Origin of the sequence: Enterococcus sp. DIV1420a (assembly GCF_051712165.1) — a bacterium.
Classification (GTDB): Bacteria; Bacillota; Bacilli; order Lactobacillales; family Enterococcaceae; genus Enterococcus; species Enterococcus faecalis.
In genome coordinates this window covers 1,862,744-1,920,414 of the sequence record NZ_JBIOOI010000001.1, presented here as the reverse complement: position 1 = coordinate 1,920,414, position 57,671 = coordinate 1,862,744, and the positions used below count along the sequence as shown (strand labels likewise).

53 protein-coding genes and 1 pseudogene (2 of these 54 running past the window's edge) are annotated in these 57,671 nt (G+C 36.3%); 15 read left to right on the top strand and 39 right to left on the bottom strand.

From position 1 onward, the window contains the following. The 6 genes from gndA to dnaE form a co-directional block, all read right to left on the bottom strand. On the bottom strand, window positions 1-980 hold the 5' portion of the coding sequence (gndA, locus tag IGI80_RS09595; protein WP_002355953.1) for an NADP-dependent phosphogluconate dehydrogenase. It extends 442 nt beyond the left edge of the window; the window shows 980 of its 1,422 coding nt (coding positions 1-980); its start codon is at window positions 978-980; the stop codon falls past the left edge of the window. A 204-nt stretch (window positions 981-1,184) separates the two neighbouring features. Next, window positions 1,185-1,364, bottom strand: coding sequence for a 50S ribosomal protein L32 (rpmF, locus tag IGI80_RS09590; protein ID WP_002355952.1), 180 nt, complete (start codon window positions 1,362-1,364; stop codon window positions 1,185-1,187). A 56-nt stretch (window positions 1,365-1,420) separates the two neighbouring features. Beyond that, window positions 1,421-1,990, bottom strand: a complete 570-nt coding sequence (locus IGI80_RS09585) for a YceD family protein (RefSeq protein ID WP_002363429.1) — start codon at window positions 1,988-1,990, stop codon at window positions 1,421-1,423. A 373-nt stretch (window positions 1,991-2,363) separates the two neighbouring features. After that, window positions 2,364-4,121: a pyruvate kinase gene (gene pyk, locus IGI80_RS09580; RefSeq protein ID WP_002355949.1), complete on the bottom strand. Its 1,758-nt coding sequence runs from the start codon at window positions 4,119-4,121 to the stop codon at window positions 2,364-2,366. 64 nt (window positions 4,122-4,185) lie between these two features. Beyond that, window positions 4,186-5,148 (bottom strand): 6-phosphofructokinase, encoded by a 963-nt coding sequence (gene pfkA / locus IGI80_RS09575; protein WP_002355947.1) that lies wholly within the window; start codon window positions 5,146-5,148, stop codon window positions 4,186-4,188. Between the two features lie 172 nt (window positions 5,149-5,320). Then, window positions 5,321-8,650: a DNA polymerase III subunit alpha gene (dnaE, locus tag IGI80_RS09570; protein WP_002379216.1), complete on the bottom strand. Its 3,330-nt coding sequence runs from the start codon at window positions 8,648-8,650 to the stop codon at window positions 5,321-5,323. A gap of 117 nt (window positions 8,651-8,767) precedes the next feature. Between dnaE and IGI80_RS09565 the strand changes: the two genes are divergently transcribed. Then, entirely contained in the window at window positions 8,768-8,953 is a 186-nt protein-coding gene (locus IGI80_RS09565) for a YjzD family protein (protein WP_002355945.1), read from the top strand. Window positions 8,954-9,007: 54 nt separating this feature from the next. Here IGI80_RS09565 and IGI80_RS09560 read toward each other — a convergent pair whose 3' ends face one another. The 3 genes from IGI80_RS09560 to IGI80_RS09550 form a co-directional block, all read right to left on the bottom strand. Continuing rightward, window positions 9,008-10,204 carry a multidrug efflux MFS transporter gene (locus IGI80_RS09560; protein WP_002381323.1) on the bottom strand — a complete coding sequence of 399 codons (1,197 nt, stop codon included), beginning with the start codon at window positions 10,202-10,204 and terminating at the stop codon, window positions 9,008-9,010. Between the two features lie 208 nt (window positions 10,205-10,412). Further along, window positions 10,413-11,819, bottom strand: coding sequence for an NCS2 family permease (locus tag IGI80_RS09555; RefSeq protein ID WP_002355943.1), 1,407 nt, complete (start codon window positions 11,817-11,819; stop codon window positions 10,413-10,415). A gap of 151 nt (window positions 11,820-11,970) precedes the next feature. After that, window positions 11,971-12,546, bottom strand: a complete 576-nt coding sequence (locus IGI80_RS09550) for a DUF1361 domain-containing protein (protein ID WP_002383440.1) — start codon at window positions 12,544-12,546, stop codon at window positions 11,971-11,973. A gap of 205 nt (window positions 12,547-12,751) precedes the next feature. On the opposite strand from IGI80_RS09550, the gene IGI80_RS09545 reads away from it, so the two are divergent. Next, on the top strand, window positions 12,752-13,555 hold the full coding sequence (locus tag IGI80_RS09545) for a Cof-type HAD-IIB family hydrolase (RefSeq protein WP_438723332.1): 804 nt from the start codon (window positions 12,752-12,754) through the stop codon (window positions 13,553-13,555). Window positions 13,556-13,669: 114 nt separating this feature from the next. Here the strand turns inward: IGI80_RS09545 and IGI80_RS09540 are convergent, their stop codons facing one another. From IGI80_RS09540 to ndk, 3 genes are all read right to left on the bottom strand, one after another. Then, a complete protein-coding gene (locus IGI80_RS09540) occupies window positions 13,670-14,755 on the bottom strand; it encodes a hypothetical protein (RefSeq protein WP_438723331.1) in 1,086 nt (361 codons plus the stop codon). Between the two features lie 142 nt (window positions 14,756-14,897). Beyond that, the gene (gene aspD / locus IGI80_RS09535; RefSeq protein ID WP_002355939.1) at window positions 14,898-16,508 is read right to left on the bottom strand and encodes an aspartate 4-decarboxylase; all 1,611 of its coding nucleotides are present in this window, start codon (window positions 16,506-16,508) and stop codon (window positions 14,898-14,900) included. Window positions 16,509-16,667: 159 nt separating this feature from the next. Next, window positions 16,668-17,078, bottom strand: a complete 411-nt coding sequence (gene ndk / locus IGI80_RS09530) for a nucleoside-diphosphate kinase (RefSeq protein WP_002381321.1) — start codon at window positions 17,076-17,078, stop codon at window positions 16,668-16,670. A gap of 973 nt (window positions 17,079-18,051) precedes the next feature. On the opposite strand from ndk, the gene IGI80_RS09525 reads away from it, so the two are divergent. The 11 genes from IGI80_RS09525 (at window position 18,052) to IGI80_RS09475 (ending at window position 30,338) form a co-directional block, all read left to right on the top strand. After that, window positions 18,052-18,591 carry a hypothetical protein gene (locus IGI80_RS09525; RefSeq protein WP_438723330.1) on the top strand — a complete coding sequence of 180 codons (540 nt, stop codon included), beginning with the start codon at window positions 18,052-18,054 and terminating at the stop codon, window positions 18,589-18,591. Window positions 18,592-18,704: 113 nt separating this feature from the next. Further along, a complete protein-coding gene (locus IGI80_RS09520) occupies window positions 18,705-22,340 on the top strand; it encodes a BspA family leucine-rich repeat surface protein (RefSeq protein WP_438723328.1) in 3,636 nt (1,211 codons plus the stop codon). A 39-nt stretch (window positions 22,341-22,379) separates the two neighbouring features. Next, window positions 22,380-22,895 (top strand): hypothetical protein, encoded by a 516-nt coding sequence (locus IGI80_RS09515; protein WP_438723327.1) that lies wholly within the window; start codon window positions 22,380-22,382, stop codon window positions 22,893-22,895. 18 nt (window positions 22,896-22,913) lie between these two features. Then, a complete protein-coding gene (locus IGI80_RS09510; RefSeq protein ID WP_438723326.1) occupies window positions 22,914-23,393 on the top strand; it encodes an LPXTG cell wall anchor domain-containing protein in 480 nt (159 codons plus the stop codon). A gap of 404 nt (window positions 23,394-23,797) precedes the next feature. Then, window positions 23,798-25,129 carry a helix-turn-helix domain-containing protein gene (locus IGI80_RS09505; RefSeq protein WP_438723324.1) on the top strand — a complete coding sequence of 444 codons (1,332 nt, stop codon included), beginning with the start codon at window positions 23,798-23,800 and terminating at the stop codon, window positions 25,127-25,129. A 280-nt stretch (window positions 25,130-25,409) separates the two neighbouring features. Continuing rightward, window positions 25,410-25,727 (top strand): hypothetical protein, encoded by a 318-nt coding sequence (locus IGI80_RS09500; protein WP_438723323.1) that lies wholly within the window; start codon window positions 25,410-25,412, stop codon window positions 25,725-25,727. Next, window positions 25,724-26,800: an AAA family ATPase gene (locus IGI80_RS09495; RefSeq protein WP_438723322.1), complete on the top strand. Its 1,077-nt coding sequence runs from the start codon at window positions 25,724-25,726 to the stop codon at window positions 26,798-26,800. The genes IGI80_RS09500 and IGI80_RS09495 overlap by 4 nt, the downstream gene beginning before the upstream one ends. 236 nt (window positions 26,801-27,036) lie before the next feature. Beyond that, on the top strand, window positions 27,037-27,408 hold the full coding sequence (locus IGI80_RS09490) for a hypothetical protein (RefSeq protein WP_438723321.1): 372 nt from the start codon (window positions 27,037-27,039) through the stop codon (window positions 27,406-27,408). Window positions 27,409-27,604: 196 nt separating this feature from the next. Then, window positions 27,605-28,861 (top strand): Rep family protein, encoded by a 1,257-nt coding sequence (locus IGI80_RS09485; protein WP_438723319.1) that lies wholly within the window; start codon window positions 27,605-27,607, stop codon window positions 28,859-28,861. Beyond that, a complete protein-coding gene (locus tag IGI80_RS09480; RefSeq protein WP_438723446.1) occupies window positions 28,854-29,051 on the top strand; it encodes an excisionase in 198 nt (65 codons plus the stop codon). The genes IGI80_RS09485 and IGI80_RS09480 overlap by 8 nt, the downstream gene beginning before the upstream one ends. Window positions 29,052-29,147: 96 nt before the next feature. Beyond that, a complete protein-coding gene (locus IGI80_RS09475) occupies window positions 29,148-30,338 on the top strand; it encodes an integrase DNA-binding domain-containing protein (RefSeq protein ID WP_438723318.1) in 1,191 nt (396 codons plus the stop codon). 143 nt (window positions 30,339-30,481) lie between these two features. Here IGI80_RS09475 and IGI80_RS09470 read toward each other — a convergent pair. From IGI80_RS09470 to IGI80_RS09410, 13 genes and pseudogenes are all read right to left on the bottom strand, one after another. Next, window positions 30,482-31,042: pseudogene (locus tag IGI80_RS09470) on the bottom strand (DUF4767 domain-containing protein); the annotation flags it as partial. A gap of 173 nt (window positions 31,043-31,215) precedes the next feature. Next, window positions 31,216-32,151, bottom strand: a complete 936-nt coding sequence (locus IGI80_RS09465) for an IS30 family transposase (protein ID WP_438723317.1) — start codon at window positions 32,149-32,151, stop codon at window positions 31,216-31,218. A gap of 132 nt (window positions 32,152-32,283) precedes the next feature. Then, window positions 32,284-32,877 (bottom strand): hypothetical protein, encoded by a 594-nt coding sequence (locus tag IGI80_RS09460; RefSeq protein WP_438723315.1) that lies wholly within the window; start codon window positions 32,875-32,877, stop codon window positions 32,284-32,286. Continuing rightward, complete coding sequence (locus IGI80_RS09455; protein WP_438723313.1) at window positions 32,859-33,368, bottom strand: hypothetical protein; 510 nt, start codon at window positions 33,366-33,368, stop codon at window positions 32,859-32,861. The genes IGI80_RS09460 and IGI80_RS09455 overlap by 19 nt, the downstream gene beginning before the upstream one ends. 278 nt (window positions 33,369-33,646) lie before the next feature. Further along, complete coding sequence (locus IGI80_RS09450) at window positions 33,647-34,219, bottom strand: hypothetical protein (protein ID WP_438723311.1); 573 nt, start codon at window positions 34,217-34,219, stop codon at window positions 33,647-33,649. Next, window positions 34,219-35,106 carry a conjugal transfer protein gene (locus tag IGI80_RS09445; protein ID WP_438723310.1) on the bottom strand — a complete coding sequence of 296 codons (888 nt, stop codon included), beginning with the start codon at window positions 35,104-35,106 and terminating at the stop codon, window positions 34,219-34,221. Before IGI80_RS09445 ends, IGI80_RS09450 begins: the two co-directional genes overlap by 1 nt. A 21-nt stretch (window positions 35,107-35,127) precedes the next feature. Next, window positions 35,128-36,177, bottom strand: coding sequence for a lysozyme family protein (locus tag IGI80_RS09440; protein ID WP_438723309.1), 1,050 nt, complete (start codon window positions 36,175-36,177; stop codon window positions 35,128-35,130). 2 nt (window positions 36,178-36,179) lie between these two features. Then, window positions 36,180-38,405 carry a CD3337/EF1877 family mobilome membrane protein gene (locus tag IGI80_RS09435; RefSeq protein WP_438723307.1) on the bottom strand — a complete coding sequence of 742 codons (2,226 nt, stop codon included), beginning with the start codon at window positions 38,403-38,405 and terminating at the stop codon, window positions 36,180-36,182. A gap of 2 nt (window positions 38,406-38,407) precedes the next feature. Beyond that, the gene (locus IGI80_RS09430; RefSeq protein WP_438723306.1) at window positions 38,408-40,885 is read right to left on the bottom strand and encodes an ATP-binding protein; all 2,478 of its coding nucleotides are present in this window, start codon (window positions 40,883-40,885) and stop codon (window positions 38,408-38,410) included. A 2-nt stretch (window positions 40,886-40,887) separates the two neighbouring features. Continuing rightward, a complete protein-coding gene (locus IGI80_RS09425; RefSeq protein WP_438723304.1) occupies window positions 40,888-41,274 on the bottom strand; it encodes a conjugal transfer protein in 387 nt (128 codons plus the stop codon). Window positions 41,275-41,276: 2 nt separating this feature from the next. After that, window positions 41,277-41,495: a hypothetical protein gene (locus IGI80_RS09420; protein WP_438723302.1), complete on the bottom strand. Its 219-nt coding sequence runs from the start codon at window positions 41,493-41,495 to the stop codon at window positions 41,277-41,279. A gap of 18 nt (window positions 41,496-41,513) precedes the next feature. After that, window positions 41,514-41,798 carry a hypothetical protein gene (locus IGI80_RS09415; protein ID WP_438723301.1) on the bottom strand — a complete coding sequence of 95 codons (285 nt, stop codon included), beginning with the start codon at window positions 41,796-41,798 and terminating at the stop codon, window positions 41,514-41,516. A gap of 1 nt (window position 41,799) precedes the next feature. Beyond that, window positions 41,800-41,937: a hypothetical protein gene (locus IGI80_RS09410; RefSeq protein WP_438723299.1), complete on the bottom strand. Its 138-nt coding sequence runs from the start codon at window positions 41,935-41,937 to the stop codon at window positions 41,800-41,802. 623 nt (window positions 41,938-42,560) lie between these two features. On the opposite strand from IGI80_RS09410, the gene IGI80_RS09405 reads away from it, so the two are divergent. Next, entirely contained in the window at window positions 42,561-43,256 is a 696-nt protein-coding gene (locus tag IGI80_RS09405; protein ID WP_438723298.1) for a hypothetical protein, read from the top strand. A gap of 20 nt (window positions 43,257-43,276) precedes the next feature. Here the strand turns inward: IGI80_RS09405 and IGI80_RS09400 are convergent, their stop codons facing one another. From IGI80_RS09400 to IGI80_RS09350, 11 genes are all read right to left on the bottom strand, one after another. Then, window positions 43,277-43,558 (bottom strand): DUF3850 domain-containing protein, encoded by a 282-nt coding sequence (locus tag IGI80_RS09400; protein WP_438723296.1) that lies wholly within the window; start codon window positions 43,556-43,558, stop codon window positions 43,277-43,279. A gap of 6 nt (window positions 43,559-43,564) precedes the next feature. Beyond that, window positions 43,565-43,738 (bottom strand): hypothetical protein, encoded by a 174-nt coding sequence (locus tag IGI80_RS09395; protein WP_438723294.1) that lies wholly within the window; start codon window positions 43,736-43,738, stop codon window positions 43,565-43,567. Between the two features lie 13 nt (window positions 43,739-43,751). Continuing rightward, window positions 43,752-44,858, bottom strand: a complete 1,107-nt coding sequence (locus tag IGI80_RS09390; RefSeq protein WP_438723293.1) for a replication initiation factor domain-containing protein — start codon at window positions 44,856-44,858, stop codon at window positions 43,752-43,754. Continuing rightward, window positions 44,842-46,230, bottom strand: a complete 1,389-nt coding sequence (locus IGI80_RS09385; RefSeq protein ID WP_438723291.1) for an FtsK/SpoIIIE domain-containing protein — start codon at window positions 46,228-46,230, stop codon at window positions 44,842-44,844. Before IGI80_RS09385 ends, IGI80_RS09390 begins: the two co-directional genes overlap by 17 nt. A gap of 183 nt (window positions 46,231-46,413) precedes the next feature. Then, a complete protein-coding gene (locus tag IGI80_RS09380) occupies window positions 46,414-46,845 on the bottom strand; it encodes a hypothetical protein (RefSeq protein ID WP_438723289.1) in 432 nt (143 codons plus the stop codon). Window positions 46,846-46,881: 36 nt separating this feature from the next. Beyond that, window positions 46,882-47,133, bottom strand: a complete 252-nt coding sequence (locus IGI80_RS09375) for a hypothetical protein (protein WP_438723288.1) — start codon at window positions 47,131-47,133, stop codon at window positions 46,882-46,884. A 217-nt stretch (window positions 47,134-47,350) separates the two neighbouring features. Next, window positions 47,351-51,235 (bottom strand): VaFE repeat-containing surface-anchored protein, encoded by a 3,885-nt coding sequence (locus tag IGI80_RS09370; RefSeq protein ID WP_438723286.1) that lies wholly within the window; start codon window positions 51,233-51,235, stop codon window positions 47,351-47,353. 133 nt (window positions 51,236-51,368) lie between these two features. Continuing rightward, window positions 51,369-52,187, bottom strand: a complete 819-nt coding sequence (locus tag IGI80_RS09365) for a LysM peptidoglycan-binding domain-containing protein (RefSeq protein WP_438723285.1) — start codon at window positions 52,185-52,187, stop codon at window positions 51,369-51,371. 194 nt (window positions 52,188-52,381) lie between these two features. Then, window positions 52,382-52,684, bottom strand: a complete 303-nt coding sequence (locus IGI80_RS09360) for a hypothetical protein (protein WP_438723283.1) — start codon at window positions 52,682-52,684, stop codon at window positions 52,382-52,384. A gap of 222 nt (window positions 52,685-52,906) precedes the next feature. Continuing rightward, entirely contained in the window at window positions 52,907-53,347 is a 441-nt protein-coding gene (locus IGI80_RS09355; RefSeq protein WP_438723281.1) for a hypothetical protein, read from the bottom strand. Continuing rightward, window positions 53,344-53,610 carry a hypothetical protein gene (locus tag IGI80_RS09350; protein ID WP_438723279.1) on the bottom strand — a complete coding sequence of 89 codons (267 nt, stop codon included), beginning with the start codon at window positions 53,608-53,610 and terminating at the stop codon, window positions 53,344-53,346. Before IGI80_RS09350 ends, IGI80_RS09355 begins: the two co-directional genes overlap by 4 nt. 648 nt (window positions 53,611-54,258) lie before the next feature. Here IGI80_RS09350 and IGI80_RS09345 point away from each other — a divergent pair. Then, entirely contained in the window at window positions 54,259-54,399 is a 141-nt protein-coding gene (locus tag IGI80_RS09345; RefSeq protein ID WP_438723277.1) for a hypothetical protein, read from the top strand. Window positions 54,400-54,793: 394 nt separating this feature from the next. Here the strand turns inward: IGI80_RS09345 and IGI80_RS09340 are convergent, their stop codons facing one another. From IGI80_RS09340 to IGI80_RS09330, 3 genes are all read right to left on the bottom strand, one after another. After that, window positions 54,794-55,387, bottom strand: coding sequence for a hypothetical protein (locus tag IGI80_RS09340; RefSeq protein WP_438723275.1), 594 nt, complete (start codon window positions 55,385-55,387; stop codon window positions 54,794-54,796). A 42-nt stretch (window positions 55,388-55,429) separates the two neighbouring features. Beyond that, the gene (locus tag IGI80_RS09335; RefSeq protein ID WP_002393453.1) at window positions 55,430-56,374 is read right to left on the bottom strand and encodes an aminoglycoside phosphotransferase family protein; all 945 of its coding nucleotides are present in this window, start codon (window positions 56,372-56,374) and stop codon (window positions 55,430-55,432) included. A gap of 76 nt (window positions 56,375-56,450) precedes the next feature. Continuing rightward, window positions 56,451-57,671: the 3' portion of an amidase family protein gene (locus IGI80_RS09330; protein ID WP_438723272.1), read on the bottom strand. It continues 1,134 nt past the right edge of the window; only the last 1,221 of its 2,355 coding nucleotides appear in the window; its start codon lies off the right edge, out of view; the stop codon is at window positions 56,451-56,453.

Below are 57,671 nucleotides of genomic sequence, written 5' to 3'. Positions count from 1 at the left end.
GCTTCGCGAATTTTTTCAATCAATTCTTTTTTATCGCCTGCAAAGTTAAAGGCTGCAGGTTTTGATAAAATGCCACTTGCTTTTACGCGTTCTTCTTTGTAAGCCGAAATGAAACGTGCAAATACTGATTCTGTAATTAATGGTAATGGTACGCCAAGATCTAACGCACTTTGGCTTGTCCATTTACCTGTTCCTTTGTTGCCTGCTGCATCAAGAATAACATCAACGATTGGTTGGTCGGTTCCTTCATCATCTTTACGTGTCAAAATGTCAGCCGTGATCTCGATAAGGTAACTGTCTAATTCGCCTTCGTTCCATTCTTTGAAAATCTCTGCCATTTCATCAACAGATAAACCTAAGATTTGTTTCATTAAGTCGTAGGATTCAGCAATTAATTGCATGTCCCCATATTCAATCCCATTATGAACCATTTTTACATAATGTCCAGCACCATTTGGGCCAATGTAAGTCACACATGGTTCACCGTCTTCTGCTTTAGCTGAAATTTTTTCAAGAATTGGCGCAACTAACTCATACGCTTCTTTTTGTCCGCCAGGCATGATAGATGGTCCTTTCAAGGCTCCTTCTTCTCCGCCAGAAACGCCAGTACCAATAAAGTTAATTCCTGAGTTTGCTAGTTCTTCATTACGTCGCATTGTGTCTTTGAAGAACGTATTACCGCCATCAATTAAGATGTCGCCTTTATCAAGGTGTGGTAACAATTCTTGGATTGTCGCATCTGTTGCAGGTCCAGCTTTAACCATCAACATAATTCGACGAGGTTTTTCAATTGCATTCACAAATTCCTCAATTGAGTATGTTGCTTGAAAGTTTTTGTCAGGATGTTCTTCAACCACTTCTGTTGTTTTTGATCCTGTACGGTTATACAGCGCAACTGTATAGCCTCTGCTTTCAATGTTTAAAGCAAGATTTTTCCCCATGACAGCCATGCCGACTACGCCAAATTGTTGTTTTGTCATTTTATGACCTCCTATATTATAATCAACGAAAATTCTATGAGCATTCTCTTATAATCCTCACTATTATAACGCACTATCTTTCATATGAAAACAATATAGTGCCAATAAATTTCCAATTTCTTCATATTTTCTTAAAAAAATACAAATCCCCTAGGCTCCATGGTTAGCCTAGGGGATTCAACATTTCAAAAAATGTTTTTATGCTTATGCTTCTTTAGACATTACGTCTTTTCCATCGTAGTGACCACATGCTGGACATACGTGATGGCTTTTTTTCATTTCACCACAGTTTGAGCATGCATTTAAGCCTTTGATTGTTAATTTGTAGTGTGTGCGACGTTTTGCTTTTTTCGCTTTAGAAGTTCTTCTAGCTGGTACTGCCATTGTTGTTCCACCTCCTTGTAAAGATGCGTGTATTTACATACACAATATATTCCAACCTAGCTGTTATCTTCCTCTTCAGCATTATCGCTGAGTAATTCTGATAGTTTAGCCAGACGAGGATCCACTGTTTGTTCTGCTGCTTTCTGCTTACTTTCCAAATATGCTTCTTCTGAAATCACTTCCCAGTCATTGCCACTTGGCATTTCTTGACTGTTTTGTTCTTCTTCTGTAAGCACTTGAATTGGAATGGACAATAGAATGTTGTCTTCGACAGATTCATCTAAATCAATTGTTGGCTTGTCCAATAAAATAATCTCTTCAGCTGCAAATCGTTCATCTCTTGTATCCATTTGTTCTTTTGTCATAAAAACTTCATCGACCGTGATTTGCATTGGCAAAGCCACAGGTTCTAAAGAACGGGATGAAGGAACGGTTACAGTTACCTGAATAGTGTAATGAAGTAAATATTCTGATTTATTGACTGCTAATAAGCCTTCTACTTTGATTGGACTTACATCCAACAAGGTATCATCTCGTTGAAGAAGCTCTTCTTTAAGATGCAATGTTTCTGAAAACACTAGCGGCTCTTCTTTGTATTTATTTAATTCTAACAAAGACCACTTCATAATTATCACTCCTAAGCAACAAAAGCTATTATACAGGGGTATGAAAGCTTTGTCAATGAAATTTTCTTGACAGCCCTTTCTTATTTCCTGTTTTTCTTTCGTTTTTTTTATAATTGTTTTTCTGTTGAAGGTAACTTAGCGCTTATTTAATTAAATAACAAATTTTTTGTGTGAAATAACATAAATAATTTAAAACTAAGACATAATTTTACTATTTGCGCCCAACTCTTTATTTACTGAATACGTGTTTTCTGAACATTTCGTACTACTGTCTTCTTTGTAAAAAAAGCTGAGACAAACTGACGAATCGGTTTGTCCCAGCTTTGCGTCCGAGTACATATTGCTTAGAATCAAATGATTGAATTAATTAGATTTAGATAGCTGTTGTTGCTCCGCGGTAAACAATACCACGACGAGGATCAACAGTAATCACTTCGTCATTATTAATTAATGATGTTGCATCTGCAGCACCTACGATAACTGGAATATTTTGTGCAATCGCTACAACAGCTGCATGAGAAGTTAAACCACCTTCTTCAACAACTAATGCTGATGCTTTTTCAATTGCAGGCATGTATTCTTTATCTGTTGTTTTTGTAACTAAAATAGCCCCTTCAGTCGCTTTAGCAACTGCTTCTTCAGCAGTTCCTGCAACAACGGCTTTTGCAATAATTGCTTCTTCGCCGACACCTTGACCTTGAACTAATTTAGAACCGATCATTTGAATTTTCATTAAGTTTGTTGTCCCTTTTTCGCCAACTGGAACACCAGCAGTGATAATGATTAAATCACCTTCTGAAGCATAACCTTCTTCTTGTGATACTTTTGAAGCTAAATTAAACATTTCATCTGTGCTTGATGGTTTGTCAGCAACTGTTGCGTAAACACCCCATGATAATGACAAGCTACGTGCTTTTTGTTCTGAGAACGTAATTGCAACGATATGTGCTTTTGGACGGTATTTAGAGATCATACGTGCTGTATGGCCTGATTCTGTTGCCGCAACGATTGTTTGGATACCCAAGTTACGTGCTGTATGGCCAACAGATTGTCCGATTGCTTCAGTCATATCTGTTTTGCTATATAATTTCAATGCGAATGAATCTTGGTTAACTAATGTTTCTTCTGTACGAACTGCAATACGAGCCATTGTTTGAACAGCTTCTAATGGGTAATCCCCTGCTGCAGTTTCGCCTGATAACATTACTGCATCTGTTCCATCGTAGATTGCGTTTGCTACGTCATTTGCTTCCGCACGTGTTGGACGTGGGTTACGTTGCATTGAATCTAACATTTGTGTTGCAGTGATAACTGGTTTACCTAAAGCATTACATTTTTTAATTAAAGCTTTTTGGACAACTGGAACATCTTCTGTTGGAATTTCAACACCCATGTCACCACGAGCAACCATTAAACCATCAGAAACTTTTAAGATTTCATCGATATTATCGATACCTTCTTGGTTTTCGATTTTAGGAATGATTTGGATGTGTGTTGCGTTTTCTTCTTCTAAAATTTTAGTGATTTCTAAAACGTCAGAAGCACGACGAACGAAGCTAGCTGCGATAAAGTCAATTCCTTGACCAATTCCGAAACGGATATCGTTAGCATCTTTTTCAGTGATCCCTGGTAAGTTTACAGAAACGCCTGGTACGTTAACGCCTTTTTTGTTTTTCAAGACGCCTTCGTTTTTAACAACTGTTACGATTTCGTTTGCATCACGGTCGATATCAGTTACTTCTAAATCGATTAAACCATCATCTAAAAGAATGTGTGAACCTACGTTTACATCATTGATTAATTCTGGATAAGTGATTGAGAATTTTTCATTTGTTCCTAAAACTTCTGTCATAGAAATACGTACTGAGTCACCAATTTTCATTGTGATTGCGCCATTTTCCATGTCATTTGTGCGGATTTCAGGACCTTTTGTATCTAGTAAGATCGCTACGCGTTTCCCTGTAATTTTTACAGCTTCACGAATGTTTTTAATACGAGCACCATGCTCTTCGTAGTCACCATGTGAAAAGTTCAAACGGCAAACATTCATACCTGCATTAATTAAGTTTACTAGCATATCAACGGATTCACTAGCTGGTCCAATCGTACATACGATTTTCGTTTTTTTCATTACTAAAACGCTCCTATTCCAAATTTGTTTATACAAAGCTAATAAGATTAGCTAATATACAAGATTAAAAAGAAATTTCATGATTTAACTCATAAAGAGATAAATCTGGTTTGTGTTTATTGTTTTCTAACGTGTCAATAATATCAGCTGCAACTACTTGGTTATCTAACATACCGATACATAAACCGCCTTTGCCTTCTTTTAGAAGTTCAACAGCATATGACCCAAATTTACTTGCTAATACACGGTCACGAGCACTTGGCGAGCCCCCACGAACCACGTGTCCTAAAATTGATACACGCGTATGGAAATCACCGTATTCAGAAAGTTTATCAGCAAATTCATTTCCGCCCATTACGCCTTCTGCTAAAATGATTAAGCAATGTTTTTTCCCGCGGTCGCGGCCTTCTTGAATACGTTTGGCAACGTTTTTCATATCAAAATCATGTTCAGGAATAATGATTTCATCTGCTCCGCCTGCCACGCCTGACCACAATGCGATATCACCAGCGTTACGTCCCATTACTTCGATAACGAATGTACGAACATGAGAAGTCGCTGTATCACGAATTCGGTCAATTGATTCCAAAACAGTGTTAATCGCTGTATCAAAACCGATTGTGAAATCTGTTCCAGGAATATCATTATCAATCGTTCCAGGAATTCCAACAGCGGGGAAACCACGTTTTGTCAAAGCCATTGCGCCATGATAAGAACCGTCTCCACCAATAACAACTAAGCCTTCAATACCGAATTTTTTCAATTGTTCGATTCCTTTTAATTGCCCTTCTTCAGTAGCAAATTCAGGATAACGAGCAGAATACAAGAATGTTCCACCACGTTGAATCTTATCGCCAACGTCAGCAACATCTAAACGACGGATGTCGCCTGCGACTAAACCGGCAAATCCATAGTTAATACCGTAAACTTCGATTCCATCAAAAATACTTTTGCGTACGACTGCACGAATTGCAGCGTTCATTCCAGGGGCATCTCCCCCGCTGGTTAAAATACCAATGCGTTTCATTCGCTATTTCACCTCATATAATATACTTTCAACTGCCAAAAGAAACCTTTTCGCAAAAATTGATATACAAAAATATTACGTCATTCATTTTACCATTAAAGAACCAAAATGTCTTGAGTTAAGAAGAAAAAAATGAAAAAAGTTGAAAACAACTAGTATTTTTTACCGTAAATCATTTGAAAATGACGTTTTGCTCGCCTAAAACGTAAGCTAATTGTTGCTGACTAGCGCTTGTATGAGCGACCCAATTTTCTTCATTTAATACTATTTTCTTTCCTGTTTTTTCAAAATAGACAATCACTGGAATGTGTCCAGCATGACGACTGAGTACCTCTTTCATTTTCTGAAAAACGTCCGTTTGTTCGACATCTTTTGTAATTCTGATAAAACACGTTTCGTCACTAATTGATGTTTCTACTTGTTGCGCTTTTTCTATTCGTTGAACCAATATTTGCAATTCTTGATTGTAAGTACTGCGTTCCACTTTTCCTTCCACATAATAAACTTGCCCTTTCTCGACACTCTGTCTTAACTGGCGAAAAACGGTTGGGAACAACGTTAGTGAAATACTTCCTGTTGTATCATCCCCATCAACAAAGGCCATTTGTTCTCCCTTTTTGGTCCGAATCGTCCGAATGTTTTTGACATAAATCAATAATTTCGTGGGCTGATTTTCAACAAGTTCATGAACAAGTTGCGTTTGCTTGGCTAAGCGTGTTTTTTTGAACTCTTCTGTCGGATGTCCTGATAAATAGACCCCTAAATATTGTTCTTCTTGTTCTAGTCGCTCTTCTAGCGGATAATCGGCAATTTCTTCTTCCTTTGGCTTCAACGTTTCTAACAAATCCATACTACCACCGCTGAGAAGAATACTTTGGATATTACTCTCTAAACCTACCGCTAATTGACGGCGATTGGGCGCAATTTCGTCAAATGCACCGATGGCAATCAATGGTTCGATATTTTCAACTTTCAACCACTTACGGTCAATTCGCAAAAGAAACTCATCGAACGTTTTGTACGGTCCATTTTCTCGGCGTTCATTTAAAATATTTTGAATGAAGTCTCGGCGGATTCCTTTTAAAGAACTAAAACCAAATAAAATTTGCTGTTGCTGATTTAGGTAAAAGCTGTAGTGACTTTGGTTAATTGACGGCTGCAAAATCGTCTGCTTGTTTTTTCTAGCTTCGCCAATATATTCTTTAATTTTTGTTGGATTATGACGAACAGAATGCAACAATGCGACATAAAAAGCACTCGGATAATGAACCTTCAAGTAAGCCATTTGAAAACCAATAAAGGAATAGGCAAATGCATGCGAGCGGTTAAAGCCATAATTAGCAAAGCGCTCAATATAATCGTACACTTGGTTAGCTGTTTCTTGGGGATAGCCTTGTTGTAACGCACCATTAACAAAATGATTTCGTTCTTCATCTAGCACATCTTTTTTCTTTTTACTAATGGCCCGACGTAAAATGTCAGCTTGCCCTAAAGAGAAGCCAGCCATTTTCGCAGCAACTTGCATAATCTGCTCTTGGTAAACAATAATTCCGTACGTATTTTCCAAAATGGGGGCGAGACTAGGCTCTGGATAACTAATTTGTTCCAAGCCTTTTTTCCGGCGGATGAAAACATCAATATTTTGCATCGGACCAGGACGATACAAGGCGTTGACAGCAGCAATATCTTCAATGCTAGTTGGCCCTAATTTTCTTAATACATTCCGAATTCCAGCAGATTCAAACTGGAAAACGCCACTTGTTTCCCCTTTTCTAAATAAAGCCAGCGTTGTTTCGTCATCTAATGGAATCTGATTCAAACGAATGGTTCGATTATAGACGCGTTTAACAGCTGTGAGGGTATCATCAATGATGGATAAATTTCTTAAGCCCAAGAAATCCATTTTCAGAAGACCAATTTTTTCAACATCATTCATAGTAAATTGGGTCAATAAAATTTCATTCGATCCTGGTTGTAACGGAACCAAATTCAAAAGATTTTCATCACTAATTACCACACCTGCTGCGTGCGTAGAAACATGGCGAGGCAATCCTTCTAGCTGAACAGCTGTTTTATAGAGCAATTGATTATTTGGTGAAAAATTGACCAATTCTTGCATCCGTTTCGACTCTTGGTACGCTTCTTCTAACGTAATTTTCAGCTTGTTGGGGACAGCTGCCGACCAACGATTCGCTTCACTCTGGGACAACCCGAAAACACGTGCAACGTCCCGTAAAACCATTTTCGCAGCCATCGTACCAAACGTGGCAATTTGCGCCATGTGATAATGACCATATTTTTGACTGACATAAGCTAAAACTTCCTCCCGCCGATTATCAGGAATATCTAAATCAATATCGGGCATCGTGTAGCGTTCTGGATTCAAAAAACGTTCAAAAAGCAAATCATATTTGATTGGATCTACATCTGTAATTGATAGCACATAGGACACTAAAGAGCCTGCAGCTGAACCTCGGCCAGCGCCTGTAACAATTTGATTGTTATGACAGAAGTCCATCACATCCCAAACGATTAAAAAGTAATCATCAAAGCCCATATTGTGAATGATGGTTAACTCTTTTTCTAATCGTTTTTGGTAAACTTCATTTAGATGAGGCACTCTTTCTGGTAATTTTTCTAAACACAATGTGCGTAAATAAGAACCAGCCGTTTGATTATCAGGCACAGGAAAATGCGGTAATAATTTTTGATGTAAAGGAATGTCAACTCGGCAATTTTCAGCTAGCTGAATCGTATTCTGGACCACTTCTGCACCAGCTATTTGAAGCATTTGTTCCATCGTCGTCTCTGCTTCACGCAAGTAATTCAGACCTTCTATTTCCGGTGTTTGGCTTGTAATATTCAATTGATTATTTTCTTTGATGCTCTCAAGAACAGTTACGGCAAAGCCTTCTTCCCTTGTTAAATGACGTACCTCTTGCAAAGCCACGCCAGGTAATTGTTCTCTTTGGTAAAAAGAAAAGAGCGCTGGATTGCGTTGTTGATTCATTGAAAAAGAATGTTCAACAAATAACGACTGGGGATCAAAATATGAAGCAAGTTGTTGGAAAGCGTGAACCGCTTGTTGTTCATCTTCAAAAAATGTTTGGGCGACTTCTCCTTTAGCTGACAAAGTCACGGCAAATAAATCACTTAATAAGGATTGATGTTCCGCTAAGTAAAAGGGACCCTCTGTTGTCATTTTGCTGCTAGATAGTTGCATTAATTGCTGATAACCTTTTAAATTTTTAGCAAATAAAAGCAACTCGGAATGCCCTTCTTTTTCTGCTGGGGTATATTCTAATCTTAAACCGATAATTGGTTGAATTCCCGCTTCTTGGCATGCTTCATAAAATTCAACCGCCCCATGCAAGACATTGATATCGGTAATCGCTAATGTTTGATAACCTAACGCTTTCGCTTGTTTTACATAGGAACGAATCCTAACCGTACTAGATAAAAGCGAATAGGAAGTAACGGTATGTAATTGTGGAAATGACATTGGACAGCTCCTTTTTGAATCCTTGCTATTTTTTGCCTCTTCTCTTATTTTCCTATCGCGGATTCTTTACTTTTAAAGAAAATATGCTAAACTAAGAGCTAGAAAAGAGGTGCTCATATGCGTTATCTTGTTGTATTTTTCTGGACCTTCGCATTAGGCCAAGTCGTTGGATATATCGGCGGTGCATTATCTGGTGGTTCATACGACTTTAAAATGACAACGATTCTATCGTTGGCAACAGCCGTTATTATTTTATTAATTGCACACTTTGCAGTACCGAAAGAAACCAAACCTGTTAAATAAGAAAAAACCAGTTACTAAAGTTATTGTAACTGGTTTTTTTATCTTTTCAACTGTTTAGAGCTTTTTATTTAAAACTTTTCGGAAATTAAAGAAGGACAGCCCAATGTTTCCTAAAACGAAACAAGCGGTTACCAGAAAAACAGAAGAATAGCCAAAACCATGGGCAACTGTCGACCCTACCATCGGTCCTAAAACTTGACCGAAATTACTACACATCTGATTGTAACTATAAACTCTACTTACGCCCTCTGTTGGCGTTATTTTACTAATTAACGTATTAATTGATGGCATTAAAGCACCTGTTGAAAAACCTAAAAGGAATCGTAAAACACCTAACTGAAAAGGTGTTTGCACAAACGCCATGGGAATGTAACAAATAAAAGAAAGAATTAATCCGCCTAATAAAACTTTTTGGTTCCCAATGCGGTCCCCAATTTTTCCCAAAGTTGGAGAAGAAATAATTGCTGAAACGCCGGCAATCGAAACAATCAAACCACTAACAAATAATACATTCTCTGTATCGCCACTTAAAGATCGAATATATAGCGTTAAGATTGGGCTGATACTTGTAATTCCTAATTGTAAAATTAACGTAGTCACAAACAAACCAATCAATACTGAAACATGATCCATCTTACTAAAAATTTCTTTCGTCGTTAATAAATCCTTTTTCTCAACTGGTTGAAAATCTTCTTTAACTAAAAAGATAGTCAACAACGTTGTAATGAATAAAATAACGCCGGTAATAATAAAGACATTTTCCATTCCAAACCACTGTGCCAACGCACCGCCAATCGATGGCGCAATTAACGTCCCAGCAATTGCACCTGTTGATAATGTCCCTAGAGCCCAGCCATTTTTCTCTTTTGGCGCTTGCGACGCAATCATCGCTGTTGCGTTAGGAATATAGCCAGATAAAATCCCGTTCATAAACCGCATAATCAACAGCCAGTATACATTAGGGACAAATGCTAACGCCCCCATCGTGATCGTCATTCCTGCTGCAGCCCGAATCATCATAATTTTCCGACCTTTTCGATCAGCTAAATTTCCCCAAATCGGTGCAACAATCGCAGCAGCAAACGCCGTGACGGAAATTGCCAATCCAGAAAACAACTCTACTTGACTCTTAGGCGTCCCTAATTGTTCAACGTATACTGGAATAAACGGCATAACTAAGCTAATACTCGCCCCTGTAAAAAAGCAACCAATCCATGCGACTAACAAATTCTGCTTCCATTTTATTTTCATACTTTTATCCACCTTATCACCTCTTCACCTACCACTATACTCTAAAAGAGTGAATCTCTCAAAAGAAAATTCTTTTAAAAAAAGTCTGACAGACCGGTCAAAACGACCAATCTGCCAGACTTCTTAACACTTGGGCTTAAGATAAACAGCTGAATAAATACAACACCTTCAAAGCTAACCGCTGTTATCTCAGCCTCACTTCTATTTACTATAAAATAGCTAAGATTACAAAGTTTAAGATAAACAACGCATCAATGACCCAAATAATTGGTGAAACTTCTTTGGCTTTTCCTTTGACTACTTTTACCACTGCATAAAAGATGAACCCAGCAGCAATCCCATAAGAGATGCTATAACATAATCCCATGAAAATTGAAGCAAAAAATGCTGGAATCGCATCTTCTAAATCCGTCCAATTGATGTCTTTGAAAGAAGCTAACATCATAATTCCCACTAAAATTAACGCTGGAGCCGTAGCTTGTGCTGGTACAATAGCAATAAGTGGTGAAAAAAGACTACTTAGGGCAAATAGAATTGCTACCACTACCGATGTCAAACCTGTTCGACCACCCGCACCGATTCCTGCTGCACTTTCTACATAAGTTGTCGTATTCGATGTACCAAAAATCGCACCGATAGATGTTGCAATAGCATCTGCAAATAGAGCTTTGTCCATTTTAGTGCTGAAGCCCTTACTATCTTCTAAAGCTAATTCATCTTCTTTAGAGAAAATCCCTGTTCGACGTCCCGTACCGATAAATGTTCCAATTGTATCAAACGTATCTGATAAACTGAAGGCAATAATGGTCATTAAGACTTGAGGAATTTTTGAAGAATCACTAAACAATGACTGTAAGCCCTCAGCACCAAAAGCAGCGCCAAAAGTTGTACCTAATTCTTTAAATGAATTGCCCAACGAATTAGCATGCCAATCAACCGAAGCAGTGTCTACCACCCCCATTGGAATTGCGACTAACGTAGTAACCACAATGCCAATTAAAATAGCCCCACGAACATTCGTGACAACTAAAATCGTTGTTAAAACTAACCCAATTACCGCCAAAATAATGGCTGGATTATCAAAATTTCCTAAAGCGGGCACGATACTCGAACCATTTACAACACCATTTTGAGGTTCTGCTTGTACTGTGAAACTTAGTAAGCCAGCATTTTTCAACCCTACATAAGCGACAAAAATTCCAATCCCACCACCAATAGCATGTTGTAAACTCTCTGGAATTGCTTTAATAATCATTTTGCGAATTTTTGTCACTGTAATCAAAATGTTAATCAAACCACAAATAAAAACCATTGCTAATGCTTGTTGCCATGTATACCCCATCCCAAAAACGACCGTAAACGTAAAGAAAGCATTGAGTCCCATTCCCGGTGCTTGAGCGTAAGGTACATTAGCAAACAGCCCCATAATTAATGTACCGATGATTGAAGCAATAATGGTCGCTAAAAAAACAGCCTGAAAAGGCATCCCTGTTTCTGAAAGAATGGACGGATTAACAAATAAAATATAACTCATTGCAAAAAAGGTCGTAACCCCCGCCATTATTTCAGTTGATACCGTTGTCTTGTTTTCCTTTAATTTGAAAAACGTATTCATAATTGCACTTCTCTCCCTTAAAATCCATGTTTTCGAATAATTACTCTTTGATTATAAAAGAATCGCTATCTTTTTACAACAAAATATTAACTATTATATATATTTTTCTATATAATGTTCGTGTTTTTCAGATATAAAAAAAGAAAAAGCTTTACATTGCTTCTTCTTTTCCTAATAATTGGATTAGCCCAAACAACAGCATCTGTAGAAACATCATTAATAAAATAAACATTAATTTTTGAAGGGACCAGTCAAAAAAGATAATTTTCACTGTTTCAATCGGATTCATAAAAAGATAGACACTGTGTAATCGATCAAAACGTCCAACATAAATCGCCAAAGCAGACAAGAAATGAAGGCTGGCTTGAAAGCCTATAATTGTTCTATAGCCACAATAACTTTGCAATTTCTGGCTAACAGTTGTTACTGTTTTCATCCCTAAAAGTCCATATATAACAATTCCGCTAGTTAAGCAAACAAACGCCCACCAATCACCAATTTGGTTTGCAAAAATCGTATTAAAGCCTCGATAAATAGATAACGTTTCTAAATGAAAAAAATCCGTAAATAGGTACGGTGCATTAGGATAAAAAATTAACCAAGCAAAACCTATCAACCAATCCCTTTTACGTTTTTCTGCGTTTAAAAGATAACTAAGTTCAATTGGAATATAGGCTAACAACACGTTCAACGCCATAAAATGAAAATGAGTAGCAAATAACCACATATAGATACAATAGATTAAGGTGATCACTCGTAAATAATTTCTAGAATTTTTCAAGATGCTCTGCGCTCCTTTTTCAAACGGTTTATTTTAGTGTAGCATACTTCTTAAGCTTTTTTTTAAACCTTATAAATGAACATACTTCTCCCCTTGATAATCTTCGGTTTTATGCTAGACTGAGTAAAAGGCATTTAGGAGGAATTTTTACTTGAAAAAATTAATTGCTATTGATTTAGACGGCACAACATTAAATGCACAGTCTTTAATCAGTCCAAAAACCGAACAAACACTAAAAAAAGCGATTGACAACGGTCATTACGTCAGTATTGCCACTGGACGTCCCTATAGAATGAGTCATCAATTTTACCAACAACTTGGCCTAACGACCCCTATGGTTAACTTTAACGGCGCTTTAGTCCACATTCCAGAGAAAAAATGGGACTTGGAAAGCGAAGCCAATATTGAACGTGACCTAGTCTTTGACATTTTGGCACAGAAAAAAGAATTACAATTAGATTTTGTTGCTGCTGAAAACAAAGAAACATTTTATATCGATACGTTAGATGGGTTCGATCCGAAATTTTTTGCTTCCAAAGCAACCTTAGATAATTTACTTACTGCTAAAAATTTACGAACAAATCCTACCTCAATGATGGTTCGGACCACACCAAACCAAGCTAAAAAAGTTGCTGATACATTGACAAAACAATATGGTGATTATATTGATGTCCGCACTTGGGGCGGTCCAATGCCTATTTTAGAAATGGTCGCAAAAGGAATTCAAAAAGCCCATGGCGTTGATCAAGTGGCGAACTTTTTATCTGTCAAACCAGCTGATATCATTGCTTTTGGCGATGAACATAATGACGAAGAAATGCTAAGTTATGCTGGTTGGGGTGTTGCTATGAACAATGCCACGGATAAAATTAAATCCGTAGCCAACGATGTCACTGAAAAAACAAATGATCAAGATGGTTTAGCAGATTACTTAGAAAATTATTTAGATCTATAAAAGGCTAAAATAAAAGTATTTCTTTAAAAAGAACTCACTTTGGTTTAGCTGATAATCTTAAGATTACGAAAGTGGGGCATAAGTCGAAACGACTTATGCCCCACTTCCGTTTTTTTATTCCTTCAATGAATTTTGAAACGTGCTGATTTTTTCAGCCAATCTTTGATAAGTCATAAAAGACGGATGCTGTAGCTCTTGTTCTTCGTTAACGGATAAAGTTTGTTGTGTCGTAATGGCCTTTGTTAGTGCATCTACAAAATGAATAAAAGAATTGTTGGTTTGTTTATTGTATCCTGGTGAATAATATTTCGATTGACGATAAAAAGGCCGCAGGGCTGTTTCTGTGATTTTTTCCTGTTCATCTGAAAAGTATTCATCATAGCTGACATGTTTTATTTTCTGCTCTTCTGTTATCACTTGAAGTCGAGCGATTAGGCCATTGCCTAAATCTTCTGCGTAACCGATATACGTTTCTTTCGATGGCTCTTTTAGCCAAGTGTCCATCTCTGCTGCTAAAGGCATTAAACCTTCACGCGCAGAAGTTGATGAACCGCGTACCGTATAAAAATTACCTGTGACACGATTTTCGTCACGCATTTGTTTTTCTACATAAGTAATACCATTAACAACGGTGACTAACGTATCGTCTGTGCGCGTGTTGCTTGCTTGAAATTCAGGATAATCCGACAGGCGTTTGTTGACACCCGAATAGCGTGTATCATAATAAGGGTCACTAGCAAACTCTGTAAACTCAACATTCAGAATCCTTTGCGTTTCAGGTTCCGTAATAATCTCTACAATGCCGTAATTTCCCCCAGTAAATACACCTTCATTTTTATAATAGTTACCCGTCATTAATCCCAAAGGCGGTTGATTGGACCAAAACATTTTTTTCTTTTTTTCTTCTGGTGTATATTTTGCTGGTGGGGTTGTCCCAAATGTCGTTTGTGTGGCCCCTGTAACCACTTCGTACGTGTATTCATGAGAATCAAAAGTCAATTGATTAGCAATCAGTTCGTCATTTTTAGTCGGCGCTTGTTTTTCCACCGCAGAAGTCGTTTGATTGGTGACGGTAACTTGCTTCACTTGCTTTGTCTCTTGCGGACCACTTGTTGTTTGTTTCGTTGGCTCTTGATCTGGCGCACAACCAACCAAAATAAATAATCCGATAAAAACCAACATTCCTTTAATATGTTTCATTCACTTCTCTCCTTTTTATAAACGCTTAATTTCCTCTTATCTCCAGTGTAGCAAACATTTATAAACCAAAACTGACGGAAAAATGAATAAATAATAAACAAAAACGCTAAGTCTCCTGCAGCTTAAGAGACTTAGCGTTTTTTTATTTAATTGCTTGGCGCTTTTGGCGCAACCACTCTTCTTTAATGTGTTCAGATAGGCGAATCATTCGTTTACCAACTTCACTATATTGGTTAGTAGCTAAATTGGCTAAAGAAATTCGAACTGACCATTTGTCACTCCCGAAAGCATCCGCTTTTAAAAGCATTAATTTTTCTTTTTCTGCTAAAGAGGTTAATACTTTTGTGATCGTCCACGATTTCGTTAAATAACTTGAAAATTCTGGGCCATAACGTTTTTCTGTCCAATCTCTAAAGTTAATTTCACAATAATAGGCTGTATTTAAACTTGCTAAAGGCTCTTCAATGCCTAAGGTGCGGAACAAGAGCTTTTCACGCGTATGACAGATATCCATCACTTCGTCTTTATAAGCTTGACCGTCTTTTAACAAAGCATACAAACTAAATAAAGCCATCATCGCTTGCTGAATAGAAGAAAGTCCCGCTGCATGGTTCAACGCAATATCGCGGCTGTCTGCGACTAAGCGGCTGATAAAGTTAATTTGGCTTGTGTCTGCATTCAATGTAGCATAACGTGCCTGTAATTCCATTTTTCGAGCCACTGGCAGTTCTTTTAATAATTGGTCAAAGATGTTCTCTTGGCTAACCGCAATAGTCCCCACACGCCAACCGGTAGCGCCAAAGTATTTAGAATAAGAATAGATACAGGCTGTATTGTAAGGTAACTCCGTAAATAGTGAACGAAAAGCTGGCACAAAGGTTCCGTAAACGTCATCTGTTAAAATCATTAACTTAGGGTTATCCACTGCAACGATTTGTTTGATTTGTTCAATGGTAGGTTTTCCCATAGCATTGGCAGTTGGATTGCTGGGATTTACGACAAAAACCGCTTTGATGGACGGGTCTTTTAGTTTATCAATTTCCTTGTTTGAGTATTGATACGTCGTTTTTCCATCAATAATCATTTGCTCTGCTTTGATTTTAACCACGTCAAAATCATAACGTGGTAGTTCTGGAATTTCTAGATAAGGAGCAAACGTTGGTAATAACAACGCAATACGATCACCTTTTTCTAGTAAATAATTATTTGCCAACGTATCAAACAAGTAACAAATCCCTGCTGTACCACCTTCAACGGCAAAAATATCAAACGGTTGTGCTTCACTGGAAAATAATTCTTGATTTAAATATGCTTTAATCGGTTGTTCACACGCCTTCAAGCAACGAACAGGATTCGGATAATTATCCCCAATCACATAGTCTAACATGGCATCTAACCACATTTCCTTATCCATCCCAAAATAGTTATGCTCTGCTGTCCAAATTTCTTGTAAGAAGGTTGCCCCTTTGCTAGGATTTTCTGCTAAAAAGTTTAAGAAGCGTTGCGTTCTACCAAAACTTGGCTGAATCATACCAGCCGTTTGTTCGCTCCCCTCTCTTAACGTTTCTTTTGTAGCAAATTGACCTAATAAAAAAAAGGCTTCCCTTGGTGTTGGCGCCGTCCAATTAGGATTGCCTCGCCCTGCATTTAACAATGTTTCTAAATTATGATTTTCTTCATGTAATTTCTTCTCTAAAAATAGACTTAATTCAAACGGACTAAGATTTTCTGTCAATTCATCACTTGTTATCATTTTATCCTCCTGAAGCACACGCGGTCATTTAGTATTTAGTATGTAGTCTATACTACTCTTCTACCTCCAGATGTCAACCATTTAAGCGGAATATTCTGACAATTAATAAAAAAGAAACAATCCTTTATAAAAAATAAAGGATTGCTTCTTTTTCGCTGATTAACCAAAGAACCGTTGCATCTCAATTTTTGCTGATTGGACAGAATCAGAAGCATGGATTAAATTTTTGGTGACAGACAACCCATAATCCGCTCGTAAGGTGCCACTTTCAGCATCTAACGGATTCGTTGCTCCAACTAATTTACGCACTTTTTTAACCACATTGTCCCCTACAACGACCATCACAACCACTGGGCCACTTGTCATATAGGCTAATAATTCAGGGAAAAATAGTTCATCTTTTAAATGCTCATAATGTTCCTTCACTGTTTCTACTGTTAGTCGTTCGAATTTAAGGTGCAATAAGTCAATACCTTTATCTTCAAAACGTTGAATGATTTTGCCAACTAACTTTCGTTCAACGCCATCTGGCTTAATAATTACTAAACTTGTTTCCTTCATTTTTTCCATCCCTTTCAAAACTTCCTTTTGCCCTTTCCCAAGGGGTAGCTACAGAATAAAATGAAAGCGGATACTTTGTCAATGATAAATTTTCTTTTCCTTTTGATTAAATAAAAAATTAAAGATTATTCACAAGATTTGTGAATTGTTCTTTCAGTTCTGTATTGCTTGTTTTTATTAAAAAAGAAGAAATTAACTTAATTGCTATCCTTAAAGGGATTACTAACATAACAAAAATCAAAAATACTACCCTATTACTACTCTAAAGAGCCTTAACACGACGTATTAAAAAAAGAAACCTTAAGCAATCCTGTTTACTATAGATTATTACTTAAATTAATACAACTACTTGTCAATGAACTCGATTGGCAAGTTTTTTTGAAGAATCAGCTTTTTAAGCAATGTCTTATTATACATAAAATCCCTGATGTAAGGAAATGGTTAAAATATTATTTTTAATCGTTTGTCGAATAATATATAAATGAGGTGAAAAGACGAAGATACTGAATAAACGCTGGTATGAACACATTCGTTAACTGACATTCCTTTTTTTGAAGTTATAAGGTTAGTTTTTGTGGAATTTTATTTCGTATTTATTTAAAATAATGTGATTATACTAAGATTGAAATGACCACTAGTACAGAGTTGTTTATCTGATACTAAATTTCATTCTCGGGATAATTTTTGTAGATAGGAGGTTTACGAATGTAATTGGTAACTGTAAAAAGGAAAACGGTTCATCTGTTTCACGTGGGGGATAACAGGTATTCTTAGTAGTTCCGTAGGAACTGATTAACTAAAGAAGAGAAATTATCTCAAAGAGGAATTGTTTTAATTAACACTAGCGATTCGCAAGATAAGCGGAATTACTAAATAGGGTGTTAGCATGTAATAAAACATTTCTTAAGCTAAAGTTAAAATGACCTAAGGTCATGAAAGATTAAATTAGCACTACCAATACAGAAAACAAGGAGAGAAAAAAATGAAAAAATTAACAGGACTATTAGTAACAACAGCATTATTAGGTGGAGTGGTCTTAAGCACAGTTCCAGTTTGGGCGGCGGATTCTGGTACTAGTACCATCGATGTCCAATATACCACAGCGGTTCAAGTAAATGACCCTGCCAATCCTGATTCACCATCCTATGCTATTCAATTACCATCAGGATTTAACTTTACTAAATTAAATGAACCAGCTAATGGCGTGGCCGAAGGAACCGGTATTAATGGTAATTTTAAAATGGTAAACCCCGATGGGGTTAACGATTATAGTGGAGCAAAAAATGTGAAATTAAGTGTAGCGTCTGCCAAAAATTGGACATTAAAAGATACCGCTGACAATGTAGGTTCTACTTATAAACTAAAAGATGGAGCCATCGATGCGACGGCAGCTAATTATTCGTTTACCTTGAATAGTACGACTAATACCAAAACGTTAACCGCTACGCTAACTGGTAAAGCGAATCAAAGTGGTAATTATTCGGATGTCTTGACCTTCACTTATGAAAATGTAACTTCATAATTGCTATAAAATTAAGTCTTTTCATTCTTTAATAAGATAGTGGCCCTCTTTTATTGGCGAATGACCAGATAAAAGGGGGTTTTTAATAAAAAAACTGATGGAAGGAGGCTATCATGAAAAAGAATGTTTTATGGACAACCTTAGTATTTACATCGTTAGGACTATGTTCATTGCTGAATACGGTACCTGTAGAAGCTGTGACAGATGAGGTTTCAGAACTCGGATTACCAGATCCAATAACAACAGTGGATGCAGAAGGAGATTTAGGAACTATTCATTGGTATCTAACACCGGATGGTGTCCTGCATTTAGGCGGTGGAGATCTTCCTAATTGGGTAGATATTTATTCATTTAAGTCACCTTTTGATTCAATTAAGCTTAGCGTTAACAAAGTCGTATTTGATGATACGGTAGTTGCAGTAACTTCATTAAGTGGGCTATTTTATGGTTTATCTAACTTAACAGAAATTGAGCATCTTGAAAAATTAAATACAGCTAACGTAACGAATATGAGCAGTATGTTCAGTGGTTGTAGCAGTTTAACGAGTTTGGATATAACTGCTTTAAATACGGCTAACGTAACGAATATGATCAGTATGTTCAGTGGTTGTAGCAGTTTAACGAGTTTGGATATAACTGCTTTAAATACGGCTAACGTAACGAATATGAGCAATATGTTCGGTGGTTGTAGCAGTTTAACGAGTTTGGATATAACTGCTTTAAATACGGCTAACGTAACGAATATGATCAGTATGTTCAGTGGTTGTAGCAGTTTAACGAGTTTGGATATAACTGCTTTAAATACGGCTAACGTAACGAATATGAGCAATATGTTCGGTGGTTGTAGCAGTTTAACGAGTTTGGATATAACTGCTTTAAATACGGCTAACGTAACGAATATGATCAGTATGTTCAGTGGTTGTAGCAGTTTAACGAGTTTGGATATAACTGCTTTAAATACGGCTAACGTAACGAATATGATCAGTATGTTCAGTGGTTGTAGCAGTTTAACGAGTTTGGATATAACTGCTTTAAATACGGCTAACGTAACGAATATGAGCAGTATGTTCAGTGGTTGTAGCAGTTTAACGAGTTTGGATATAACTGCTTTAAATACGGCTAACGTAACGAATATGAGCGGTATGTTCAGAAATTGTAGCAGTTTAACGAGTGTAGATTTAACGAGTTTCAGTGCTCCAAACGTAACGGATATGAGCAGTATGTTCAGTGGTTGTAGCGGTTTAATCAGTGTAGCCCTAGGAACTATAAATACTGCTGCCAATGCTAATATACGGAATATGTTTTCTAATTGTAGCGGCCTAAAAAATTTGGATTTATCAAGCTTTAGTATTCCTAACGTAGCTGACATGGAATATATGTTTTCTGGTTGTAGCAACCTAACAAGCTTAAAGTTAACCAACTTTAATGCCCCTAACGCTGAAGGCTTTAATACTATTTTTTGGGGTGATATGAACTTAACAAGTATAAAATTAGGAGCTTTGAATATCAAAGCTGACAGTCTAAATGGAATGTTTATGGGGTATAAAAAATTAACCAGTGTAGATTTATCAAGTTTCAATGCCCCAAACGTAACGGATATGAGCAGTATGTTCAGTGGTTGTAGCGGTTTAACAAGCGTAGATTTCACCGATTTTAATGCCCCAAACGTAACGAATATGAACTCTATGTTCGAGAGAAATACAAGCTTAACCAGTGTAGCCCTAGGAACTATAAATACTGCTACCGATACTAGTATGAGTAGTATGTTCTCTGGTTGTAGCGGTTTAACAAGCGTAGATTTTACCGATTTTAATGCTCCAAACGTAACGAATATGAGCAATATGTTCAGTGGTTGTAGAGGTCTAACGAGTTTAGATTTATCAAGCTTTAATATTCCTAACGTAACGAATATAAACTCAATGTTCTTTGATTGTAGCGGTCTAACGAGTTTAGATTTATCAAGCTTTAATATTCCTAACGTAACGAATATGAACTCTATGTTCGAGAGAAATACAAGCTTAACCAGTGTAGCCCTAGGAACTATAAATACTGCTACCGATACTAGTATGAGTAGTATGTTCTCTGGTTGTAGCGGTTTAACAAGCGTAGATTTTACCGATTTTAATGCTCCAAACGTAACGAATATGAGCAATATGTTCAGTGGTTGTAGAGGTCTAACGAGTTTAGATTTATCAAGCTTTAATATTCCTAACGTAACGAATATAAACTCAATGTTCTTTGATTGTAGCGGTCTAACGAGTTTAGATTTATCAAGCTTTAATATTCCTAACGTAACGAATATGAATTATATGCTCTCTGGTTGTAGCGGTCTAACGAGTTTAGATTTATCAAGCTTTAATATTCCTAACGTAACGACTATGAATTATATGCTCTCTGGTTGTAGCGGTTTAACAAGCGTAGATTTCACCGATTTTAATGCTCCTAACGTAACGAACATACAGGGTCTGTTCAGTGGTTGTATTGGCCTAACGAGTTTAGATTTATCAAGCTTTAATATTCCTAACGTAACGAATATAGCCTACCTATGCCAAGCATGCAGGAGTGCAACAAGTATCGTCTTGCCGCATATTAATACGTCTAAGGTAACTTTTATGGACTATATAGTAGGTGAATGTATTAGTCTAACCGATTTTGATGTATCAGGTTTGGGTGATATAACAGGAATTCTAGGTGCGGATCATTTATTTTATACGGGTATAACAGAAACTGATACTACAAGTATTACTCATTTAAAATTAGGTAGTACCACTAAGTTAACCGTAATGCCAGTTGTATCTATTGATACCGGAAATGCTTGGCGTTTAAACAATTCTGGGGAAGGGTATGGCAATGCAGAACTCCTTCAATCTTATGATGGGACAGCAATGGCGGGTGATTGGTATTGGGTTTTTGCCCCTACCTTAACGCTACAAGATCTAACCCTCTATACGAGTGATTCTTGGCATCCCGCAGATAATTTTGTTTCGGCCACAGATACAACTAAAACTAAAAATGCGGTCCCTTTTGAACAAGTTGTCACAAACGGAACGGTAGACATTCATACCCCGGGAAGTTATACCATTACTTACTCTTACGGTAATTTAAGTAAAGAAGCTACCATCACTGTTTTAAAAGATCAATCAGCGGTTGAACTTAAAAATAGCCAAATCAATCTTTACTCTGATGAAACATGGAACCCTATAACTAACTTTGTATCAGCTAAAAATAAAGCTGGTGATGTTGTGCCGTTTGACCAAGTCACCGTCAATGGTCCGGTAGATACTACTATCCCCGGCGTTTATTCGGTTACCTACTCTTCTGGTTCAGTTAGTGAAACGGTAGAGGTTACTGTTCTGCAAAACATAAGTTATGCGTTACAATTACCAGCGAGGTTACACTTTTCTAAAACGAATGAACCGAAGGTTGGTCAAACCAAAGGGACGGATACTAATTATAACATTAAGTTGTTTAATACTGCTGATGGGCAAGCCTATTCTGGTAATAGTAACATTCAATTAACGGTTACTTCGCAAAACCATTGGCAATTACAAGGGGCAGACCATACTTTGGGGGCTAACTACAAACTTAAAGACGTGAATGGTCAAGATATTACTACTGCAGTCGATTATTCGTTTAATCTAGATAAAACAGTGAATGAAAAGACTTTAGTGGCGTATCTAACTAGTAAAGCCGATAAGGCTGGGATCTATTCTGATGTCGTCACATTTAACTATCAACGAGTGCCCTAATCAATCCGGGTTACTAAATGTAGATGAAAGGAGAACCACATGAACGCAAAGAAACGTCTACTATGGTTAGCCCTCTTGGGACTATTTATTTTGGTACTAATCGGAGGCTGGTTCTTTTTCAATACGCCTAAACAGTCCACTACTGATCAGGTGGAATTAAAGGACGATCCACAAGCCGTTAATTACGACACAAAAATGAAGAAGCCCTCCAATTATGATGCGACCCAACTTGTTTTTCCTGGTTATGATGAAATCACTGTTAGTGAAGGCGCAGAAAAAGCCTATGTAGCCTTAGCGAATCCTGAGTTTAACAAAGCTAGTTTTAAATTTATCATTTCTTATGGGGAAAACAACGAGGTCTTAATGGAAACCGGTTTGGTCAAACCCGGGAAAGCCGTGAATGAATTTCCATTACCTAAAGCTTTGAAACCGGGACATTATCAGCTGAAAATGAAAATTGAGGCATTTGATTTAACTACCCAGCAACAATTAAATGGTGCCAGCACTAGCGTGGATTTAGTCGTGGTAGAAAAAGGATCGAACTCCAAGAAATAAGTCGAGGAGGCTAAGCAAATGAAAAAACAATTGATTGGGGGTGGGATCTCACTAGTAATGGGGCTGACGCTTGTTTTTACACAAAAAGCAGTTGAAGCAGAAATGGTTGAAACCGGTCAGGTCGTTGTGACCTATCAAGTAGAAGAAACCTCAAGCGAACCTGATACAACAGGAATTAAAGAGGAACCAGCAATTAATCCGCCTACAACAATGGGTAAAGAAAAACTACCTACAAAACCAGTTAAAGAACCATCCGTCAGTGAGCAACCACAAAAAACAGCCAGCTCCCAAGGAGCTGAACCAACTAAACGTTTGGCCGGTCTACCTTACGCCACCGGTGAAACTCAAAAAGAAGCCCTTGCCAGGGTCTTCCCATCAACCAATGAAAAAAAATCAATGCTAGGAAACTTATTAGGAACGTTCTTAATCATCTTTGTGGGCATCTTATATAGGAAAAAAAGACCCCAACAAGAACGTAAAGCAGAAATAGAACAATGAAAACCGATTAAAAAAGCGTTCACGGAATAAGTCAATAACGGCCAAGTTAGATGTGGGGGTCGTTAACTTATCCGTGGAGTTTTTTTAGTTATTGAGGACAACCATAGGACCCATGAGGAGCAATTAAAACAAGAACAACAGTGCCATACTTTTTACTAATGGGGAAGTAATGATCCCATTTAATTACGAATGAATGTGCTAGGTATTACTCACTAAAAGTTGAAGAAAGGTCGTAGCTCATTAAAGCCGATTACCTCCCCTATGGTTAGAAATTTACCTACCAACCGGCGGGAAAATCCGCCATTGAATATAAAAAAACTTACCAAATGAGCAAGGAATAGCCCGTAAGGGTGACTGAAACGGTGGAAGTCGTTTTAAAATAGCTAGGATTGGAAGAAAACCAGATGCTGATTTGTTTTACCGAATTATTAATCGAAAAAATAGCCCAACGCTGTAAAAAATTACGCCTTGATCGTGGTTTTAAAATGGAAGCTATTTCGGATAAAGCGGCGATTAGTCGCATTGAAAAAGGGATTGTTCCCAAAAGCGGCAACTATATGACTGCGACCGTTCTGTTTGATTATGTCCATATCTTTGATAAAAGCCCGGCCGAAATTATCTTCGGAACAGCCGCCGAATTAGAGAATGTTTTGTGTGAATTATTCTATGAATTATTTTTTACCATTATGATGAAAGACTTAACTAGCCATGCATACTTATATCACACAAGCTATCAAACAGCAATTGAAGCTCAAACAGCCGTCCTATCTTTAGCAGAAATGTTCGCAGAATATAATTTTCAGCGCTATCACTTTTTACAATTAGAGGATAAATTCATGGATGACTTCTGCAAAAAAAATGATGTTTACTATCGTGAGAATGGAAAACTCATTAATCCCGAAAGAGACCGTAGGTCTGCGCCTATTAATGAAGCCACCGTTATTGACTTTACTGATATGGCTAGTAAGATGTGGTGGATGTGCCAAGATAAAATGATCACCTCATTTCAAGCCGAAGTTATGGATACTCTATTCGATGACTTTAATTTTTCAACCATTAATACTACCGTCAATCAGTGGATTAACCAACAATTTAATAAAGTGATTGTACCGAATGTGATCAAAAAGTTACGTAGTAATACTATCTTTAAGTTAGGCCTCATCGTGCAAAATATGATTAAGGAATTTCTAGATGAAAATTTAACAGATTCCTTTCAAACTACTGTCCCAGTTAAAACAACCTACAATGACAGCTTTTATATTTCGTCTAATAATTTCCACAAATTCACCGATCACCCTTTATCTGACGCCGAGGTAGAAGAAAAAATGAAACTTATTGACTTGGCAAATGAAATGGCGTTAGCAGACAAAATACCAGATCAAGCATTAGCAAAGAAATTTGATAAATATGGGATTACGTATAAAAAAGTTGATGGAAAAGCGTACATGAATGAAGTAGATATTGATGCCCTGATTAATCAAGCACTTACTTCTAGAAGAAATGGTATCACACGTAATGATAAGTACAAATTTAAACATAGCAGTGAATTCTATGACACTTTATTCTATCACAACAAAATTATCCCGGGATACTTAACGAATAATAGTCAAATTATGCAACGGCTACAAGAACACCTAAATAAAAATATCATAGAAAGTATTAATATATTTATTCATCTTCAAAATAATTTACTCCAATTTTTATCTCCAGAAGAATTATTATTGTTTGCAAAATAATTCAGTATCAAGAGCTAACCCTTAGGGGAAGGCTCTTTTTTGCGTATAAAGTCCAGTTGTTCATTTGGTTGATGAAACGCTAGGAAATTAACAACTAGATGAACAACCAAATTATCGAGCGCTACGATAAGATGAATACAACAAAGGTTTGTGCACCCCTTTGTTGTTAGTAATCTTATATGGACTACGACGCGTAGTAGTTCATAGCTAAATGAAATTAAAGAACCAAAATAGTAAGACTATAGAAATAATCAACCCTATTTTAAGGAGGATTCCCATTATGAAAACAACCTTTAATCAAACCAATCACTATGCAGAAACCACTGCCCGAAAATTTATCGTACCAGATAAGCCCGTTCAATGCGTGACCACCTTTATGGAAACTCAATACGAATATGTTGACAACCGACGAACGGACACCATTAAAGGCTATAAACTTTGGTTTATCCAAGAAGGATTAAATCCTTTTCCGGTGAAATTTGAACAGAAACCAACGTTGCCCCCTTTTTTAGCCGTCATTGAATTTGAGCACCTTCAAGGAATTGAAATTCGGAACAATGTGTATTTCAAAGCCGACGGCTTAAAGGTCGTGAAATGATGGAAGCACACGCTATTGAACAGTACTTAACCCAAAGTTTAAACATGGCTCTCGCCATTAACGGTGAATCAACCTATACGAATTCTTTTTATGTAGCGGTAAAAGCGGACGGATTCCTATTCGTCCCCCGTACCCCGGCGGGCTATTTAATTGATGATGACTTGTATCAAAAAATTTTTATTATCGCTAATGCGAGTCTCTATCCTCGTTACACCTTATTAAAACAAACCACTGCGTACTTTCTTCCTTTAGACACGGAAGATATTCATACCCAACGGGCGTTGTTTTTCCCTTGGTTTAAAGGGATTAGTGAACGGTTAGTGATTCCAGATTTACGTGCATATGTTCATCAAACGAAAGGTACCGAGATTCCCATTATGAAACATCTGACGATGGATTATCAAAAAGTGACTAGTATCGTGATTGCGGGAAACTCTGGGAGTGGCAAATCTTATTTCTTAACGTATTTATTAGAACAATTGGTTACCCGCTCCCAGTTAATTATTATTGACCCAAAATTAGATAGTCCTTCGCGTTGGGCACGAGCTCACCAATTGACCGTCATTCACCCGACCAAGAATCGTTCGAGAAGTGATTTTGTCAGTCAAGTCAATGATGCTTTGAGCCAAGTATTAACAACTATTTATGAACGGCAAGAACAATTATACGATCAACCCACCAAAGTCTTTGAACCCGTTACGGTAGTGATTGATGAAGTCTTAGCTTTATCCGAAGGCGTCAACAAAGCCATCAAAGAAGCCTTTCTCTCCCTATTGAGTGGGATTGCCTTATTAGGTCGGGCGACGAATTGTCATTTGATTTTAGTCTCCCAACGCTTTGATTATAACGCAGTGCCTATTAGCGTACGTGAACAGGCCAACGTGTTTGTTCAAATTGGTAATATCAATCGTAAAACAACCCAGTTTCTTTTTCCTGATTTGGATCCCGCGGGGATTGTGATTCCCATTGGAAAAGGCACCGGCTTAATTCAACTCATTGATGATGAACACCCGTACCAAGTACTCCCGTTACTGACACCGACATTTTACACTGAGAAAGGAATTTTATCATGAAGAAAACCTATTTGATGCGCTGTTACCCACTAGCCTATGGCTTGTGCTTAAGTTGGATCGTCGTACTTGCCAGCTTCATCCTATTTACCATGGTACCAATTCATGAACAAACGAATCCGAGTGAATGGTTCATTTTTCCATTCTTGCCTCAACTCTTCCAATGGCTAAATATACTATTAAAATATAGCGTTAGGCTGATGCCATTTTTGTTACTAGGGCTGTTACTCCCTGAAATAATGAGGCGCAAACAAACAGATACCTTACGCAATTTAAGCAAAGCCCTGTGGGGCACGATCATTTTTCGGCGTTTTATCCGTCAAATTCCCCCTAACACCCCGACGAATGAGACATCAGAAAAACACTGGGTACCTAACAAAACCACCGTTAGTTGTTTCAATCGAGCAGTAGGAAAATCGGTCTTGGATATTACCCAAACGCATCTACAATTATGGATTAAGATGCCCTGGGAAATTCAGGCACAACAGCTATTGCACGAACAGGAAGATCATATTAAAGCCCATATTGCGAGTTATTATCCGGAATATGTGCTGTCCCCTTTTGTACGGGAAAAGCGGAATTTATGGTTGATGGGTACGAAACACGAGTAAGTGGTCAGGGCTGCTTTTGTTCGGAACGAAAACAAAGGAGCAGCCCTGAGCACAACTAGTAATAAAAATTGTGCCAACTCAAAAAGAAGCCAAAAACCTTGATTTCACACGGTGGTAGGGCTTGTTATACCACCGAAATTAGACTGTTCCAGTGCCAATAATTGTTCCAAAAAAATAGAAAGAATGAGGTTTAGTAATGAGTAAAGCGCGAAATATGATGTATGTCCAAAGAATGGCTTATTTACCATTTAAGACATTAGCCGAAGGAATGGATAGAATTTCTGAAAAACTACAACCACAGCGTTGTGCGGGTATCCTTCATGATCAAGATGTCTATACCCAAGAAGAGAAAGATGCCTGGGAAGCCCAACAGGGCACTCCCTTCCCTCATCAAATCGGTGAAAAGAAAGCCGCGCATGTGCATATTATGATGCAATTTGAACACCCGCGAAGTCTTAAGCAAGTAGCCAAGTTATTAGGGGATTCGCCGCAATATCTACAACAATGGCAAGGAAATTATAAAAACGGCTTTGCCTACTTAATCCATGCCACCACCAATGCGTGTCATCAACACCTATACGATGTGACCGAAGTTCTAGCGAACTTTGACTACCCAACGCTTATTAAACAGATGACCCAAGAAGTCACAGAAAGTACCCGTCAGACTAGTCGAAAAGATGCGATTTTAATTCGTCAACTACTTGATCAATTAGGTAATGGTGATTTAACCAAAGAAGAAGTCATTGCTCAATTAACTGGTTCACAATTCGCCAAAGCTAAAAAACAAATCAATGATGTCTATCAACAAGTTCAAGCCGAAAAAGCGAAAAGCTGGTTAGCAGCCCGTAAAGAAAGTAACGAACCAATCCTTGTCATTTGGCTTTATGGCCAATCGGAAACAGGGAAAACACTGTTAGCGAAAAACTATGCTCGAACCATTCAAACAGACTATTTTATTACCGGTTCATCAAAAGATAGCTTTCAACAATATAATGGTGAACATGTGGTGATTTTAGACGAGCTACGCCCAAAGACGTTTCCTTATGATGATTTGTTAAAAATGCTTGATCCCTATGGAGAAAATCCTAAAGCGCCCAGTCGTTTCTTTGATAAGTCATTGATGGTAGATGTCTTTATTATCACCACTCCCTACAATCCAAAACAGTTTTACGATGCTATTTTTGGACAAAAGAAAACGCCCGATGCATTTAAACAGTTAGAACGACGAATTACGTTTGTGCAGTACATGACCGCAGAAACCATTGAACGGCAAGAATATCATGCCAGTTTAGGCACTTACGTACCTGTTGTAGGAACCCAAAAGAAGAATACCTTATTTGACCAATTGTCACAGCACACGCCACACAACGGACAAGCCATGTATGAAAAATTCACCCAGTTTCTAACAAAACCAATGACGGAAGGAGACCAAACCGATGGAAATAATGAATGAAGTGCCCGTATGGGAACGATATATGTTAAGCATTGACGAAGCCGCCCGTTATTTTCGGATTGGCGAGAATAAATTACGACGTCTAGCTGAAGAAAATCCACAGGCGACTTGGTTTTTAATGAATGGCAATCGGATTCAAATCAAGCGACGTTTATTCGAACAAGTCCTCGATACATTAGATACCGTTTAATCAATCAGCCATGGGAAAAGAGCTTGAATTATGCTAGAATAAATCTAGTCGTAGTTCAGGCTCTTTCTAGGGTAAACAGAAGGAGTTTGAGAAACAATGGAAACAAAGAGACGCGACCACAAAGGTCGCCTATTAAAAACAGGTGAAAGCCAACGCTCAGATGGTCGTTATGCCTATAAATATATAGATGCGAACGGAAAGCCTAAATTTATTTATTCATGGAAATTGGTGGCTACCGATCGCATTCCAGCGGGAAAACGAGCTTGTGTCGCCTTGCGAGAAAAAGAAGCACAGATTCAAAAAGATTTAGCGGAAGGACTGGATAGCTCTGGACAAACGATCACGCTCTGTCAGCTCTATCAACTATTTATTGAACAAAGTTTGAATGTGAAGACGAATACACAAACTGGTCGCCATTATTTGATGGCGTTGTTACAACGAGATGTGTTAGGTCATAGACCCATTCGGAAGATTAAGCTTTCCGATGGTAAGGCTTGGGCAATTCGCCTCAGTCAAGCCGGTTATGCCTATCAAACCATCAATAACTATAAACGATCATTAAAAGCGGCTTTTTATTTAGCGCAACAAGATGACTACGTACGCAAGAATCCTTTTGACTATCCATTAAGAAGTGTGTTAAAAGATACTACGGTACCGAAAACAGCCTTGAGTGTGCAACAAGAAACTGATTTCTTAGCCTTTGTCGCAGAAGACCCGATTTATCAATCTTATTACGATGAACTGGTGTTATTATTGAAAACAGGGCTTAGAATTTCGGAATTTTGCGGCTTAACGATCAATGATGTTGACTTAGAGCAGCGAATAATTGACGTAAACCATCAACTATTGCGAAACCCCAAAGGCGGCTTGTATATAGAAAGCCCTAAGACCGCCTGTGGCGTGCGGAAGGTTCCGTTAAGCGAAGTAGCCTACCAAGCAATGAAACGCGTACTAGCAACCCTATCAGAGGGCAATCAGCCAATTATTGATGGTTATAATGGTTTTCTCTTCTTCAATCAACGAGGGTTACCAAAAACGGGAGATATTTATAAAGAGCTGTTAAAAAGAATCGTACGAAAGTACAATAAAACACACCAAGAGCCCTTGCCTGCGATTACCCCGCATACCTTAAGGCATACATTTTGTACGAGATTAGCCAGTCAAAATATGAATCCTAAGAGTTTACAGTATGTGATGGGACATGCGAATATTGCCACAACATTAGATTTATACGCGCATGTTTCGATGGAGCAAATTCAAGCAGACATGATGACATTTGTTTCTTAATAAATACTACTCTTTTACTACAAAAGAAGACGAAAAGATAAGAATTCACAAAAAGATACAAGAAAGAAAGCCATTAGAAAAAGAGCTATAAGTCTTGGTATTAAAATGTTTTGAAGCGATTTATAAATTAATAAAAAGATAGAGATATCCATACTCTGTTTTTCTTTTAAAAACAAATAAGGTTGCTCCTCTACTGGCTGTTCTTTACTCACATAGACTTTGGCTTCACCATTCACTAAAGTAAATAAATAGACATGCTTCTGGGCAACTTGTGTCGCACTGTCAGAGTATACTGCCACCAGACAATAACCCCCTTCACTGCCTGTTTCTGACCAATTTAACCAAATGGGATTGTTCCCAATAGCTGGTTGTATTTTAGGTTCATAACTCAATAAATCATCAGGCACTTGAATCGTGTAAAAAGCTACAGAGTGACCTGGTTGGTACGCTTGATAGTTCTGATTGCGTTCTTGACCCCAGATTTCCATGTATTGTCCTAACTGTTTTGCTTTTTGCTGATTCCAAATCGTCCCTTCTTCTGTAACTAATTCAGTTAATTCTTGTGTTTGCGTTGTTTGCTCTAATTCCAACGCCGTGGTTTGACTAACTTCGGTTGCTGAAATTGCTCTTGTTTCTTCAGTATTTACATTGTTTGTTTGTACGGTTTGTACTTTCTGTGATTCCTCTTTCGATTTTTGCCAACCGCTAGATTGTCAATAGAAATGCTAAACTTTTTTATTACAAATATGTTACAGAGTTTTTCTTGTTAAACGACAAGGTTTTAGGGGTTTTTACACTTTTTAAACATGACAAAATAGAGGGTGCCTGTTTGAAAATTTTTTCACCCCCAATTTATGAAGCTATTCAATTATGTAACTCAAGCATCAGAATAATAAACTTGTTCGGGTGTTTGGTAATTCAAAACTTTTCGTGGTCGAGTATTAAGCATATACACATATTCTTGAATTTGTTCTTGTGTATACGTCCCAATATCTACCCCCTTAGGAACATACTCACGTAATAAACCGTTCGTGTTTTCGTTTGTTCCTCTTTGCCAGGAAGCGTAAGGATCCGCAAAATAAACTTCTGCCTGCAAATTTTGTTCGATCTCTGAAAAATTACTAAATTCTTTACCGTTATCTGCTGTAAGAGTATGAACAACTTCGTCAGATAGTATACGCGAAATTTCGTTGGACACACGAGCAGCGGTTCTATCAGGAATTAAGCTTGCAAATAAAAAGCGACTTTTTCGATCAACTATGGTAAGCAAACAACTCTTGGTTCCTTTACAACCCACAACGGTATCTAATTCAAAGTCCCCAATACGTTTTCTATCCCGTGCTTCTCTAGGTCGATCACGAATGTTTTTCCCGCCCCTCATTCTATTAACATCAGTCCGACGTTTATACTTTTCCCCTTTTCTGCGTAACACTATCACATTACCGTTAACTAAATCGCCTTTTCTAAGCCAACGATAAATAGTTTTATGACAAACAAAGGAATCCTCTGGAGTTCGATAAGTTCCAACAATCTGTTCAGGTGACCAACCCTTTAATAAATCAGCTTCAATTTTTTGTTTCAACGTTAGTGAATATTTCGAACGATTTTTCTTTTGTGTTTTTCTCGTATCGGCTTTGATTTGTGCTAGTGAAGGGTTATATACACCCTGTTCATTCGCATTTCTTTTTATCTCACGAGAAACTGAAGAAACAGAACGTCCTAACAGCTCTGCCATCACTGAATAACTTTTACCTTCCCTTAAAAAAGACGCTATACACGCCCGTTCATCTATGTTAAACTGTTTATAGTTCAAAAAGAGAACTCCTTTCTGTGGTTTGTTTGTCGTGATTCAAACTATACACAAAGGAGTTCTTTTTTTCTAGTCTTTTTTTTCATTTTTTCATTTAAAATAACATACTGAAATCCAAACTGCATACAGTATATATCACTTTAATTTATTTTTTTTATCTACATTATTCAATAAATATTGTTGTAATAGAAGATTCTCTGAGCTAAATAAGTCTATACAAATTATTTCAGACTTTAAAATAACTACTTTTTCATTATAACTGGTTGAATTAAAATCAAATTTAGTTAAAACAATAGAATGATCTTCTAGTAATATAATTTTACCAGTAATAATTTCCTCGTTTCCTGCAGTTACTACAGAAATAATCCTTTCTTTTTCTAAGAAGTAATCTAAGACTCCTTCTAATGATTTATTAGGTAATTGCTCATATTCATTAATTAACCGGAAAGGATCAAAAATACCTTTCTTTTTTACATAGCTAATATACTGCAAGAACATTTTGAGATAATCCGTATTAGATTGAATATCTGATACATATTTTTTTATTCGTAATTGGACACTTTCAACCATACTATTTTCATTAATAGAAAGAAACAAGATATAATCATTACTTTCATATAATACATATCCCAATGAAAAAGAATCATTATCTTCATCAACAGTTTCCGTATATAATTCAATCAATCCATTATAATTAAAAGGTTTCAAAGTTATCTCCTCTTTTGCCATCCAGGCTTTTGTTTTTTCTTTTCATTTTGTCTACCTGGACGCGGTTTAGTATGTTTATTATACGTGCTTTTTCGTTTATTTTTAGTATGTTCTTTAAAATAATTTTTAATCGTTTTATATGCCCAATGTCCTGCACCAATTGTCACTCCACCTAAAATAATTACCCCGGTTACTGTAAGAGCTACTTCACCTACACCTGGTATAAAATAAACAGTGGCTAATCCACCTATTCTAGATAGACTAGGCATCTTTTTGTCTAATAAAGCTTTTAATTCCTCTTCATTCACTTTTTTGCCATTAATAATTAAATCATTATTCGTAACAACCACTGGCTTAACTACTTTTTCATTTGACGAATTTTTAGAGTTTTCGTCTGCTAAAACTACCGTTTCAAACAATTCATGATGAATAAAACTTAAAGGAAAGCCTGTAAGAGTAATTGAAAAAACCAACAAACTTGCAACAATCTTTACTAACACTTTCTTATTCATATATGACCTCCTAAGTTTGATTAAAAAAACAAAAAATAGAGAAAATAGTTTTTAAACATTTTCTTGAGAAATTTGACCGCAAAACTCCTTTTATCTATAAATTTCTTAGTATAAATATCCGCTAAGATACTTTAATTATACATAATTAGAATTTACTTACTATTCTTACTAAATATTAATAACTATTCTTATTTATTTTTTAGTTAAACAAATAAAAGAGTTTTCGAGGTAACATGAATAAAGCAAGAATAAGGCAACTCTTATTCCTGCTTAAACGTTTATGATGCTAAATTAGTTAACACTTCGGTATCTACTTGATAGATACCCGCCGAATTTTTAATAGCCATACATTCGACTAATTGTTCATAACGATTCGGGGCAAAATCACCCACAGTTGTTTGAACCTCAATTTTACCAATTATTTTAGCTTCTGATTCTTGTCTCATTTTTACTTGATATAACTCAATACTAATAACTTTACTCTCAAATGAAACCGTCGAATCATAAGCCCCCGCTTGATCAACTAATTGAGTATACAAACGCGCACTAGTAACATGTTTCAACGTTTCTTGATTTTGTTCAAACTGTGCATGTAGAAACGTATCAAATAACGTGGCTAATTCTTCTTGTGCTTTTTCTTCAAGATTAGATTCACTTAATTCAGCAGGTTGAACAGAGTGTTTCTGTTTTTCATTTTCTAAAAGTAATTCTAATTCTTTTTTCTCATGTGTTAATTGATCAATTGTTTTTTCTTGTACCATATTGTCCTGAGATACGTCCGGTTTAGTACAACCTGCCAATAATAATAAAGCTAAACTTACCCAAAAGAACCCTTGTATTTTTTTCATCATTAATTTAACTCCTTAATGGCAAATTTTTTATCAGCTAATTTTTCTAAAGACAGTTGATAAGGCATTTCCAATAATAATTTTGTCTCATTATCTTTATAAACGACCGTACAAGTAACCTCAACTTGTTCTTTCGTTTCAGTCATTTGTGGATTAGTTATTTCAAGAAATGTCAAATTCTCATGGATTGGTTGAATTTGTTTTCCGTAATAAATCAATTCTTTTTCATCAGCTTTAGGATAAACCGTAAAGAAAGTAGTCAAAAATCCTTCGACAGTTTCTCTTGTCGTAGCATCAATACTAGAAGACATAGCAGGTTTAGCTATTTCAAGAAGGGCTTTATTAGGCATAGACGCGAGAATAGGTAATTTAACAATTAAAAATTGATTATTATGTGCATAAACATCTACTGAATAAGCTCGCATAAAAGCGTCGTTCGTCGTTTTAAGCAGCAACTTAAATAAGACACTGTATCTATTTTTCTCATTTTTATTTTCTATAATTTGTAAAATTTCCACATCTTCAGCCGTTACTTTTTCTTTGACTTCTTTATAGATAGAAGGGGAAACTGTATCTGACAAATAATAGGATAAGGCTTCTTTTTGTTTTTGTTGTTCATTACTCGTAGGTGATACAGTGAAATAAGTAGTCGCAAATCCTTTCACATAACTTTGTAGACCAGTTGTATCAATTAACTGTTCCTTTATCACTTCTTTTTCATGAACAGTGTGAGTAGAAACAACTGTTAAATTATTATAGACACCAAAACAAACACTAAAAACTAATAAAAGCCAACCACCGTATAAAATAACACGCGGTACACGGGATTGGCGGTTTTTTTTCAGTTTAGCTGATTTTAATTGTTGCTTCTTTCTTTTAAATAATTTCATAGTGCAGTTACTCCTCATTCCTTATTTTTTTCTAACAATGCTAGTAATTGGGTTAATCTCATAGGTACGGGTATAAGTAGCGCAAATTCGACCTTTTTCCGAATTTTGTTCATAGCTATCAAAACGTTTCCCACCATCATATACTTTAGCAACGATTCCGGTATGACCGTAAATTCCGGGTGCTAACGCACCACCAGCTTTCCAATTGATAATATCGCCCGCTTTTATGTCAGCGGGAGCAGGATTAAAAATAACCTCCCAACCATAAGAAGCCCAATCATAATCACTCCCGATGGATTCAGCATACAAAAAGCCTGATCCCATCATTTGAGGACCGCCTAATTTATCAACATAATAAGCAATTAATCCGTAGCATTCGCCATTATAAACAGATTGTCCTAAGACACTGTTTAAAATAGCAATTGTAGTTGCACTAGAACCAGAACCGGACGTTAGATATCGTTTAACGAGATCCACATAATAAAAGTTACCACCATTTAAATAAAGATAGTTCCCGTGATTATTGGCAACCGGATTTCCGTAATAATATTTTTGTCCGTTTCTATTTCCTAGGCTTGGTGCTACTACATCATGAGAAAATTTTTCTGCGACAGCTAATGTGTGTTTGTTCCCATTTTTGCTAACAAAATCAATATAACCGCCACCAAAATTATAGGCACCAATTGCTACATCATCATCACTACCTTTTGCACGGGCAGAGCGAAGGAGCGACGCATAATACTTCACTCCTTGTCTGATACTAGCAAGCGGTTGTAAGCTATTAGGCGATAAGCCTAAACTCTCACTTGATTGCATCACATCATTCCCACGACCGCCTGATTCTACTGCCATAATAGCCAATAACAAATTGACTTTATCGGCTATATTTTCTTTTGTTGCTTCTTCTTTTACTATTTTTTCGTATTGTAAAACTTCTTTAGGTAATCCCACAGACACAACATCATCAGTTATTGAATTTGAAGAAAGTGAATGACCGCCACCACTTAAAAGAATAAACACGATTCCTAAACCTAAAAATCCACCTAAAAAAGAATAAAGATACTTTTTCATCTTCATTTCCTCCCCTGTTTAGAAGAGCTCTTTGGTTGGCGTTTCATATACTTATCTACCGCGTTCGTTTTTTTTCCTACTTTATTTTGTGGTGCTACTGGTTTTATCTCTTTTTGCGGCTTATATTTTTCTGGTTGAATGGTTTCTTTCGAAACTTTTTCACTCAATGAATAATTGATAGGAGCAGATTTTTCTGAACGATTATCATTAAATTGAGCCGAAGCTTTTTTATTCGGTTGACTAATCGCCGTTTGTTTTGGCATTACTTCAGCAATCCTATGCTTTGACTCATTAAAATCGTCTCGTATTCTAGTTTGTTTCGCATTAAAACTAGTTTTTGCTATTGGCAATGGTCGCTTTTCTTTTGCATCTGTTGAACGAACAGAATGGGTGATTCCACTTTTTTCTGAAGGGATACGTGTTTTTATCAAATTACGTGGTGCAATAGCGGCTAATTGATTTCTAACATCCTCTTTTTTACGTTGTTCTACTTGCTTAAGAGCCTCTAAACGCTGTTGTTGCGCTAATTGTTGTTGTGTAACTCGTTTAGAACGTTCCGCCTTATTTTTTATTTCTGTTCCAAGCCGACCATCATCATAGTTATTACGCATTTGTAAGGCTTTATACTTCGCATTTGTAGGAGCATTTTTAACAGCATCTTTCATCGTATTAACTTTTTCAACAAAATTCTTAGGACTATCTTGAAGCATTGAAATTTTGGCACCCACTCGTTTAGACATCGGCTGTTTCACAGGCTGATAAGTAGTATGTGGCTGATTGGTTTCTTCAAGTGTTCTAGAACCCTGTTTCAAGTTAGCCGTTGTACGACGTAACATATTTCTAGCTACTCCTGCAAACAATAAACTCTTTGCCATTCGACCAAAACGCCCGCCTTGACGAGTGTCAGCACCCCCCAGGTGCATAAAACTTAATAACTCATTGACTTTATTGACAGTAGTCAACCAGGTAGCAATTTGTAAAAAGATAACCCAGATATAGCCTTTTTCTCTTGATAAAGTAAAAAAAGAATGACTAAGAGAAAAAACAACCGCTAAAATTAGCGTAATCCCCATTTTAGTCATTAGAGCTTGGGCGACTTTTTGCATTGCCGTAAATAATAACCGATTAGAATTAGGAAACATCGAAAAAACCATAGCAACTGGTAAAAAGGCACAAAATAGTAAAAACAAAATTTGAGACGTTATCATAGTAATCGTTAAAACAGCCACACTATAGCTAACAACAGCATTTGAAACAATTACTAGTAACGTCATACCAAAGCGTAGAAACGTCCCTTTAAGCGACATATTCATGTTGTTTTGTTTTTCGACTTCCTGTTTAACCACAGTCTCACGATCGCTTTTTTCTATAAATTGTGATTGTGATAATAAGTTATCAATACGGGTTTGTCCAATAGAGGCCACATTATTATCACCGTATTGTAATAGTAAATACGGCGTATAAACTTGTAAATCAAATAGATTTTCACGAATGGCATTCGTCGCTCTTTTGGTAGCTTGCTCTTCTTGACTAGCTCTATCAGGTCCAATAACAATTCCATCACCAGTAGTCGCATTAGGGATAATATCTTTCGCAATCACTAACATTTCACTATTAATATCTTTTTGTGCTTCATTTACTTGTGTTAAATAAGTTTTAGCATTCATCAAAAAGACGCCAGACAAAATGAAAATAACTGAAAAAACAAGCCCATGTTTGATTGCCCGCGTCGTTTGATGTTTAACACCCGCTACATAAGCAATATAACAACCAGCAATCAACACAAGCCATTTCCCATACATAGGAAATAAACCCGTAGCCCGCAAGCCATTTTCATCAATTCCTGCAATTCGTTGCATATTAGTAGCAACACTTGTAATTAAACTAGTAATAAAATCTAAATCAAACGCTTCTTGAACAATAAACCCGATAAAATAACTCACATAAACATTTAATAACCAAAAGACATTAGTCAATGCATAAACTCCATAAATCACTGCATCACCAATTCCATCGCCCCATTTCCAAGGTAGCCAATTCCAAGAAGAATCCACATAAAAATCAAGGGAATAATTTTCTAATGGATATTTTTCAAAATTAAACATCGCTCCATTTTGACCCACCGTTTCACTTACCCAACCAGTCGCATGAGCCACAGCTGGCGCCAAAGTAAAACACAAGAAAAAGAACAATAAAAAAAGATTGATCCAATAAACTTTTTTTCTCATAATCATTCCTCGATTTCTTCCATAGGAGGACGAGTATCAAACGCATGAAATAAATCTTCAAACCAATAATAAACGTAAATAATCCCTACGTTTCCGTGAATATCCGCAAATAAACATTCACCATTTTGTAAACTCATAATTCGAGCAATATTGTCATCTGTCGCTTCCAAATTACAAAAAGCCAAGGCTTTTTCAATTTCATCACGATCATTTGAACGGAAAATAAATTTCATTCCAATATTATTTTTCATTTTTTCGTCGCCTAAATCATCTGTATTTTGTGTTGAAAAATCAATACCAGCATTCATAGAACGTCCCGCACGAACCAGTTTATTTCCAAGTATTTTCCCTTGTGCAACATTCAACCACGCCCAACTTTCATCAAGTCCTAAACTTTTAAATACTGCTCGATTTAGCTTAATAAAATCCAAGGAATAGGTCGCAAGAATCATCATGATAGCCACACTTAAAATCTCACTTGGGTTGTAGTCTTCCATTTTTGTTTCTTTTTCAGGTAAGGTTAAATCTTGTACTAAAGCAATGTTTAGTGGAGAAGACATATCCAAGGCCTTTTGTTTTTCGCCATTGCCAAATAATAACCCTGCAATCGATAATTTTTTAAAACTATTAATATGTTTCGCTAAACTTTTAGCTACTGGATTGCCTTGTGCCTGTAATTCATCAATCACAAATAACAATCCTTTTTTCTCACGTTGTGCGACAGCTTCTACAGCTGATTGTAAACAAGGAAAACGTTTTTCATCACGAACACTAATTCCTGTAATATAAGTCAAAATGTCTAATGCTAAAGCTTCTTGGTCTTTGGTGTTTGACATCACAGAAAACGGATCAAGTAAACCCAAATTTTCTTCGCTATTTGTAATATTAACTGTTTTTAAATGTTGGCTAAAATAAGGTAGATCCTCTTGCCAATTGGTGCGTTCCCCTTTAGGGTCGATTAAAAATCCTAAACCACCAAACAGAACACTCCAAAAAGCAATTAAATTTTCAGTTAATGATTTACCACCCCCTAAAGAACCAACAAGGGCTTTCGCTAGTGCATTTGTATTCGTTCCGGCTGTTCCTTGTGCCGCTAACCACGGACGAATATAAACAGTTTTACCAGTATCTACATTGAATCCTAATGGAATACCGTAGTTGTCACCTAATTGTTGGGTAGCACCAAATCCACTACTTGCAATAAAATCAGCTTCAACATATTGAACATAATCATCAATCGTACGCTTCCCAGAAGGAAAACATTCATAATGTAAAAAAAGTTGATCGCCCGTTGATGTTTCTAACATCATTTTATAGTCATCAAAATAACTTCGAACTTCACTTTCTCTTTTCAATAATTCTTCATGAGTTGAAGCTGATACACGAGCAACCAATGAAATTTTATACATATTGTCTTTTGTATCTTCTAAATCGGCTTCTAGTTCACTCGCCATTTGGCGAGCTTCTAAAATATTATTTGCGACATCATGACCACTCTCAAGCCCACTTTCATCAATATCTTTTAAATCCATTTTTTTCCCTCGAATTTTAGCTAATGCCGATTTATTCTCTAAAACATCAATGTCCAAACTAACATCTACCGGATAATCAAATTCCGATTGACTATAATAAAAAAATTCCGAACCAAAAGGAAAAATAACCGTTCCTGTGACATGAGAAAGTGCCAAATAGGAAACATATTCAGTCGTTCCATCTTGAATGATTTCCAAATATTCATCATATTCGATGATTTTTGCAGAACCTAGTTTTAACGTATCGTATTTAAAGACATACGTTTCTTCCTCATTCTTAAATGATTGAGAAAAATAGGTTGTTTCTTCAAGCGAATGATTCTTTTTACCATTTAAATGAGTAATGATATAAGCAATATCTTTAGGTTCTGTTTTTCGCAAAGTAAAATGTTTAGTAATTCTACTATATAACAGCCTTTCCAACCGTTTATACCGCTCTATTTCTTTACTAGCTATTTTTTCAAACTCATTAAATAGCACCGTGTTTGAGCGATTAAAGAAACGCTCCACTCCGACAACCAATTCATCAAGAAAACGACCTTTACCAAATTTTTCTTCATCAAGTAAGAGTTCGAAGCCAATAAAAAAGCGAGCAGATAATTCATACTCACCATTCATGTTAATCAATATTTCTTCCACACCCTCTAAATGTTGAAAGGCAAGCTCTTTTAGCTCACCTTTAGATTTGACCTCTTTTTTAGAACGGGCGATAACATTTTTAATTTTCTCTTCAGACGAACACATATATAATCTAAAACGACCTTTTTTATATTGTTTCACCATTCTCGAAAAATTATTTTTTAATTGAAAAGCTTTATCTTGCCCAACAAATCCATAGGAATAAGGCATCAATTCATAATAAGCATAGACGGTACCGTCTCTATTAAATACGAGATTATCCTCTAAATATTTAATTGGAAACTTGGGAATAAATTTAGGAATATTCATTTTTATTCTTGTTCCTTTCTTTCTTGAATTAAGACACTAGGATGAAACTCATTCTCTCGGAGTTTTCCGATACGATGACCTCTTCTGGTTTGTTTAAAGCGCAACGCAAACAGAAGCCTTGTTAATAAATAATTGTAGGGCTTTTTCCCTTGAAAAGAACGCTTATTCAATAAAAAGGCAACTCCAAAAGGAATGCCTAAATGATTGACTAAACTACTGGAAAACATAAAAGGAAAAATACCGTTCATTTTAAATGAACACACCAATAAAAGAATGAACCATGTTAAAAAGGTTTGAGTCACTGGACGAGGTAAAGAAATCTCATTATTTATTTTGTAAAAAACCCGTTCAATTTTCCAAATTTTTGACCAATTTTTTATTTGTTGCATGATTATTTACCCCAAGCTTTCATATTGTTTAATAACCAATCAAACACGCCTGATGTATCACCAACAAACCAAACAGCCACAGCGACAGCTAGAATAACCGGAATCGCTTTGCTTGCTTTTCTTTCTAGCGCGAAATAACCCGCTGCTATTAACATGCAAATCATGACAAAATACTTGGCTTCACCAACTACACTATTAAATACATTTTGAAAAAAATTCATTCTGACAACTTCCTTTCTTTAATATGTTTCATTCGAACGAATACACTCTACTTCTTGGCAATAAACAATTTGACAAGGGTTGCTCATAGAAAACTTCACTCGAAATTCTCTATCAGCAAGACTAACAATATAATAGCCATCATTATCTTCCATATAATAAGTAAATTCGTTTTTTTGACATTCAAATTTTTGACAGATTGCTTTTATTTGTCGCCGTACAGTGAACGCGAAAAAGGCGTCTATCTTAGGAAAAAAGCTGCCTCCTAAAAAGACCCCTAGTAAAAAAATAATGCTTATAGTCATCTTACATTTCCTTTCTAGCAAGTAATTGCTTCACAAAAGCGATATGTTTCGTTACTTTTTTAAACATAACCGTAACCGTTACTTGGTGACAATAAAGTTTATACCCATAACTGACACCACTCGTTTTATCAAACTTCATTGAATAAAAATCATAAAGAAACACACCTTTCTTCTTGATATAAAACCCCTCGATAACCAAAGACGTTTTAGGGAGGTAATTCCAAAAGATACAATTGATACCCTCCTTTAGACATAGTGACAAATCCTAATTGTTTCAAACGATCAGATAAAGTCATAAACATTTTAAAATAACCTCCCAAATAGTCAGACCTTGCCCTTTAAAAAGGGCAAACCCTAAATTTTTTATTTAAAAGAAAGAGAATTTCAGAGCGATTTTTGCCATTCTTAACCGTTGTGTAGTTAATGGTTTATTTTCTCTCAACCCGCTGTTATCCTCGGCGTTGGTGCTTATACACCTTTCGTATCAGAAAAAAAAAGGGGCGGAAAAAATTATTTGTGGACAACTTTCAGTACAAATATTTTTTTCCTACAGCACTCCCTTTTTTTTCTGCCACTGCAGGCGTAAGGCATAAGCACGCCGAAGATAACAGCCGAGAGAAAATGAACCATAACCTAATCTACACTGGGCAACTACTAAGAACGGAAAAATTGAAATTCTTTCAAAAACCTTCCGCCTCTGAAAAACGCCTCAAAAAAATGGTTGTGGCAAAAACAAAAAATAAAAGAAAAGGACTGATACACATGGCAACAAGACTAGAACAAGCACAAGCAAAATTAGAAAGAATTCAAAATGAACAGGTAACTGTTCACCAAGCCATTAGAAACGAGCATAACAAAATTCCTTTTGGTCAACCTAATATTATTGGTCGACGTGACATTTACAAAACAGTGAACAGATACCATGACCAAGCAATTAAGCTTATGCATGAAGAAGAACAACAAACTAACCGCATCGATATGCTGGAAAAAGTAGAAGACTTTAAAACAGAAAACGAACTATTAAAAGATGTTCATGTGGTCGGTAAATCTAGTTATGCCACCGTCGGGGCAAAAACAAGTGTCAACAACCTAGACTATTTTAGAAATAAGCTGATAGAACTAGAAAAGCAAAACGAAGAAGCAAAAGCTTATAACAAAACTAAACCAGCTAGAAAAATGAAAACACTCGGAACAGAAATCACTAAGCTAAAACGAAAAATTGCCAGCTTAGAAGACATGCAAGAAAAAGACCAAACGAAAAAAGTAGGTCCTAAAGCTCAAACCTTAATCGACAGCGGAGCAGTGAACCAATGGAAAAAGAAACCCATTTACTATTTTGTTAAAGGACTAAAAAAAGTCGCCTTAGAACTTGATGAAAACGGAGATTTTTTCCCTTCTTCTCTTTATCCGGCATATACTAAAGAGGATCAAAAAATAATAGCTGACTTGTTACAATAAAATAGCCCCCTCGCAAAAAACTAATTTGTGAGGGGGATTTTTCGATTAGAACAATATGCTAATAAGTCAAAAGAAAAAACCACTACATCTTTTTTCTGCATAAAAGAAGAAAGATAAGTGATTTCAATAACTACCGTACGTCCAGTATAAGAACGCCGTTCGGTTTCGTATTCTTTTAAAACAACAATGTCACCAACCCTATATTGTCGGTCATTGTAGCGAATTTCATGTTTTTTCTTTTTCTTAATAACAGCTAAAAAGAATTCAGGTGCTATTTTTATAAAATGTGTCTTACTTTTCATCAGGTATCACCATTTCAATTCCTCATTTCCACCGCTTATTTTTTTAGAACAATCGGAAAACAATAGCTTTATCTCCGGATTATCCTTTTTAACTATATGAAAATATTCCACTACTGAAGCCAATGAAATCCCTTCTTTTTCCCGTTCTTCTCTACAAGGAACAATAAAAAATTGCCACAACTTAATTCCTCCTTTATTCATAATTTTCTAATTCATTCTTTTGTTCTGCTTCAATTCTTGTTTTATATAATCCAAGACGTTCAATCTGTTTGGCGTACATTTCCACCATTTTTTGATGTTTCTTTTCAATATGTGCATTATCTATTAACCATTTCAATTGTTGTGTTTCAGATAAACGATCAATCTCTCTCAAAACCCAAAGAGAAGGAGCAACAGACTTAAATAACCACATAAACAAACGCTCAAACGTTTTTTCTTGTGGATCAATCGATAGTTTCAATTTATTCACATCTTTCATAAACCATGCCCAAGGTTGCCAAACACCCCAGCGACGTTTGTTCGAATCCGTGCTATCTTTTGGAGGTACAACAAATCTTATTTCTTGATTCAAAACCGAAAAAGCTACTTCATCAACCCGTCGGGTTTTTACTAACTCTCTCACAACAGCCATCGCTTTCCCTTGTCGAAATCTCATTTCATATCGATTCCACTTAGGAAGTTTTTCCTCAAGGTTAAATTTATATTCTTGTTCATAATTTTTTTCATAAAAAACCATGAACAAATCACTTGATCTAGAACCCACATTTAATGTTTCACCCTTATTTTCACCATCTTTCAAAATAAAAGAATTATTTTCTGAACCAACTTCTGAAGAACTTACTGTATAACCTTTTTTAGCCATGCGTTTTAACGTAGAAATTTTAAAATAAGTTTTATAATCATCAATCGCTAAATCAATACGAGGAACGTTAAAACCATAATATAACACTCTTTCCAAAAAATCGAACCATGTTTCGTTATTCGCTTCAAGAAATATTTCATAATTCCTACAACCTGTACCAGACATCAATAGCTGAATACCATTATCTACATTTTTCCCACTACTTTCAAGAATTCTTATATCATCGTAACAATAAGAAGCATGATATCCCTTGATGCCTTTGCCTTCATCTTCAGACATCAACTCAAACGGAATGTTTAATAATTCATTACAAATCGATTGAATGTCCATGTCCTTAACTGTCACTTGACACCAATCAATTAACACACGCAAAGGGAAATTTTCTTTTGTACGCACAGCCCCCCTATTAGTAGTGGGGGCGTTATTCGCTTCGCTCATAACCATCTTTCTCCTCATAAATTATTTCTCGTACTTCGTAATCGCCTAACGGCTCACTTAGCTCGGCTGTAGACTCTGAATCGATTTTTTCGCTCCGCTTCAAATCGTCCAGGTCAGCGCCGAGCAGTTTTGCCATTTCCTCAACAAAATCATACTCTTCAGGAACAAGCGGACTAAATAATTCTCTTACCATGAATCTACCCGTCATATAAATATACCCACGGCCAATAATTTTCTTGTTGATTAAGTCCTGAGCAATATTACCAAAAGCCATTTTATAACCATCAGGGCTCATTTCTCCTAAAGTGACTCGTAGCCCTAACTGATCTCGAATATCACCTTTTAAAAACTCGGCATCGGGTCTTTGTGTAGCAAATATACCAATGACACCCACTTGACGGCCTTTTAAAATGATTTGTCTTAAATCACTTAATATTTGATCCCGGTCTTTTTTAGCTGTATAACCGCTTATCCAGGCTACGTATTCATCTAAAACTAAAATGATTGGCTTTAACTTATAATAAGTGAAGTCTTTCCCGGATTTATAATTATCCAACGTTTTAAGATACTTATAACGATCATTCATTTCTTTCACCGTTGCTTTTACCATAGTAGAAATTTCATCAGGTTCACCATATACATGTGGGAAAAATTGTTTCATATCCAATAAATCACTAAATTTAGCATCACCAATCCGAATATCTGCCCCCATTTTTGCGAAAGCACGTAATAAAATTTGAATAAAATATGACTTCCCGCCACCAGTTCCACCAACAATAAGGGCATGTGGAACTTTAGCAATGTTCCAAACTATGCCTTTCATTAACTCAATACTATAATCAACAGGTACAACATCGGAAATCATTAAACGATTTTTAATATTGTCTCGTTCGAAGCTATACGTAAAATAACTATTCCTAAGATCCATTCCCACTAAATCAATCGAAAATTTTTCTTCTAACACGCTACCTAATTCTTTAAACCTTCCGGATTGATGAAATTCACTCCCATCAAGACGAACTGTAATTTCTATGCTTTTTCCTTTGATTCGGACATAAAATCTAGGAAAGTACATAATGCTTTTTTTCATCATTACTTTCTTATTTTTCATCATATTAGGTGTTTGAAAGTCATTAACTACATAAAAACCAGAACTATAAATCATATCGCACACCCGTTGCATAATCAAGAAACGTTTAAATAAAGGAAAAGCACCCAAAAAGAGTAGACCACCACTTAAAAGCCCAACACCTAAAGAACTAATCAGTGAAAGGCCAATAGCTGAAAAAGGAATAGCTGTTAATAAGGCAAAATACTGATTCTGCCAAAAATGATAACTAAATAAAGATAAAAAAATCGAAAAAGAAAACAAAAAAAGGACTCTCCAAATTAATTTTCTATGCCATTTTCGCACTCTTAACCCTTTATAATGCCAGTCTATAAAATTCAAAAAAACACCTCACAGTCTATAAAATTACCCAGCCAACAATGTAACCAAACATCGTTGGCTAAGTACCTATTTATTAAACCTTTAAACGACTTATTTTCATGTTATTTATTTTTTAGTTTCCTTATTTTCTTTTGACTCAAGCTGCTTTGTTAATTCTCCATTTTCATCTGCTTTTCTATCTGCATTCGTTAATGGTTCAATTCGTACAGCTGTAAAACGATCATTAATACTACCGTATGATCGGCTTTTTCCTGTGTTTCTATCTTCAAAAGAATTCGCACTTGCAGAAGGAGAATACACTAAACCTACAACACGCACCTTACCCCAATTTCGCACATTAGGAACTTCTTTTTCTTCCAATTGAACAGTAATACTATTATCTAAATTCACACAAGCAAGATTTACCGTTACTGATTCAATAATTGATTCATCATATTCGCGAGTTGTTTCATTGTAAGGGTGACGAACCGTAGAACCTAATAACATAATTTCACCTAAATTTTCTTTTACACATGCTTCATTCATCATAATTTTCATTTCTATTCCAACTTTCTTTTTTATTATTTATTTTTATTATTTCGAACTAAAAAACACCAGTTGCCAAAAATCCTCTCTTTTTTTATACTTTCGTTGTAACAGATACTTTTTTAATAAACAGCTTTCAATGGTTAAACGTTCCATATTGGTTAATTTGATAGCCAATTTTCCGCTTCTTTTTCGTTCCAAATTATAACTCTTTTCTATATCTGACATAGAGAAAGGCTTTTTCTGACGTTTCATACCTTCAACAAACCGTTCAGCAAAAAGCAATACTTCTTTTTTCATGATTTCACTCCTTTTTTTGAATAGATTAAAGATAAAACTAGCAATACACTATTCGGAAGTTTATAAGTTTACTCATTTTATTACATGTTATTTCAAATTTTTTTTAAACTTGTAAATGGTTACTACCTCGAGAAATTTTATAAGCTTTTTTGTATAATAAAAACACCTATTTCCTGTTAAAAAATAGGTGTTTTATTCCTGTTTAAGAAAGAATAAACTACTCGTTGTCTTTCTTTTTCGATTTTTCAGTTTTATCCATTCTTAACAACATTGCACACGCCACACCAACTGTTAAGAACACGCCTAAAATAACACCTGCTGCTTTCTTTTCCTCTCCTGTTTGAGGTAATAAGCCTTTTTTCTCAGGTTTTGCTGGTGGTGCTGGGATGGTTACGGTCAATGTTTCTTTTTTGTTGGTTAAGTCGGAATGATCAGCAATTACATGACCTAGTTCATTCTTTAATTGACCTATCCAGACATAATAGACACCGTCGGTATCTTCTGACGTATCAATCGTTGTCTTCACTTCTTTTTCTAACGTTGTTTGTTCGGCTTTAAACTCAATGCTGTCTTTATAAACAACCGTGTCTTTTGTTCCGTCCATTCGGTGTAATTGATACTCATAACGATAGGCTTCATCAACTACTAAGCGATCAAACGAAATATTATCCACTACGTTAGTTTCCTTTTTTGCTTCAATCTTTTGGGTCTTGCCATCACCGTTGTGTGCTAAGGTATTGATGGTTGGAATGCTGACAGTTAGTGTTTCTGTTTGGTCTTTTAAATTAGAATGATCCGCTAATAAGTTGCCTTCATCATCTTTCAACTGTTCCGTCCATACATAATAGACGCCGTCGGCATCTTCTGACGTATCAATGGTCGTCTTCACTTCTTTTTTCAGCGTTGTTTTTTCCGCTTGAAATTCAAAGGAATCGTTATACAAGACTTGATCCTTTTCTCTCTCAATTCGGTGTAACTGTAAATCATAGTGGTAATGATCGCCAATAGTTAACCCAGTAAGAGAAAGTTGATCATAAACGGGCGTTCCTGTTTGTGCTTCTAGGACTTGACTTTTCCCGTTACCATTATGGGCTTGGGTCGCAATAAGCGGTGTATCCTTCGCCACAACCGTAATGGTTTGACTAGCATCATTGATATCATCATGTTTAATCACTAATTGTGTATGTTCAGGGTCTTGATAGACATATTCTAAATACACTAACTCATGACCGGCCATTTCTTTTGTGTTTAACGCTTGTTTGATTCGCCAAGAATCAGCTGTCCCCGCACTAGCTACTTGTTGTTTCGATTCTGTTTCAGAAATAACTTGTTCGGTAGTTTTGTCAAAGACTTTTGTGATTAGGTAATATTCACCAGCACTAAAGTTTTGATAAAAGACTTCATCAATAGTTGGTGCTTGTGCGTTGGTATACGCCTGTTTTTCACCATTGGCATAGGTAGCTGTACTACGAAGTGTTGGATATTTAACATTAATAGTTTGAGCTTCACTATCAGGATCAGTGTGAGAGACGATTACCTGGTCATATTCATCCACTAAATCCGCAAACGATGTTAGTTTTTCCATCGTAGCTGGATCTAGTTTTGTGGCGTCAAATTTATAAGTAACAGTGACCGTACCGTTGGCACTCTTCGGAGTAAATTTAGCCGTTGCGGTAATTGGTTTGTCATCAATTAAAACTTTTTCACCATCAACCGTTAAATAGGCATTAGCAACTACTTCACGACCAATAAAACTATCTAAGTGCTTATATGTCAGTTGATCAGGTAATTTTACTTGATCAGACGCATAAATAGTTTTCCCATCGTTTTCATTTGTTAGCACCGATAATAATTCTGGTACATGGATACTATCATCATTTAAGAATAGTTTACTGAAAGTAACTAGGTTGGAATGAGTGTTAATAGTTTCTTCCGCTACAGTTACTACTTGAAGCGGCTCTTTTTGCCCATCTTCTGTTATGATAAAGGTGTATTCTTTTTTCTCTGAATCATAAGCTGAATGAATCAGTAACGGTGTAATAGCTTTGAAGCCTGTTGGAGTGTTGACTTCTTTTAAGGTGTAATCACCATAAGGAATATTGGTAAAAGCCCATGCGCCATCAAAACCAACCTCATTAGCAGCAGTCGTTACTACTTTGGCTTTTCCGTTCGTTGGATCGGTTGGCTCTAAAGAAAACTTAATGCCATTATAGCCGCTCTTGGTAGCACCGTTACGAGAAGTAACGTATTTGAAGCCATCAAGGTTGAATTTAATGACATTTTCTTTAGACGTAGCTTCAGCTACAACGACTGAAGTGTCTTGATTCTGATAGTTTATTGCAAACTCGTGTTTGATATTATCTCGTTGATACCCTTCTGGTGCTTTAACTTCTTTCCAATAAAAAGCCCCTAAAGATAAATGATTTACTTGTGCTTGGCGAGTAGTATCATCAATTTGAATCACAACATTTTCATTATCAGCTTTCGTTCCAGCTGTAAGTTTTGGCTTGAATGGATCTGACCATTTAACGGGTTGATCTTTTTGTGATCCTTCATTGTAAAATAAAGCATATTGCGCACCTTTAAAAGTAGATCGACCTTGCGTTTTAACACCCGTTTCTGAATCTTCTTTAGTAATTGTGGCTTGACCGGTCACTTCTTGATTTTTACCGACTGCCGGTTTTACTACTAAGGGAACTGTTTGTCCGGTATAGGTTAAATCCACTTTGACTGGTTCAAAGCTTTTGACAAATCCGGGACTAGCCTTACTTTCAATTACAAAGTAAGTTCCTAGTTCTAACGCATTGGGACTATCCGCCGGCGTTTCAGCTTTACCATGGGCATCGGTTTTTAAGGTCTTCACAATTGGTCCAGTCACACTATCCTTCCGGATTTGGAATTCATTTCCAGCGAGTGTATAGTTACTGTTCCATAAAGTAGTCCCTGATTCTGTCCCTTGTTTTTCTAGCTTGATTTGGCCTTTTTGTCGTAAATTGTTTGACGTTACTTCAACGGTTTCACCCGCAATAATTTTGGCCTTTAAGGGGGTTTTATCAATCGTATACGGAGCTGGCACTGACTTTTCAACCACGGTTACTTCAGTATCATGAAGCGCTACGTCTTTCAACGTCACCGTACCGTCAGCCCCCGTGGTAACGTCTCTATTGGGAGACTTGTCACTAAAAGACAGCGTAAAGGTCGTATTCGGTACTAACACCCCGCTTTCTTTATCGCGTTTAACAATTTTTAAGTCCCCATTTTTGATAACTTCCAGATTAATTTGAAAAGTGTTAGGGTCATTAATTGCGCCAGCTACCACAGTTTGTTGCCCTGCTTTTTTATAAGCTACTGGAGTGCCTATATCCTTTGTTTTATATACTCTTAAAGAACCACTAGTTTTAGAATTTATTGTTGGAGTAATAACTAAATTATTCCCAGTAATTTTCCAATTAACATCAGCACTATTTGAACTAGCACCATCAAATCTAAACAATCCGGCATCATTGGTATCTGTCAAAGTAACTGATTCGCCTAATTTGACTTTCACGGTTTGATTATGGAAACTTGGTTTCTTTTGATAATCTGTCACAATCGTATTAATTTTTTCTTTAATGGAACCATACGTTGTCATTAAACTGCCATTTGGTTTAGTTAAAGAAGTGATTCTTTTTCCGGTGACTTCTTCCCACATAATGGCTTGCGCAACCATTTGGGTATCCATATCTGTGCCTGCATATTTCCATAAGACACTTGTATACTTTGCTTTCGGCTTACTAGCTACAACTGGAAGCGGGTCAGAAGTATATCCTGGTGTGACTGGGTTATTAATAACTACGCCCGGCTCGATACAAAAAACTGGTTGTCGGACATTGTCATACACCGCAAATAAGCCCGTGGATACAGTTTGAAAAGGTGTGCCATCAGCATTTGTTCCTCGAAACGTGTAAAGTTGGTTGATATCCCACTCAATCGTCACAGTTTCCGGAAATGTGGTAGCGGCATTGGCTATCACTGGCATAATAGCCATTATAAACAATTGAAATAGAGTAACTAATCGGACCAACAAACCCACTTTAGGTGGCTTAAATTTTCTTTGTTTCATATGTTCCTCCTATAAAAATTTATTTTTTTAGTAAAAGGGCGGCTCTCTTACCTGCATTAAATCGTGTCACCTCCATACAAAAAAGCAACTCTCAATTAAATTGAAAGTTGCTTTCACTTGAATTGATTTATTATTAATATGGACGAATATATCCATATAACTCATCGTAACCATCATAGCCATGATCAAATGTCCAATCTACAAATTCACTAGAATCTAAAGGAAATGGTGGTTTAATCCAACCCTCTGATTCCATACGAGCATGTAATTCTTCAGGCGTTTCAAAATGTGGTTCCTCTTGAGGTGCTGAAGCTGGTGTTGGCGCCGGAGCTGGTTGTACCGCTGGTTGAGCTGGCGTTTCTACAGGTGCCGCTGGTGCTGGTTGTGCCTCCCCAGAAGTTTCAGCTGGTGTTACTGGTGATACTGCTGGTGCTCCTGATGTTTCAGCTGGTACTGAACTATCATTTCCGTTAACAGCTTCGTTCCCCCCTGGAAGAGGTGTTTGATTTTGAGTATCATCTGCTTTGACCTCATTCACTGGTTTGTCCACTACTGTTTTATCCGCAACTGGTTCTCCAACTGGTTTCTTAGGATCCACTTTGTCTTCTTTTTTAATCACTGCTTGGTTGACCACTGAGCCGTCGTTTTCTTTTACGGTTACTTTATTGCCATCAAAGCTAATCACACGGCCAATCGGTAAGTTTTTCTCTTCCCCTTTAGCTAAATCAATTCGATTGATTTTTGCGAGTGCCTCAACATTAATATTGATTTTTTGACCAATTGCCCATAGGGTATCGCCATTTTTCAACGTATACTCTTTTTGGTCTTTGGTAATTTGAATTTGTTCGGGTGTATTGGCTTTCCAAGTATCCGCATGAACAATCGTTTGTGAAAAAGTTAAGCCCCCTAATGTAATTGCTGAGATAAACAACCCTGTCATCATTTTTTTCATTTTTAATTCCTCGACTTTCTTTTTTTATTTTTTTGTTTTTTTATTTGATCACGATTAAAAACCGTTGGTGAAAGGTCAAACACTGTTCATTTATGAATATAACTCATTATCGAATTATAACTATCAAAAGTCAATGTTATTTCACTCTCTTTTTTGTTGCTTTTGAACATCAATTAGTGTATAATATTATTTTTTTATATTTCACTTTCTTCTCGACGGCTCTTAAAATACACTTCACATTGCTCAAGTCCTACATAAGCAGATGTAACACATACTTTACCCACCGCAATATAAGGCATATCCCTTGCTTCAAGTGTTAAAATCATGCTTTCTTTTAATTTTCCTTGACGATAAAACCTCATAAATTTTCTTAATAATTTATCTAACATTTCTATTTCAATCGCTCTTTCTATTTCTGAACAATCTTTTTCAAGAAAATTAACCATTTTTAAGACGTCAGTAAGCAAAATTTCATTTTTTAACAATTGTTCAACCATCAGCTCACCTTCCTATCTAAATCCATCGGATAAACGTTTCCTATTTTTAATTCTCTGCCGCACTTTGGACAATAATTGATAAAGGCGCCATCGTTATCAGAACAATAGCTATCGTCATATTCTATTTCTATACAACTATCCTCTCCATCTTGATTAATCGTTATAGAAAAATTAGAATTGGCTGTATCATTTAATGCTTCGCCATGTTGACAAAATCTACAGTCATGAGTCATTTATTTTCTTTCCTCTCTCCTGGTTATTTTCTGCTTCAACTAATGAAAAAACTTCAGCTATCTCCATTTTAGGCCTTTTACCAAATAATGCTTCAGTAGCCTTTGATTTTTGATCCGCATCTTCTTTAATGTTAGCTATTCCGAAGCGTTCTATTAATGGAACAAACACTTCTAATTTTGATGTCATTAAATCTAATGCCTCGTCTTCAGTGTTGTTCTTCATTAACTCCGAATCAGAAATAGAAATATCACCTATTCCTACTCCTGACTCTAAAACACTCACAATTGACTTCACCAACGAACCACGTACTAAACAAACAGAACATTCTAAGCCAGCAATGGTTGCTTTCAACCCTAAATGTCGATGCCAACCATCGGCACACGCTAACCAGACATATATTTCTTGTGGCTCTATCCTTACTTTATTCATTCGTTCGCCTCCTCAACTTTCTTTCTTCGTGCCTGCCACTCTGCTTGGATTTCTTTATTCATTTGTGTTAATTTGGAACTAATATCATTCAAACAATCTGCGTCAAACAAGGTTAAGTTTTCAGGAACAAACACATACTTTCGCCAAGCTAGCCAAAAAGTAATCTCTCCCAAAATTGCCCAATTCGCTTTTCTACGAACGACTACACGTATTGTTTTCTTTTTTACTCGTGAAAACTCTTGAAATACTAGATAATTGTTCATGTTTATTACTTGTTCCTTTCTATGAATTTTGTCTATAAAAAAATTGGCTACTAGACAAGAAACTTACTCTGTCTAAATACCCAATAAGTTGGAACTTACTATCTAATTTTGTTACATACTTTTCTTAAAAAATTAAAGAGGTGAAAAAACGAGTTGAATGTCACCCAAATGCATCTACAATTATGGATTAAGACACCCCGGGAAATTCAAGCGTAACAGCTGTTGCACGATCAAGAAGCACAAATTAGAACCCATATTGCGAGTTACTATCCTCGTTTCTTTCTAGCTGTAAGAACACGAAACAGTTAAAAGGATCACCTCTTATTTTTTACGCTGGCTAAAAAATGAAAAACCAGCCAATAACATGAAACGGAATCGAACCGTTTTAAACGCCTGCATGTTGGTAAAACTAAGTATATGTAGAAATCTTTTGAAAAATTATGATTTATGTTATTTCCCCTTATTGTGTGAATTCATAACATCTGATAAAATAATGTGAATTAACATTTTTAGAGAAAGGAGGACTTTTCATGATAAACATTAAAAATCAGAAAATTAATTATAAATTGGAGGAACAATTGCATTAATAAAAAGCATACCTTTACTCTATTAATGCAAAAGCCTCCTAACAAAAAGAGAGGTAATACTATGAAATTAAGTACTTTTATCCAGTATGGCTTTGTCCTAATTTTAATCATTATAGGTTTTTACTTTTTAGAACAATTTCATCCTTTATCTTTGTTAATAGTCGGTGGAATTGTTGCCTATTATAAAGGTTGGATAGATTAACATATATAACACTCTATCAAGTGAACTTGGTAGAGTTTTTTCATTCTCTCTCTTTTAGTTATTTCAAATGGCCGAATAGCCAATAACATGAAACGGAATCGAACCGTTTTAAACACCTGCATGTTGAAAAACTAACTCTATGTAGGAATGTAATTAAAGAATAGACTATACCCCTTAAGTGAAATAGAATCTATCTATCTCTTTTTCTGCATAGTAAAAAAGATAAAATAAAACTAGTGCCCATCAATTACCGCCAGAGTTACTCCGTCCCTAAAAACGGCTTGGTTAGCCTCCCATCGCAACGTGGTCTAGTGTTTTGATAAAGGAGAACAAAAAACTCCTGTACGTAAATTTACGCCTGGTATATTAAAAAGGATGTTACTTAGGTAAAGAACTAATTTTCTAGAAACTGTTGAAACTCACATCTTGGAATTTTATAACGTCGACGAATTTTCTCATTCGATAAATACTTTCTTAATTCACTGTACTTCTTACGCGTGAGACGTTTCGTTTTCCCATTATAATAATTTTCATATTCCACTAGTTTCCAAAAAGGGATATGTAGCATACACATAATAGCTTTTCTTGGTCGCTTGTTTTCATACAATCGAGCAAATTGTTGATACTCACTTACACAATAGGAGTTTTTTAATGCTAACCAGCAAATGTGGCTCCTATGACATTTTTGTTTCTTTTCTTCAAATAACGCTTTTGTTTTATATAAAGCAATTTCAACTACTTCTTGCTTCGATTCATTGAGCGTTTCTATCTCAAAAGGAAAAATCTCTAATGAGTAATCTTCTTTACAAACGATCGTTTCAACCGACCAACTAAAACATTTCATGTACCTACCTCCATAAAAAAATACTTGTAAATGCTTAAGCGATAGGATTTCTATCACCTTTGCACTTACAAGTATAATCCGCCAACCACAGCCAGATAAAACGCTTCCAACAACCGTTATCATAATAATCCCGTTTAGTTTCATTCCTTAAACTCCTGTTTTTGTTTTTATTCTATCGAAATAAACCTAAAATCTCAATCCCTTTCTTTGGATAGTTGAAAACCATTTGGGAACTAGTAATTCTCCACAATTATAGTCCTCTAGTAATTGTTGGTATTGCTGTTCCATAGTCCTGATTTCTTTTTCACCAAAGCTCAGTGCCCAAACTAAAGAATAGAGTCCTGCGTGAAAAGTATAAAGCTTTTGAAACTGCCAAAATAAGGTAGGAACTTTCCCAGCAAAATAACCTTGTAATTGACCATAAGCAAACAATGGCGAAACATTTCTTGAAAAAAATTGTAACTTGTAAAATTCTTCATAAGGATCCCCAAAATCCCATCGATTAAAATCAATCACACCGACCTGCCTAGTTGGCAAGTAAATAAAATTTCCCACATGGAAATCTCCATGCTGATAAACTACAGGCCGTTGTTGCAATAACGGTAATTGTTTTTCTAAATATGAAATTATTGGCTGTTGGTACGGCATACAAAATTGAGATTCCTTATACTTATTTAGTTGGCTCTGCTTTTTTTCGTATAAATTTCGCGCAATCTCTCTTTGACTAATCCTTTCAGGCAACAAAAGCTTATGGATTTTGTTTAAATAGCGGCCCGCCTCTACGCCTAAGTTCAGTTGTCTTTTGGGAGAAAGAGCGGGTAAAACATCGCTTAAGTCTTCACCTTCTAGATACGTTAATAACATGTATCCTTGTTCACTTTCAGGAATAGGTGCACATAAAAAAGGTTTAGAACTGGGAAATCCTAACGCCGCTACTTTTTTGATAAATTGATATTCTTGTTGTTTGGCTAATAACTCTTCTTGTTGAAAAATTCGTAATAAAAAGGTTTCTTGATTTTTGGTAACTTTAAACTTTAAATCAGTTGACCAACCACGGTGAATAGCTTCAACTTTTTGCCATTGCTGAAACGCTGGAATCTTCTCAAACGCCCTCATTACTTTCGCCTCCATTTCCCTATTGGTTTTAGTAGACCAAAGAAAGAAGGCTGGAGACAATTGGGGATAAATTGTCGCTAGCCTTCACTGGTTATCGTTTTCTAGTTTTCCTTATATAAATCGTTCCACTCGTTACTAAGAAAGCTCCTCCTAAAACAATCCAGAAAGTACTAGGTACTTCTGCACCTGCTTTTGGTAATACTTTTTTGGGAAGCTGTTCTTGTTTCCCAATCATACTTTTATTAGAAAAAGCATGCGTACTTTCTGTTGATTTGGTTCCCTGATTTGCTGATGAATTCAGCGAATTATCTAAGGATGACTCACTAGTAGTTTTTCCAGATTTGTCTGGGTTTTGGTTTTTTCCTTCGATTGGTTCTTCACTTGTTTTTGTTTCTTTGTCTTTATCTGGCTTGCCACTTGCATCTGAGTCTTTATCTTTTTCTGGTTCGCCACTTGCATCTGGCTCTTTGTCTTTTTCTGCTTCGCCACTTGCATTTGGTTCTTTATCTTTATCCAGTTCGCCACTTGCATTTGGTTCTTTGTCTTTTTCTGGTTCGCCACTTATATCTGGTTCTTTATCTTTATCTGGTTCGCCACTTGTATCTGGTTCTTTGCCTTTATCTGGTTCGCCACTTGCATCTGGCTCTTTGTCTTTTTCTGGTTCGCCACTTGCATCTGGCTCTTTGTCTTTTTCTGGTTCTTCTACATGTGGTTGATTTATCTTGTGGTTATTTTCAAATAAAGCACCTAATTGTAGCAATGTTCGGTCTTCATTTAATGCACTATTAAATTGAATCCCCAAAGGCAGTCCTTCTTTTGAAACGTAAGTTGGTACACTTAATGCTGGATGTCCAAATAAATTTGCTTGTTGTGTAAACGGTGTATATGTGAACGCCGTCAGCCATTGGTCATAAATCAATTGTTTTTGTTCTGCTGGTGACAATTGATCAATTTTTTCCATCTGTGCTGCATGTTCTGGTTTTAGTAACGGATTATCAATACTAGGTGCCGTGGCAGCTGTCGTTGGTGTTAATAAGATAGGATACTGTTGATAAAATTCGTCCATCGCTTGTGCTTGTAAAGCAATATCTGTCCAAGCCGCAGTTGTCTCTTCACTCGTTATATTTTTTCCTGTTTGAAAAAGCGCCCATGTTAACAGTTCTACATCATTTCGTTCAAGCGGTCTTTTCAATTTCTGCCGCGCCATAAAATCGGCAATTCCTGCTGAGCCAGCAGCTACAGTATAATAATTTTTCATTAGACGTTCCCCATCAACAGGGTGCTTCACTTCAACCAATGTGTACCCTTGGTC

Coding starts and splice junctions, on each gene's coding strand:
- rpmF (WP_002355952.1), bottom strand. CDS start 1,364: ATGGCAGTACCAGCTAGAAGAACTTCTAAAGCGAAAAAAGCAAAACGT.
- IGI80_RS09585 (WP_002363429.1), bottom strand. CDS start 1,990: ATGAAGTGGTCTTTGTTAGAATTAAATAAATACAAAGAAGAGCCGCTA.
- pyk (WP_002355949.1), bottom strand. CDS start 4,121: ATGAAAAAAACGAAAATCGTATGTACGATTGGACCAGCTAGTGAATCC.
- pfkA (WP_002355947.1), bottom strand. CDS start 5,148: ATGAAACGCATTGGTATTTTAACCAGCGGGGGAGATGCCCCTGGAATG.
- dnaE (WP_002379216.1), bottom strand. CDS start 8,650: ATGTCATTTCCACAATTACATACCGTTACTTCCTATTCGCTTTTATCT.
- IGI80_RS09565 (WP_002355945.1), top strand. CDS start 8,768: ATGCGTTATCTTGTTGTATTTTTCTGGACCTTCGCATTAGGCCAAGTC.
- IGI80_RS09560 (WP_002381323.1), bottom strand. CDS start 10,204: ATGAAAATAAAATGGAAGCAGAATTTGTTAGTCGCATGGATTGGTTGC.
- IGI80_RS09555 (WP_002355943.1), bottom strand. CDS start 11,819: ATGAATACGTTTTTCAAATTAAAGGAAAACAAGACAACGGTATCAACT.
- IGI80_RS09550 (WP_002383440.1), bottom strand. CDS start 12,546: ATGTGGTTATTTGCTACTCATTTTCATTTTATGGCGTTGAACGTGTTG.
- IGI80_RS09540 (WP_438723331.1), bottom strand. CDS start 14,755: ATGAAACATATTAAAGGAATGTTGGTTTTTATCGGATTATTTATTTTG.
- aspD (WP_002355939.1), bottom strand. CDS start 16,508: ATGATAACAAGTGATGAATTGACAGAAAATCTTAGTCCGTTTGAATTA.
- ndk (WP_002381321.1), bottom strand. CDS start 17,078: ATGGAAAAAATGAAGGAAACAAGTTTAGTAATTATTAAGCCAGATGGC.
- IGI80_RS09525 (WP_438723330.1), top strand. CDS start 18,052: ATGAAAAAATTAACAGGACTATTAGTAACAACAGCATTATTAGGTGGA.
- IGI80_RS09520 (WP_438723328.1), top strand. CDS start 18,705: ATGAAAAAGAATGTTTTATGGACAACCTTAGTATTTACATCGTTAGGA.
- IGI80_RS09515 (WP_438723327.1), top strand. CDS start 22,380: ATGAACGCAAAGAAACGTCTACTATGGTTAGCCCTCTTGGGACTATTT.
- IGI80_RS09510 (WP_438723326.1), top strand. CDS start 22,914: ATGAAAAAACAATTGATTGGGGGTGGGATCTCACTAGTAATGGGGCTG.
- IGI80_RS09505 (WP_438723324.1), top strand. CDS start 23,798: ATGCTGATTTGTTTTACCGAATTATTAATCGAAAAAATAGCCCAACGC.
- IGI80_RS09500 (WP_438723323.1), top strand. CDS start 25,410: ATGAAAACAACCTTTAATCAAACCAATCACTATGCAGAAACCACTGCC.
- IGI80_RS09495 (WP_438723322.1), top strand. CDS start 25,724: ATGATGGAAGCACACGCTATTGAACAGTACTTAACCCAAAGTTTAAAC.
- IGI80_RS09490 (WP_438723321.1), top strand. CDS start 27,037: ATGAGGCGCAAACAAACAGATACCTTACGCAATTTAAGCAAAGCCCTG.
- IGI80_RS09485 (WP_438723319.1), top strand. CDS start 27,605: ATGAGTAAAGCGCGAAATATGATGTATGTCCAAAGAATGGCTTATTTA.
- IGI80_RS09480 (WP_438723446.1), top strand. CDS start 28,854: ATGAATGAAGTGCCCGTATGGGAACGATATATGTTAAGCATTGACGAA.
- IGI80_RS09475 (WP_438723318.1), top strand. CDS start 29,148: ATGGAAACAAAGAGACGCGACCACAAAGGTCGCCTATTAAAAACAGGT.
- IGI80_RS09460 (WP_438723315.1), bottom strand. CDS start 32,877: ATGGCAAAAGAGGAGATAACTTTGAAACCTTTTAATTATAATGGATTG.
- IGI80_RS09455 (WP_438723313.1), bottom strand. CDS start 33,368: ATGAATAAGAAAGTGTTAGTAAAGATTGTTGCAAGTTTGTTGGTTTTT.
- IGI80_RS09450 (WP_438723311.1), bottom strand. CDS start 34,219: ATGATGAAAAAAATACAAGGGTTCTTTTGGGTAAGTTTAGCTTTATTA.
- IGI80_RS09445 (WP_438723310.1), bottom strand. CDS start 35,106: ATGAAATTATTTAAAAGAAAGAAGCAACAATTAAAATCAGCTAAACTG.
- IGI80_RS09440 (WP_438723309.1), bottom strand. CDS start 36,177: ATGAAAAAGTATCTTTATTCTTTTTTAGGTGGATTTTTAGGTTTAGGA.
- IGI80_RS09435 (WP_438723307.1), bottom strand. CDS start 38,405: ATGAGAAAAAAAGTTTATTGGATCAATCTTTTTTTATTGTTCTTTTTC.
- IGI80_RS09430 (WP_438723306.1), bottom strand. CDS start 40,885: ATGAATATTCCTAAATTTATTCCCAAGTTTCCAATTAAATATTTAGAG.
- IGI80_RS09425 (WP_438723304.1), bottom strand. CDS start 41,274: ATGCAACAAATAAAAAATTGGTCAAAAATTTGGAAAATTGAACGGGTT.
- IGI80_RS09420 (WP_438723302.1), bottom strand. CDS start 41,495: ATGAATTTTTTTCAAAATGTATTTAATAGTGTAGTTGGTGAAGCCAAG.
- IGI80_RS09415 (WP_438723301.1), bottom strand. CDS start 41,798: ATGACTATAAGCATTATTTTTTTACTAGGGGTCTTTTTAGGAGGCAGC.
- IGI80_RS09410 (WP_438723299.1), bottom strand. CDS start 41,937: ATGAAGTTTGATAAAACGAGTGGTGTCAGTTATGGGTATAAACTTTAT.
- IGI80_RS09405 (WP_438723298.1), top strand. CDS start 42,561: ATGGCAACAAGACTAGAACAAGCACAAGCAAAATTAGAAAGAATTCAA.
- IGI80_RS09400 (WP_438723296.1), bottom strand. CDS start 43,558: ATGAAAAGTAAGACACATTTTATAAAAATAGCACCTGAATTCTTTTTA.
- IGI80_RS09390 (WP_438723293.1), bottom strand. CDS start 44,858: ATGAGCGAAGCGAATAACGCCCCCACTACTAATAGGGGGGCTGTGCGT.
- IGI80_RS09380 (WP_438723289.1), bottom strand. CDS start 46,845: ATGAAAATTATGATGAATGAAGCATGTGTAAAAGAAAATTTAGGTGAA.
- IGI80_RS09375 (WP_438723288.1), bottom strand. CDS start 47,133: ATGAAAAAAGAAGTATTGCTTTTTGCTGAACGGTTTGTTGAAGGTATG.
- IGI80_RS09370 (WP_438723286.1), bottom strand. CDS start 51,235: ATGAAACAAAGAAAATTTAAGCCACCTAAAGTGGGTTTGTTGGTCCGA.
- IGI80_RS09365 (WP_438723285.1), bottom strand. CDS start 52,187: ATGAAAAAAATGATGACAGGGTTGTTTATCTCAGCAATTACATTAGGG.
- IGI80_RS09360 (WP_438723283.1), bottom strand. CDS start 52,684: ATGGTTGAACAATTGTTAAAAAATGAAATTTTGCTTACTGACGTCTTA.
- IGI80_RS09355 (WP_438723281.1), bottom strand. CDS start 53,347: ATGAATAAAGTAAGGATAGAGCCACAAGAAATATATGTCTGGTTAGCG.
- IGI80_RS09350 (WP_438723279.1), bottom strand. CDS start 53,610: ATGAACAATTATCTAGTATTTCAAGAGTTTTCACGAGTAAAAAAGAAA.
- IGI80_RS09345 (WP_438723277.1), top strand. CDS start 54,259: ATGAAATTAAGTACTTTTATCCAGTATGGCTTTGTCCTAATTTTAATC.
- IGI80_RS09340 (WP_438723275.1), bottom strand. CDS start 55,387: ATGAAACTAAACGGGATTATTATGATAACGGTTGTTGGAAGCGTTTTA.
- IGI80_RS09335 (WP_002393453.1), bottom strand. CDS start 56,374: ATGGAGGCGAAAGTAATGAGGGCGTTTGAGAAGATTCCAGCGTTTCAG.